Genomic DNA, 57,671 nt, shown 5'->3' on the forward strand with positions numbered 1-57,671 from the left:
TTGAAATCCTGCGAATAAGCGAGAATTCGTGAGCATTATCTATTAAACTGAGGGAGTTCATTAAGGATTATTGTACAGTTGACACAAACTGTGCAGATAGGAGTCCATGAAATAACGAATTATTCTTTTTTAGTTACAAAATTAATAAAGAGAACGGATAGTACTATCCATACGACAATCACTACGATCACGAAGTACCCTGTATTGATGAAATTTTTATAAACCCATGTATCATACATTAATATCACCTCGAGTTCCCCTTAAAGGGAAAAGTAACGAAAGATATAAATAGATGCAGTAATAAAGTGAAATATAAGTATGTAAAGTGAAATTATTTTAACTAAAAACAGGTTTAGCACCTCTCATAATATCAATAAACAGCTGATAAAATTGAAAAATTTTCATTAAACATAAGACTTCTAATAAATTGCAGAATTTTTATTATTCCTATTTTAATTTGTTATTATTCAGACAATGAAAAAATTTAAGTCACAGTCCGAATACACTGTGCTTGTGAAACTATCCTTCCCCGATGGTTCCATACATAAGAAAAGGCTGCTTTAAAGACAGCTCTGATCTTCAGCTAACTCACCCGTTTTGTAAAAGCATGTCACGATTCAGTGCCGTCACCCTTCTTCATGTTAGAAGTCTTCATTCCACGTGATTTAGGAGGCAGTGGCCTTTGATTATCGCCTTCCCTTTTCAAATTATTATTGGAGCTTAAAAATTTGGGTCTGTCTTTATACGCCCACATTGGTCTCCTGAAGAATGTATCGCCTAGTCCTTCCGGGTTAAGTGGAGCTAGTGGTGACATATAAGGAACTCCGAATGAACGTAGGCTACATAAATGAACTACGACGACAAACAAAGCTAAAATCAAACCATAAAAACCCATTGTACCTGCGCAAATGATAAATACGAACCGCAGCAAGCGAGCAGAAATTGCGATGGAATAGGCAGGGGTCGCAAAACTTGCAATGGCCGTGATCGATACGATGATGACCGCTGCCGGTGATACAAGTCCAGCCTGAACTACCGCCTGCCCAATCACCAGAGCACCAACAATGGACATAGTCGCCCCAATGGCTTTGGGCATCCGTAGGCTTGCTTCTCGTAAGATTTCAAATGTTATTTCCATAATGAATACTTCGATAACTGCCGGAAAAGGAACGGGATCCCGTTGCGCTGCAAGAATGATGAGCAGATCTGTTGGAACCATTTCCTGATGATAGGTTGTAGCTGCTACAAAGGCAGCCGGGGCAATTAGCGAAATAAAAAAAATAGAAATACGTAAAAAACGTATAGCTGAGGCTATATCAAAGCGAGCATAGTAGTCCTCGACAGATTGAAAGAACTGAATAAATAACGCAGGCACCAACAAGACAAAAGGCGTTCCGTTAACAAATATGGCTACCCTTCCTTCAAGGAGACCTCCAGCGACCTTATCAGGTCTTTCTGTATGATCAAGGGTAGGGAATGGGGTCATGACCTGATCTTCTATCAATTGTTCAATATATCCTGATTCAAGAATACTATCGATATTTATTCCTTTTAAGCGCTCTTTGACCTCTTCGACGATTCCTTTTTTTGCAATCCCATTTATATACATAATGGAAACATCCGTATTTGTCACAGTGCCTATTTTCATCGACTCTATCCATAAATCCGGACTGTTAATGATGCGGCGTACCAGGGCTATGTTTGTTGCATTCGATTCCGTAAATCCTTCTCTTGACCCGCGGACCACCGAATTTGTGCTTGGTTCCTGAACGGAACGCCTTTCTCCCCCTTTTGTACTGGCAACCAGGGCTATGTTTATGCCATCAATAAAAATGATGCTATCACCTGATAATAATGACAAAAATAATTTTTCCCAGTCCATGACGGTTTCTACACCGCCGAGTGAAACCACATCTTTAGAGATCACTTCCAGCGCTTCATGTGGAAGTACCTTTTCTTTTAGATGAGGATTTTTCATGATGGACTCAATTAAAAAGTCTGTAACGCTTGGATTATCAACCAGACCCTGCACATACAAAATAGTTGTTTTAATTTGAGGATTTTGACTGATTTTCAACGTTCGGATAATGATATCCGGGCTGCTTCCTGTTTTTTGCTTCACGATATCCAGATTGGTTGTTATAGAGCTGTCAATATTTTGGGGTATTTTACTTATTGATTGATCTTTTTCGTCTGTCTTTTGCTTCTTGCTTTTTTGTCCTTTTTGTTTAAAAAAAGAAACCATAATACCGATCCTCTTTCATTCCTATTTCTTTTTATTCTGTCCAAAAAAAACTTTTTTATGGATAACACCATTCGCAACTTTACTATTAGATCTAATATTTAGGTAATCCTTATGGAACTAACCTGCCCGATAGTTTAAGTACATTTCTTCACAATCTTTTAGTTGTTGTTCCACAATCTGGCCCTTTAATTGAACAATTATATTGTCATTTAACATTTAATTTGTCTTTTTGGTTTTGTTTTCCATAGAGCCCCTCATTCTTCGAATCGTTTCCATACCCCTAGTTGTGCCAATTAATGCATTTTTTTTAACTATCAAGGTTTCTTGTATTAATTTGATCAAAACTTGTTTCAAATCTACACTTGAATGAAAAAAGACACCCCAAAAATCATCTTAAATTTCATCATATAAATTTAAGGTTATCTTGATATATCGTGATATAATAGAAAGTGGTTATTTTAGCATTTGGATGGATAACTTTTTGTTATTAGGTTATTAGATTGAGGTGAAATGCGATGCAAATTACTTACAAAAAATTATGGAAAATACTTATTGACCGTGAGATGAATAAAACTCAGCTCAAGGATGCAGCAGGAGTGAGTAGTAACGTTATTGCTAAACTTGGGAAGAATGAGCCTGTTTCCATTGAAACCCTAATTAAGATTTGCGTTGCACTTAGCGTTGATATTGGCGATATTATTGAAATTAAATAAATTAACGGAGGAAAACAAGTGATTACATCAGAAGAAATTAAACGCAGATTATGGGATGGAGCAAACGAATTGCGTGGCTCTATGGATGCCAGTCGGTACAAAGATTATATGCTTGGATTAATGTTCTACAAGTTTTTAAGTGATAAAACTTTGGAAACATTCAAATCAAATGCAGGACTTGGACAATTATCTGAATCTGAACTAGTCGAGGAATACACTAAAGCAAAAGAAGAATACGGTGCTGAGCTGGATAAAATGATCCAAAACGTAATCGGATATTATGTTTCTCCAGAATATCTTTACCAGACTTGGTTAAAAGATATTAATTCAGGTGATTTTGAGGTACAAAAAGTAACGGATAGTCTTAATAATTTTGAACGTACAATCTCCGTTTCGGGTGATTCTGATGACTTTAAAGGTTTATTTTCAAGTTCAACTCTGGATTTAACAGATACCGCCTTGGGTAGCAATTTGAACGAACGTAGTAAAAACATCAAGGCGCTGATTCTATTGTTTGCTGATTTGAACATGGTGGCACTACAAAAAGGTGACGTACTTGGTGATGCGTATGAATATCTAATCGGTCAATTTGCGATGGAGTCGGGCAAGAAGGCTGGAGAATTCTACACGCCACGACAAGTGAGTGAAGTAATGGCCCAAATAGCTGCTAAGACATCAAATGTTAAGTCTATCTATGACCCGACAGTCGGTTCGGGATCCCTATTATTGACAGTTAAGAAGCATTTGAGCAAGGATGTTCAAAAGGATTTGGAATATTACGGTCAAGAAAAAAATACAGCAACATATAACTTGACTCGTATGAACTTGTTGCTTCACGGCGTTCGTCCAGAAAAAATGACGATTAAAAATGGAGACACGCTTTCACAAGACTGGCCGGAAGACCCTGAACGTCCAAATGAGGGTGTGCAGTTTGATGCGGTAGTAATGAATCCTCCTTATTCAGCGAAGAATTGGAACAAATCCGAATTGAAAGTTAGCGACCCTCGTTTTTCTGACTTTGGTGTACTACCACCAGAATCAAAGGGAGATTTTGCATTCCTGCTACATGGATTGTTCCACTTAGGTATAAACGGGACAATGGCGATTGTGTTGCCTCATGGTGTATTATTCCGTGGTTCAGCAGAGGGTGAAATTCGCAAAAGACTGTTGGATAAAGGTCGTATAGACACAATAATTGGTTTGCCAAGTAATTTATTTACAAATACTGGAATTCCGGTTGTTGTTATGATTTTGAAGAAGAATCGTGACCTTGGGGATCCAGTATTGGTTATTGATGCATCACATAGCTTTATTAAAGTTGGGAAACAAAATGTCCTACAAGAAAAGGATATCTCTAAGATTGTTGACACCTATTCAAATCGTGCGAAAATTCCAGGTTATAGTCATTTGGCAACTCGGGAAGAAATCATCGAGAACGAATATAACATGAATATTCCACGTTATGTTGAAGCTGATGATTCTGAAATTCCTCAAGAGGTCGATGCTCATCTATTTGGTGGTATTCCGCAAAAGAATATTGAAGACTTGAAAATCTTGAATTCAACTGTTCCTGACGTTTTGAAGAGTTCTCTGAATACAATTCGTCCAGGATACGTAGAGTTAGTAAAAACAGTTGATGAATTGACGACTGAGGTATTAAGCGATAGTCGTGTGGTTACTAAGACGCAGGAAGTTGAAACCAAGGCTCATGATTATGTTTCTAAATACTGGGATATTTTACGCAATGTTGATGGGTCGTCAAATCTGACACAGCTGATGGATGATATGCTGGTCGAAGTTAAAGAGATATTATCAGAATTTAAGTACATTGATGCCTATGATGGCTACCAAATTATCGCTGAAATTTGGAAAAATGTTTTGACTCACGATACTGAACTTATTGCAGCAAGTGATTTCTACACTATCGGTCGAACTCGTGAACCGAACATGGTAACAAAAGGAACAGGCAAGAATAAACGTGTAGAACAAGACGGCTGGGTTAGCAGCATTGTGCCTAATGATTTAATTGCGAAACGTTTATACTCCACTGAATTGGAAGATATTGAGATCGGGAAATCAAGAGTCCAAGAAATTGATACTGAATTATCTGAGTTAGTTGAAGCCGCTAAAGTGGAAGATACTGATGAGAATAACGCTTTATATGAAGCAATTAAGAAGAATGATGAAGATGAACCGCAAGACTCTTTTGAAGTCAAAGCAGTCAAAGCTGAATTGAAAAAAGCGACCAAAGGTACAATTGAGTATGACTTATTGAAAACAGTTGAAATATTGATGACTGAAAAATCTTTATTAAACAAAGCTATTAAAGCCAAAGAGAAAGCTCTCAAGGAACTGATTTATGAACGGATTTTGAACCTGAATGATGAAGAAATTGACAGCCTGGTACATGAAAAGTGGTTCGGTAATACGGTTAATGCATTAGTTAGCTTAGTTGCAATTCCATTGAAAGCAGAACTTTCAACCTTAGAAATGCTTGATAAGAGATATGAGAATACTTTCTCAAAAATCGATACTGAAAGTCGTGACTTGGAAAGTATGTTTGAATCTTTGATGAGTGAATTGGTGGCGGAATGATGAGTAAGAATGAAAAGTTAGTACCAAAAAGACGATTTAAAGAGTTCAAAAATGCTGACGCTTGGAAACAGCGTAAGTTAATTGAAGTGGCTGATTATCGGAATGGGAAAGCTCACGAGCAGAACATTGATGAGAACGGAGAATACATTGTTGTAAACTCAAAATTCGTATCCACAAATCGTCGGGTTAAAAAATATTCAAACGAATTAATTGAGCCGTTGAGTATTGGAGAAATTGCTTTTGTCCTCAGTGATGTTCCAAATGGTAGAGCGATAGCAAGGACGTTTTTAGTCGAAGAAAACGATAAATACAGCTTGAATCAACGGATTGCTGGAATTACACCACACGATTACACAGACTCTTATTTTCTTAGTAACTTGATGAATAGGAATCGCTATTTCTTGCAATTTGACAATGGAGTTGGGCAAACAAACCTTTCAAAATCGGAAGTGGAAAATTTTATTGGAACGTACCCTTTGTATGAGGAACAGGCTAAAATTGGTTCGTTTTTCCGTAACCTTGACAACCTCATCGCTTTTCAACAGCGTAAGTTGAATAAGACAAAAGCGATGAAATCTGCCTATCTTTCAGAGATGTTTCCCGCTGCAGGAGAGCGTAAGCCAAAACGCCGATTTGCTGGATTTACTCAAGCTTGGGAACAGCGGAAAGTTGGGGAATTAGCTGATATTGTACGTGGTGCAAGCCCTCGACCTATTCAAGATCCGAAATGGTTTGATGATGAATCTGATATTGGATGGTTACGAATTGCAGATGTAACTGAGCAAGAAGGACGTATTCATTATCTTGAACAACGTATATCAAAAGCTGGTCAAGAAAAAACTCGTGTATTAAATGAACCACATTTATTATTGAGTATCGCTGCAACGGTTGGGAAACCCGTTGTGAACTATGTTAAGACTGGCGTACACGATGGATTCTTAATCTTCCAAAATCCAAAATTTGACCGTGAATTCATGTTCCAGTGGTTGGAGATGTTCCGCCCGAAATGGCAAAAATACGGACAGCCTGGTAGTCAAGTCAACTTGAATTCTGATTTAGTAAAGAATCAAGAGATTATGTTACCAAGTGAAGAAGAACAGAAGAAAATTGGTGACTTCTTTGCACAGCTAGACCACCTTATCACTCTTCATCAGCGTAAGTTGGAAAAACTACAAAATATAAAAAAAGCATACCTAAATGAGATGTTTGTATAGAGGGGAGTGTAGGTCATGAGTAATGCACCAAAAAGTGTGGCAGAGAAAACCTTCCAAGAAAACTTTGTCAAAGAACTAAAGCAGTATAAATGGGAAGCTCCTGATTTCCTTGATGGCAATAAACAAAAAGTTACTGTTCAAGACTTGATAAACAACTGGCGTAGAGAACTTAACCGCATTAATGCAGACCAATTGGAAGGTGTGGAGTTGACTGACGGTGAGTTTAAACAGGTGATGGCGAAAGTTAACTTAATCAACAATAGTTATGAGGCGGCTAAAATCCTAGCGATAGAAGAAGCAAAGGGGAAAATCGATGGGATCTATCGAGACGACAACCCGAAAATTACAAGAAAGCAAATTACGCTGACAATTTTCAAAAAAGCGGAAGTTCGTGGCGGTGATTCCAGTTATCAAATTGCCCGAGAAGTCCAAACACCAAATGGCAATAGGTTTGATATTGTCTTGCTGATAAATGGTTTGCCACTTATCAATATCGAGCAGAAGCGAACAGATAAATCATTGGACGAGGCGTTTGAACAATTTAAACGATATTATCGAGATGGCGAATATAGCAATAACTTTATGGCGTTCTCACAGATGATGGTGGTAACGACAGAAATTAAAACAAGATACTTTGCAACACCAAAATCAGCCGATGAATTTAACCCAAGTTTCGTATTCCATTGGTCTGATAAAGAGAATAAGCCAATTAATAACTGGCAAAAAGTTGTTGAGCATTTTCTGATGATTCCAATGGCTCACCAAATGGTTGGGGATTACCTCGTGATTGACGAAGCAAAAGACGAAGAAAATCGGCGTCATATGCTAATGCGTCCGTATCAAGTCTATGCCCTTCAAGCGATTGAGGGTGCTGCTTTTGGTTGGGATAACGCAGATAAATTACCTCATGGTGGATTTGTTTGGCATACTACTGGTTCAGGAAAAACCATCACAAGTTTCAAAACAGCGTTGTTTTTATCTACTCGAGCAGGTTTTGATAAGGTAATCTTTTTGGTTGATAGGCGAGAGCTGGATAATCGTACAAGTGAGAATTTTAAAGCCTATGCGGCCTATGAGTCTGTTACGGTTGATGATACTAAGAAAACGTATCAGCTGAAAAAACAACTTAAAGCCGTGAAATCAGGGATTGTTGTAACGACAACCTTCAAGTTAAACTCATTGGTTAAAGAGTTGGAAGAGAACCACGATAGTAGTTTACGTGACAAAAAATTCGTGTTTATTATTGATGAAGCGCATCGTACCACTATGGGTCAAATGATGGGGACGATTAAAAATTATTTCAAGAAAAATGGTCTGTTTTATGGATTTACAGGGACGCCATTGTTTGATGAAAATAACGTTAAAGGAAAAGTTAACGAAAAAAGCGAAGTCATCAATACCACTGAAAAATTATTTGGACCAAAACTGCATCAATACACGATTGACGAAGCTATTTCCGATGGAAATGTGCTAGGATTCCATGTTGATTACATCAACACTGGGGAATTTAAGAGCTATGATGATTTACGAGAACAGCTTGCTGAGCACATGAAAGAAGAGAAGCCGGAGCTTAGCGACAGGGAAATTGAGAGAATAGTTGCTGGGTGGTCGGAAGCGGAAGTTGAAGTTCAAGCTGCAAAGAATAAATTGCTTCAATACCAAGATGAAACGCATATCCCACGAGTTGTTGAGGAAATCCTAAACAATTGGGAAAGCCAATCGCAAGGTAAAGAATTTAACGCTATTCTGACAGTTCAATTCAAAAATCGTGTTATCACCTATTACAATGAATTTAAGAAACAGCTTGCTGAACGGGACGAAAATTTGAATGTGGCGATGACATTCAGTTTTGGTAACGAGAATGATCCCGATAATATTCCTCCTGAAATCATTAAAGGGATGTTTAAAGATTACAGCGAATTTACCGGAATTGAGTTTATTGCAGGTGATAAAAAGCGCGGGGAAGATGCCTATTTTGAAGATGTTGTAGAACGTGCCACTCGAGGAGGTAGTGGAAGAAATCCAAAAAATATTGACTTAGTAATTGTTGCTGCACAACTATTAACTGGATATGATTCAAAACGTCTAAATACACTTTATGTTGACCGACCACTTGAACTTCAAGGTTTGATTCAGGCATATTCAAGGACGAATAGGGTATTTGGATCAAATAAGGAATTCGGAACTATCGTCAATTTCCAATTTCCACGAAAAACTGAAGAAACCGTAAATAATGCTTTAGAGCTTTATGGTAGTGGTGGGAAAAGCAGCCCTGCTATCGTTGATATCTATGAGACAGCTGTTAAAAAGCTGAAAATTAAGGTTGATGAAATGATTCCTACACTGCCAGACCCAACTGATTGGCAGACAATCAAAGATGATGACGAAGCAAAAGAGGCTTTTAAAGTTGCTTTTTGGGATACGGCAGAACAGATGAATTCTGTTGAACAATACTACGAGTACAAATGGGACGATGTCGTATTTGGAATTACCGAACATACCTGGTTACAGTATCGCGGAGCTTACAAAAACTTATTTCCACCAGCAGTCGGCGGAGGAGAGCCCGAACCGGTTAAACCGTTGGTTGGTAAGACTAAATTAGCGGGTACGCAGGTCATTGATGCCGCGCATATTTTGAGTTTGATTGGTTCAAAAGTTGGCTCTGCCGACGGTGTACAAACTGTCGATAGCGAGACGCGTAGAATCATTTATGAACAAATTCAAGAGTTAAGTAATATGGGTGAGGATGAACAAGCTCGCTTACTCAAAGAGTTTGTAGATACCGAATTGGTGCCTGGAAATCTATCAAGTAACTTGAACTTTGATGAATCATTTGAGGTTTGGAAAAAAGGTAGACTGCATGTAGCTATCACAGAATTTGCTGACGAGTGGGGATTAGACAATCAGCTAATTGAGAAGTCAGTAGAGGCATTTTCAATTTCTCAGCCTGACGTAATTCCGTATATTGATGAATTGACATCAAGTGTTGATTTTGCCAAAGCCACTAATCAATCGGCAGGGAATAAGCTCAGACACAATATGGGATTGATAAAGCAACTTCCAGCGTGGATGTCTGATATGAAAGAAAAATACAGCTAATAAGTAAACTTCGTTAGTTTAAGGGTATCAGTTTTCATGAGCTATGAGGAAAAGAATACGTATATTTTGGAGTCGAGGGATATCAAACATTAATTTAAAGCTACACTAGTATCCCTAATGTTATATAAGTGATCTTATTTTCATAATATTTTCTCCTTTTTAAAATTATCTACTCCATGATCAATTTTCGCATTTCTTTTTCATTTGTTTTAACCTAGGGCTAGCGAATTATAGTTATTACTTTGTTCTTCCGCAATCGGGCGTGTTTGTGGAATAACTCAATAGCTTCTTGCTAACGATCCGTTTATTAGAAAAAAAACTCGGCACCAAAAAGGTGCCGAATGGGTGCCGAAAACGATATTGGTTTATATTGTTGAGTGAATATTTTAGTGGGGAACAAATGTTTTGTTGTGTGTTTTAATTAAGGTTAGATTGTATGATGTTCTCATGTAAAACTCCACAATCTATGGGCGGCATGATGTAATTAGGTTTTTAAAACCTTGTTATAGTAACGTCTAAAATGATAATATGCTTTTCTTGTCCTCGATTTGTCCTCGTTTTATAAAAAAACACGGCAACCTATGACAAAAAAGCTAACTATAGGAGAAGGTCTTTCATCAGTTTGCTAAACTGTTGGGAGGCCTTTTCTTTCATATTGACGGTCATATGAGCATAGATATTCATTGTAGTGTTAATATATGTATGTCCAAGTCGCTGTTGTATTTCTTTAATGCCAACTCCAGCTTCAATCAATAATGAAGTGTGGGTATGTCTAAATGAGTGTGGAGTAATGTTCTTTTCTATTTCTGCTTTTTTCAGAAGTCTTTTAAGCAGGGTCTCAACAACTTTTCTTAATTGTGGATGCCCATCCTCTCGAGCAAAAATAAATCCGTTATCTTTGTAAACAAGTCTGTTTTTTAATTTAATTCATAAGTTAGCAATTTAAAGGAAACCACACTCTATGTTTCTAACGAGTAATTTTTGCACCAGAACCCTAAATAGAAATTTTTTCCGTTAGTGCAATTTTTGATAAAATTTACTCTTCAAAGCTGATAATTAATAATTCTCTATTGTCTGAAAGTAAAAGAAATGGTATATTATTAGTATTCCTTTGAAAACGAATTCATGATATAAGCTTCTACAAGTGCTCCTTGTTTGTCCCTTATATCGTCTGTTATTATGATTGAAAGGAAATCAATGGTATGTATGAAAAAGAAACGATTTTTATAACTGGTGATGCGAAGTCGTCACAAAATAACCCGATTACCATGAAATTCAGTCAATATTTTTTGGCATTAGTAGTCGATCAAAGAGATGGCAAAATTATTGATGTGGATTGTTCGGCGACAGTAGATTTAACTATTCGATTTGTGCAATCACTTTTTATTGGACGTCATGTGGATGATCAGTCAATTGTAGAAGATATTAACAACCGTTATTTTGGTTCTTCCCAAAAGGCGATGATTGTCGCTTTTCAGGATGCTCTAAAGAAATATCAAGCTATAACTGCTTTGTCTAAATAAACCTAGACAAAATCCAGTCTAACGAATTTTTGTTAGGCTGGATTTTTTTGTCTTTTTAAGGAGGATATTTCAATGATTCAAGATGGATTCATGTATTTCAGTGTATTAGTTGCTTTTGCAGCTTTAATGGTTGCATTTGAGAAGAAATTTAACACCAATCGCTTTTTAAAATTTATACCGGGTATTGTTCTTATTTACATCGGTTCTGCGATAATGCAAACTTGTGGTCTCTTTGCAGATAATGAGTCCACAGCGACTGTTTATTCCAGTGTAAAAGGAGCCTTGCTTCCCGCTATGCTGGCCATCATGTTATTAAAGTGTGACATACGCAGTATTTTCAAACTAGGACCGCGGATGCTTGGTGGGTTTTTAGTAGCTGTTGTCAGTATTATGATTGGCTTTATCGTAGTCTATATCGCTTTTCAACACTTTTATATTAAAGATACGTGGAAGGCATTTGGAGCACTTGCAGGAAGCTGGACAGGTGGATCTGCAAACATGGTAGCCCTTCAAGACATATTGAAAGTGCCGGAGAATATCTTTGGTTATGCCTTAATGATGGATACAATTAATTACGCAGTTTGGGTCATGTTTATGTTTTGGCTTGTTCCATTTGCGAGTAAGTTTAATCGCTGGACAAAGGCGGATACAAGCTTTCTTCAAAAGGGGTTTGAGGAAGCGGCTGCAGCAAGTTCCGAAGAAGAGACTGGAGTAAAATTCCAGCATATGTTGTATTTACTGGGTATTGGTTTATTAATTTCATCTCTATCTACCTTTGCAGGTCAACATCTTCCTGAAATAGGTGCGGTAATTAATGGGACAAGCTGGACAATTATGTTTGCTTCCGTTATCGGTTTAATTTTAGGACAAACACCAGTTGCCAAGATTCCGGGTGCATTGGATGTTTCCAATGTGATGCTATATGTTATTGTTGCACTCATTGCCTCGCAATCGGATTTTTCAAATATTGCGCAAGCACCGATTTATCTTGTCTCTGGATTCTTAATCATGTTGATCCATTTAATCATCATGCTATTGTTAGGGAAACTCTTTAAATTTGATTTATTTACACTTGGGGTGGCAAGCCTTGCGAACATCGGTGGGATGGCATCAGCGCCAATGTTAGCTGCAGCATATAGCCGCGCACTTATTCCAGTTGGTGTGATTATGGCATTAATTGGATCATTCCTTGGAACCTATTTTGGTATGATTGTTGCTAAAATATTAAGTGTTTTCTAAAAGGGCTACAAAAAAATTGAAAGGAAATGAGTATTGTGATTATACAAGACTTACAAGTCAATCGTCGTAAGGTTTCCTTGCGTGTACCATTTAAAACAGCATTAAGAACAGCAACCGAAATCGAAAATATTGAAGTGTCATTAACGCTTGAAAATGGCATTATTGGCAAGGGGGCAGCAGCACCAACATTCGTAATTACGGGAGACTCATCAGAAGGCATTGAAGCGGCTCTAATTGGGCCAATAAAAAATGAACTTGTGGGTGCTGATATTACTCATTTTCAAACGGTCCTTCAAAGAATTCAATCCTGCTGTGTTGGGAATACAAGTGCCAAAGCAGCTGCTGACATTGCTGTACACGATGCTTATTGCAAACTATTAAAAATTCCTTTGTATGCTTTTCTTGGGGATAAAAAGAACTTGAAAACATGTATGACTGTTGGGGTAGATACACCAGAGAAAATGGCATCTGATGCCAGGAAAAGTGTTGATGATGGTTTTCAAACATTAAAAGTGAAGGTTGGGGCAAATCCAGAGCTTGATATTGCACGTATAGAAGCCATCCGTGATGGTATACCAAAAACGATTAAGCTTCGTCTCGATGCCAACCAAGGCTGGAGACCCAAACAAGCGGTACAGCTGATTAACGAGATGGAACGAAAAAAGTTTAACATTGAATTCATCGAACAGCCTGTAGCAAGCTATGATCTGGAGGGACTAAAATTCGTCACAGAACGAGTTGGGATTCCAATTATGGCGGATGAAAGTCTCTTTTCGACCAAAGATACGTTGAAACTTGTCGCTGGTCGATATATTGATCTATTAAACATTAAATTAATGAAATGTGGTGGAATCTCACAAGCATGGAATATTGCGAGTATCGCCGAAGCAAATGGAGTCGCTTGTATGATTGGAAGCATGATGGAACCAGCCCTTTCTGTTGGAGCTGCTGCCCATTTTGCGGCCTCACATCCTAATGTGAAATACTTTGATCTTGATGCACCGCTTTGGCTTTCGGAAAAACCGGATGTACTTATGTATGGCGGGGAAGAAATTCGATTATCGGATTTGCCTGGGATTGGTCGGGTCTAATAAGGGTAATGGATGTTTTAATATAGCGATGTATTAGTATATAAATTGGATAATAGTTTCAAGGAATCAAACGATTGTTAAATAGAAAAAGGGGGAGGACTTGGATATGAAACGTTCCATTTTAACGATTATCGCCATTTTCCTAGTAGTAGGATTTGGTTCGAATGTACAAGCAGACGCGAAAGAGAAAAAATTGGATGAAACCGCTTATGTTGATGTCTCAGTTTCGACACTTTGGACAGCTCCAAATATTTTACGTCCCGTTGATGAACCATCTGCTGCCAACCCAGTGAATATGAGAAAATGGACGAGTGCTATGACACTTGAGCAGAAATTGCAATTATCCGATGATGGAATGCTGGAAACTCAAGCTCTTTACGGAAATAAAGTGACAATTCTTGAAAGACAAGGTGATTGGGTGAAAGTAGCGGTTGCGAGTCAACCAACCCCAAGAAATGATTTAGGATACCCTGGTTGGATGCCAGCATCCCAATTAACCTATAGCAAAAAGTTTGCAAAGGCAGAAAATCAACCTTTTATTATGATTACCGAACCTACAACCTTTCTTTATCCATCAGCATCTTTTAAAGAAAAAAATATAGAAATTAGTTACAATACTCGCCTTCCCTATGAAGGTGAAACCAAAAATGCTTATAAAGTACTCAAACCAAATGGCAAACTTGCTTTTGTAAAAAAGGAACACGCCAAAATGTTTCACTCAATAGCTGAAATCCCTGCGCCAACAGGGGAAGAGTTAGTAGAAACAGGAAAAATGTTTCTTGGATTGCATTATTTATGGGCCGGCATGAGCGGTTTTGGTTTTGACTGTTCAGGATTTACCTTTACGATGTATCAATCATACGGAATTACCATACCAAGGGATTCCAGTGTCCAAGCAAAAAATGGTGTATCAGTTGAACTTGATGATCTCCAGCCGGGGGACTTACTTTTCTTTGCTCATAATAATGGAAAAGGAAGTGTACACCATGTAGCAATGTACGCGGGAAATGGTATGATGATTCACTCGCCAAACTCAAAGAAAAATGTTGAAATCATTCCTGTTAATACTATAGGGTATATAGAGGAATTATCAGGTGCAAGAAGGTATCTGCCTTAATAAGAAATTTGAGAAAAAAGGTATAATAGATAAAATTCATAAAAATTGTGAAGGTTTGGACTTAGGTTAACTGGCAGTTTAGTTTTTTTCTTCAGGTGTAAGCTTAACCGATAAAGCACCTACAGCATCTTCAAGATGTGGTATTTTCGTAGCACCAATTATAGGTAATAGCAGCTGGTGCACCGTGTAGAGTAATTTGAGAAATTACAGAAAAGGATAGAACTGGATTTAAAGTATAGTCTTTAGATTTAAGTAGTGATTTATCTATATATTTAAAGAAAACGATAATTAAAAGAATCGGGCGCGTTTGTGTAATTAGCTCAATAGTTTCTTGCTAACGATCAGTATAATAGAAGAAAGACACCCTTGGTTCCAGAAAGGTGCCGAATGGGTGCCGATAACGATATTTATATATATTGTTGAGTGTATATTCTAGTGAAGAACAAATGTTTCATTGTGTGGTTTAATTAAGTTTAGATTGTATGATATTCCCAGGTGAAGCCCTGCAATCTATGGGCGGCATGATGTAATAGGGTTTTAAATCCTTGATATATAGGGGTTTAAAGAGTATTTAGAAAAAAATGCTCACCTATTTGCTCACCTAACATGTAAATATCTTTTAAAGTTGAAGGTCTTCCATCAGTTTACTGAACTGATGGGAGGCCTTTTCTTCCATGTTGTCAGTAATATGAGCATAGATATTCATCGTTGTTTGAATATCTGTATGTCCTAATCGTTGTTGGATTTCTTTCAACCCCACTCCTGCTTCGATCAGTAAGGATGTATGGGTATGCCTGGTTCCAGATAGCATTTGGGTTCAGCTACAAAAACATCTGGAAAACAAGAAAAATCAATTACTGATCTCTACGCTGCCAGCGTGGTAAAGTGTAATGTCCTATCCTATAGTTTACTAAAGGGCCCGGATACTTCTCTATATCAAGGTTTGGAAGTTGTTTGGAAGTGTTGAAATGAACTGTGATTTCCGGTGGTTTTCTATAGTGCGTGACCAAAATGTTACCAGTAAGTGACTAATAATTTGATATTAAAACTGTATTTTTTGTATAGGAAACAGTGAATTTTGAGATGTGATGGTGTGCCAAATATAGAAATATAAGCCCCCTTTGAGTAACAGCCAAGGAGGGCTTTTTTTATATGAGTAACTGTTGAACGGGTAATGCCTATTAACCTAATAAATATGTTGAATAGGCAACATTGAAGTGAAAAAAGGATGAACGTAGGATTAGTATTGAATGCAGTGTACTGTGATACGTGGATTATAAAACGTTCTTTAGAAAATGTTTTGGCTTGAGTGGGGGCTTTGTTCCCTCGACTGTTTTGCAGAGCCCATTCCCTCTTTTATGTACGGGTGCCCAGCCGCTAGGAAGTGAATGGAGGGAAAAGGAAGGAAGCTGAAAGTCAGCAAGGTCAAAAAGCAACTAAAACCCACTTATTACCAAATAACAGGTTTGCAAGAAATTATTTCTGAAAGTGATAAAAGTAAAAGCGGGAAACCTTGAATTATCAATGTTTTTCCCGCTTTTTATCATTTTATATTTGAGTTACATATAATCATAAACAGAGTCATCAAAATAGAGCCAGTGATAATATTCAATCTGTGAATCTGTCATCTTGGAAATGTCTTTCTCATTGAATTTTTGTTGCTCAATTAATTTCTGCACTTTGGAATTTCTTTCTACTTGGCTCATCTTAAATCCTCCTTATAGTTTGAGAAGTAACGAAGTATTTAAATATTGAAAACGCTTTCTTTTCTCTTATTTTTATTATATATCTCAATGTGAGATTAAACAAATATCAAATATAGATGATTTTTAAGGAAATAATATAGAAATGGTATTTATCTATTTACTTTGAAGCAGTTAATGAGGCAAGGTCGAATTGCCAAAGCCTGAGTTTTGTTAAGGATTAGGGATTTGATTCAATAAGTTGGACACAAAAAAGTGGGGATTATGCTGCTTTTCAATTAACCGTTGTTTCATTTTTAATACCATCTTCTCAAGCTTGTGTGCTTGAATAAGGCGACAAGTCCATCGTCAATCATGATTTGATAATCTCTCCTTCTGAAATTAATAGGGGTTTGAATGATATAAAAATTCACCATTCAGGATTGCTAGCTTTTCTGCTAACCTAATTTTTATTTTTCATCCCACCGTATAGAATCTCGATTCTTAAAATCTAGGTTACATCAAGAATTTTCCAGACCATCTAAGGGCAAAAAACCACCTCTTAGATAAGCGGCATGATGTAATCATCGCTTAAATCCCTTGAAATATAGGGGTTTAACGAGGATTCAGAATGAGTGCTCACCTAACATGTGAATATTTTTAAAGTTGAAGGCCTCTCACAGTTTACTGTGGGAGGCCTTTTCCTTTTATGTAAAGTAAAATTCAATATAAAATTCTGAAAATTTTAAGTTGTTTAACACATATTCGGATGATATACTAATTCCACAAATATAATCATGATTATAAAATTACTTTGATTGTTTTATAATTTCGATTAAAAATTTTTAGAAAGTGCTTAAATTGAGTTGAAAAAATGATATTGACCACTTTACGGCGGATGAAAAATGACTAAGAGGAGGATGAAAAATGTCAACAGAATATAAAGAAAAAGAAATTATCACTAATTTTCCTTATGCGTTTCAAACCATTGAAAACACTTGGATTGTTTTAAAAGATGGAACTAGACTTTCAAGTCGTATCTGGTTGCCTGAAGTTAGGGAAGGGCAAAAAGTACCTGCCATTTTGGAGTACATTCCTTACAGAAAAACAGACGGTACAAGGGCAAGAGATGAACCGATGCATGGTTATTTTGCCGGGCACGGTTATGCAGTTGTCAGAGTGGATATGAGAGGTTCGGGGGAATCAGATGGTCTGCTAAGAGATGAATACTTAAAGCAAGAACAAGATGATGCTCTGGAAGTGATTGATTGGATCTCAAAGCAAAATTGGTGTGATGGAAATATCGGTATGATGGGTAAATCATGGGGGGGCTTTAATTCCCTTCAAGTTGCAGCCAGAAGACCCAAAAATTTAAAAGCGATTATAACACTCGGGTTTACCGATGACAGGTATAACAATGATATCCACTATAAAGGCGGATGCCTCTTAAATGATAATTTCTGGTGGGGGGCCATTATGCTAGCCTATCAGGTGCGTCCACTTGACCCTCATATAGTTGGGGATAGCTGGCGTGAAAAATGGCTGGAAAGATTAGAGGAAATGCCTTTATGGATGGCGCAATGGATGGAGCACCAAACGAGAGATGCTTATTGGAGGCATGGATCAGTTTGTGAAAATTACGATGACATTGAAGTGCCAGTTCTAGCCATCGATGGTTGGGAAGATTCTTATACGAATACCGTATTAAGTTTAATGAAAGGGCTTTCGGTTCCTAGGAAGGGGATTATTGGACCTTGGGCACACGTATACCCTCATGATGGAGTTCCAGGACCAGCAATGGGCTTTTTGCAAGAAGCTGTTAAATGGTGGGACCATTGGCTAAAAGGAAAAGAGAACGATGCGATGGATGGACCAATGGTGAATGTATGGCTGGAGGAAAGTATGCCTCCTTCTTCCATTAAACCAGTAAGTAAAGGAGAGTGGGTGGGACTCGATTCCTGGCCATCAAATGAAGTTCTAACGCAAACTTATCAATTGACTCATGGTAAATTGCTAGAAGGAAGAGATGAAACAGAAGAGCGGGTGTTATTAAAAACACCTTTAAATCACGGCCTTTTATCAGGTGAATGGATGGGGGCCGGAGTACCGGGTGAAAGTCCGTCAGACCAACGATTGGATGATGGTATGGCGATGGTATTTGAAGGGGATGTCTTAGAAGGCCCATTAGAAATAGTTGGTTATCCAAGATTTGAAGTACAAATGACAAGTGACAGACCAAAGGCAATGCTCTTCGCACAACTATCAGATGTGGCACCAAATGGAGCCGTTACCCGTGTTTCTTACGGAGTAATGAATTTAACCCATTTAAATGGACATGATCAAGTAGACTTGTTAACCCCGGGTGAAAAGGTAAATGCATTTGTTAATTTAGACTGTTGCGGGCATAAATTTAAAGCCGGGCACCGGATACGTTTGTCTATTGCAACAACTTTTTGGCCAATGTTTTGGCCGATGCCTGAGGATGCAACACTTACTCTGAATCTTGAAACCGCAAAGTTTTCATTACCAATCTTTAAAGGAAGCCGGGTATCTGGACCGAATATGAGTCCCCAAAGCGCCCCATTAACTCCGACAACTATACTTTCGGAGGGAAGAGTCGATCGTTCCATTACATACGATATTTTAACGGAGACATGGACTTGCATAACCGATGGTGTTGGAGGGGTATTTGGTGAAGGGGTCTATCGCTTTGATGACATCGATGTTACTGTTGAACACAATTTGAGACGAGAGTTGACATTAAGTAATGCCAATCCTCTTTCCGCGAAATATACAATTTATCAAAAAATGAGGATTGGCCGTGAGGGTTGGTGGATTGACGCTGACATTACCGTTAAGCAAACTTCTGATGCAGAAAGCTTTATGATTGTTGGGGAAATGGATGTTAAAGAAAACGGCCGACCGGCATTTCATAAGAATTGGGATCAAAGGATTGAGCGTTTAGGACTTTAAAAAGCCAGGGATTGGAGAGAAAAGAGATGAAAGGTAAACTAAGGGAAAATATACCTACTCTAGTCATTTTAATCATTGCAGGTGAAATGATTTATACATTGCCTTATTTTCGAAACTATTATTATGATGTATTCTTAAATGCCTTTCACTTAACCAATACACAAATGGGTACGCTTGGCAGTGCTTATGGAGTTTGCTGTTTGATTTCCTATATCTTTGGAGGGTATGTGGCAGATCGATGGAGAACGAAGCACTTGTTGTCCATATCCTTATTTGCGACAGGGATTCTAGGCTTTGCTTTACTATTGTATCCCCCTTACCCTGTGTTGCTGCTAATCTATGCAGCTTGGGGTATAACATCCATCATGACCTTTTGGGTAGCGTTAATAAAAGCCGTCCGTTCGTTAGCATCTGAAAATGAACAAGGAAAAGCATTCGGCTTTTTTGAAGGGGGACGCGGTGCTGCCAAAGTTATCGAATCTGCTTTGGTATTAGGACTCTTCGCCTTTTTAGCAAAGCAAATGAGTGACAGGCTGGCATTGTCCTCTGTGATTATTTTCTATTCCGTGATGTGTATTCTTTTAGGGATCATGATTATGTTACTTTATAAGGAACAAGATGGTAACAACAGTAGTGATGAAATAAAAGAAAAGGCAGATAAAAAATTTGATTGGGCAATACTTTTGAGGATTCTCAAAATGCCAACAACCTGGTTGGCAGCCATTCTTATTTTAACGTCTTATGCGATGATTAATAGTTTCTATTATATTACGCCTTATGCAACGGCCGCCTTTGGTGCTTCAACAATAATTGCCGCTGCTTTGGGTTACTTTTCACAATATTGTCGCCCAATCGGAAGTTTTGGCTCTGGCATTATCGGGGATCGAATTGGTATTTCGAATATGGTCATAATTGGCTATTGTGTTCTGGCACTCGGTTTAGCTGCTCTCATCGTATTACCCGGAAAGCCTTCTTTCATCTTATTACTGTTAGTTTTTATAGCGATTATTTATATATCAATGTATGCATTACAGGCAACGCACTTCGCTATTTTGGTGGAAGGAGACTATCCTGTCGAAACAACAGGAACAGTTGCCATGCCCTTGATGATTATTGGGTATAGCGGAGAAATCTTTATGCCAATTGTTGCAGGTGCTTGTTTGGACCACTGGAGTGGTACAGACGGTTATAAGGTATTATTTACAATTTTATTAGGGTTGACGATTGTTGGGTTGATTACGGCTATAATTTGGCAAAGAGTAACGAAAGAAAAACGAAAAGAGATTTCGCTCCTGAAGAGAGAATTGAAAGCAAGTTAGCAAAGGCAAGAGGGTTCCCAAGTGATAGAATAATGAGGTTTTTTAAAGACCCACAAAAATGTAAAAAGGCTGGTGATAAACGTTTTGTTTTTTGCCAGCTTTCTATTTGTATACGTTTCTATTGTGGGCTAATGTTCTTTCGGCTTCCATGCCAGAGTTTGGTATAATTTAACCATAAGCACTTTATTGATTAGCAGGCCCCTATAAAATATAGATAAGAATAGAGAAAGCTTTGTTTTATAGGGTTCAGTGATTGAAATGGACCTATATTTTTTTTGAAAGTGTGAGGGGAATAGAAAATGAAAAACAAAGAAATACAAATGGGCCGCATGTGGAAATACTTTGTGGACGCAACAGCTGAAATTATCGAAGAAGAAGGTTTAGAGAATGTAACAATAAGAAAAGTTGCGGATAAAGCGGGCTATAATAGTGCAACCATTTATAACTATTTTTCTGAGGTCTCCCATTTGATTTTTTTCGCTTCCATGAAATTCTTGAAATGCTACACAGATGAGGTAGCTGTTTATATTGAAAAAGGAAAAGATCCAATTGAAAAGTACTTATTAGCATGGGAATGTTTTTGTAATCACTCTTTTCAGCAACCACAAATTTTCCATGCGGTTTTTATTATGGACCTAGCTGATCAACCGGAAAAGCTGCTTGAAGACTATTATAAAATATATCCTTCTGATTTGATTAACATTCCTGAAGAATTAAAGATTATCCTATTCGAACGTAATGTGTCAAAAAGAGGGCGATCCTTTTTAGAAATTGCACTAAAAGAGGGCTACATTAAAGAGGAAAACGTTGATGCAATTAATGAATTAACCATTTTAGTATGGCAGGGAATGTTTACTAATATTTTAAATAATCGCAAAAGCTACGATTTTCAAACGGCTGCAAAAATCACCATGAACTATATAACAGAGATTGTACACAACGCAAATCTGTTTCATAAAAGGGATCATGCAAATCAGCAGTAGCATTATCTTACCATCCTTTTGACACTTACAATTTTACTATATATTTGTTTTCGCAGCGACATCGAAAAAGCCCTCCTCTATTTACTCGAGAAGGCTCGGGATAAGAATATTCATTTTGTTATTTCTGTTATTACCTATTATTTTTTTGTTTACCTTCCTCAATCTTCCTATGCAAAGGCACGGGGCTGCTAAGAGCGCATTTCTTGAATAACTTAGGTCGATTAACCGGGGTCATACCTATTGAATATTAGCCATCCGCGAATGGAATAAAACCTCAGTTAAAAATGACGTTAGAAAACAGTTCAAGTACATAATGCTTTGTTCAAGATTTAGAGATTACTTGCAAGCTGTTCGGATTTTTGCATCCAAAACCCATTTTTTTATAATTTTCATAATTATGATGAATTGCATATAATGAGATTATGCAAGGGTATACATAAATTTAAAATAAATACGAAATGAAAGAATGGTTATCATTCTATTCTATAAGCAATTAATCTATTAAAGGTGAAATGATTATGATAGCTAATTTTATGAAGTCTTGGACAATATGGATGAAAATCGGAGTGATTTTATTCGGGGTATTCTTACTATCGTGGTTGGGTCCTGACGAAATTGGTCTTACTGATTTGCTTATTTCATTAAGAGAAGGTGAAGAAACAGGAAATAAGTTAATGCTTGCCGTTTTTTTGTTAATTTCTTTAAATACAGTTTTAGCTTTGTTTCATTATATTGGTGCATTGCTGTTGGGAGACGAAATCGGTGATCGTTTAAACCGTCCATGGTTAAAAATTATCATTCCTCTTATTGTTATTCCTCTCGACTATATCGTGATAAATGCTTATTATTCTTTAACCTACTCATTTAGTGCATATGGATTGTTATTGTTGTTAGCCATCTTATTATTGCAAGCCTTTGAAAAGGATAGGCTAAAGCCAATTATTAAAACGATTATTTGTTCTCAATTAATCTTTGGGATTGAATGGCTGAATGAGATTCCTTCTTTATCTAAATATGGATTTGGCCAAGGGTCGATTTCAAAGGAATTAAAAGATTTAGCGGTTCAAATTGGATTTGAGCAATCATTAACATTCTACAGTTTAACTTTGTGTTTAATTTTTGTTATTAATGCTGTTATTTTAGCTGTGTATTTTTCATTAGCTGAACAAAAATGGCGGATAAAGCAAGAGCTTCATTATGCGCAGTTAGAAGCAATGCAGTCAAGATCAGGACGAGAAGCACTATATCTGGTCCATGATTTAAAAACACCTCTCACAGCAATTGAGGGGCTAAATTCTTTAATTAGTTTGAAAGTGGACGATTCTAAAATTAAAGAATATTGTCAAAAGGTTTCATCATCGATCATTCCGTTAGCGACATGATTTCCGAGATTTTATATGATGATAAAAAACATTGGTGCCGTATAAAAGATTTAGTTGAATACGTCGAAGCAAGCAGACTGAGCGGGACAAATCTTAATCTGAAGGTAGAGTTTCAAACAGATCCTGAAATTAAAATTCTAATTAATAAAATCCGGATGACGAGGGCACTAGTGAATTTAATTGACAATGCTTACGATGCAGTGAATGGAATAGAGGATGGCAAGATTTTGCTTAAGGTGAAAACCTATGAAAATGAACTTTGGTTGGGCGTATCAGATAATGGGAAAGGGATTTCACCTAAAGAGCAGCTGAAAATATGGAAAGCTGGGTTTAGTACGAAATCGCATCCAGGGATGGGGTTAGCTTTCGTACGACAAGTTGCTAAAGGACATGGTGCATCTTTAGAAATTGACAGCAAGCTTGGGCACGGGACAATAATTTGGATTAAACTAGCTGAGAGGAGTGTGTCAAGATGAACATTTTAGTCATTGATGATGATGCATCAATTCAATATATGCTAAAAGAAATTTGTGAATTTGCCGGCTGGAATGTAGATACGGCTAACAACGGAAATGAAGGGTGAAATGTGTTTGCAGAAAAAGGAGCAGATGTTGTTTTAGTTGATTATCATATGCCGGAAATGGACGGAATAAAAACAGTGGGTGAGCTTCGTAAACTTAATGCCGATGTTCCGATTCTTGTATTAACAGTCGATGAACGACAGGAAATTGCTGATCGTTTTCTTGAAGCAGGCGCAACGGATTTTGCGTTAAAGCCTGTAAAAGCGCCTGATTTGATTTCAAGAATTCAACTGCATGCTCGCCTTGCAAAATTAACTCAATCAGCTCCGCAGCAAAAGTCCAGTGAAGAAAAGGCTGTATTTGTAACAAAGGGAATTAGTAAGAAAACACTTTGTCATGTTAGTGGTTTTCTGAATTCTAATCGTGAACCTTTTTCTGTTGATACAATTTCTAAAGAAGTTGGTTTGGCTTATCCGACCGTCTATCGCTATATTATGCATTTACTTGATGAAGGAAAAGTGGAAACTATTGTGAGTTATCAAAAAATAGGAAGACCGAAAAATTTATATCAATGGATCGTTGCCAAAGAAACTGCCTTAAAACAAGGCAGTTTTTTTGGCAAGCTCCGCGGTAGCTAATATGGTAGCCGGCCAATTAGCTGCATATACGCAGTCTTTAGGTTACCTGGAAATCTTCAGTGTAATTGGTTTTGTAACAATTGGCTTAGGTATTGTGTTATTGCTTCTTTCGAAGCCAGTAGCAAAGCTGATGAAATAATGAAAAAATGAGCTGACCCAAAAGGCATATAATGTGCCCTTTGGGCCGAGCTTTTTTTAGTGTGAAAAAATAATAGAATCGGTCCAAACTGGTGTAAAGGAACGATTCTCTGAAGTTTTATTTCTTTTTGCTTAATCCTATTGTGTTTCAGCATTTTCACGAGTCTTTCTTCAATTTGAATGGTATGGAATGCTAATGTAAGTAAACAAATCAGAAGAAAGGAAAAGGAAATCTTATCGCTATCCCTAACGACTTCTGGATAGGCTATACTTATCTAGACAGAAAATATAAGGTCAGGTAGACTACAGATACAACTAGTTATAGAAAAGAGGTCCGATATGCGACGCGATATACAACTGAATGAACGAGCTTTCTCTTCCAAGGAAGTGGCAGAAGAAGTGGGGATTGCAACTCCCACTGTTCGAAAATATGGTCAAATCTTAGAGCGGAATGGATATGAGTTTTTGAAAGATGGAGATCGACGTATCTTTGTTAAATCTGACATCGGAGCGCTTATAGCGCTACGCGATACGGACAAGCCCCTAGACGATACAGCTAAAGACCTTGTATATCAACAAAAAGAAAGATTAGAAGGATCCAATGAAACACAGATAGCGATACCCGATACATATGAAAATTCACCCCACGACCCCAATCAATTAAACGAGGTCTTAATGTTTTTAGTCAATGAACTCGCAGCCACACGTGAAATGAATGTCCAACTGACAAACGATATGTCACAGCTTAAAACAAAGGTTTCCCGGCTCCAGCAAGATCATCATGTTATAAGTTCTAGTATTGGAAATTCAGCGCAAAGAACTAATTCTAAAATTGAACAATTAACAGAACAACAAAATACCCATTATGAAACATTGCTGGAACAAGAAAAACAAAAAAGTGAACTCTTACAAAAAGAAATACAAAATATGCGGGACGAACAGAAAAAAGAATGGAGTTCACAAAATGAATTTAATAAACGTTTAGAAGAGACTATACAAAAACGTTCCGAAAAATGGCGGGCGCTTTTCTCCATATTCAGAAAATAAGGTGACGGTAAAGGTTTTTTGCCTAGCTGTGTATTGATTTGTGGAAGCAAATTATTGATGAAGAACATTTGATAAATATTTTTTAAATAAATAATGATGGATGAAAGCATTGAGATGCGAATCCACAAAATTTTAAAAAATCAGTGACATATATGATTCGCTAGCTGAAAAACAGAATTAATAAAGAATTTTACAACTTTACAGGATTTGGCACCTGTTATGTAAATGCTCGGCAATACCAATGTAGCGGACGTTCTACCAAAGGCTCAATTGAAATTCATTGGGGATTTGTTTAAGCGATATGCATCTAAAACAAAATACACAATTTGAAGCAAGCTAAAAAGGCATGTTTGATCGGAGGTTGAAAACTTGCATTCAAAAACAGGAGTCATCCTTACTAGAGGTGCTCCAGACAGGGATAGATCGGCTCTTTTTTTGTGTGTTTCGTATCGCTGGGCGATATAACTTGTAAATAAATTCGAACCTTTAGGTTTAATAGAAAAGCGGCGTTTGATATGCAAACATGATATACATCCGAATGAATGAGTATTCTTTGCTATGGAAGTGGAAGAAGAAGAGGGGATGCACATCCACTGTTCAAAAGTATGGTCAAAACTTAGAACGAAACGGATATGAGGTTTTAAGATGGTGGTTGCCTTTATTCAATCTGGCATCGAAGCGCACATAGCGTTACGCGATACGGACAAGTCCCTAGAGGGTAAGCTAAAGACCTGTGTATCTACAAAAGATAGATTAGAAGGAACCAATGAAACAGAGATAGCGATACCCAATATATATGACAACTTAACTCATAATTCCAAACAAATAAATGAGTTTTTAATTGTTTTAACCAATGAACTCACAGCTACGCTTGAAATGAAATTCCACTGACATACGTATGTCTCAGCTTAAACCAACGGTTTCCCAGCTCCAGCAAGATCTATGTCCTCAATAGTGTTCTCAAGAAAGGGGCCTATCTGTTCTTTTTTGTGTTTCGTATCGCTGGGCGATATAACATGAAAATAAATCCAAGGAACCTTCATCTTTAATAGAAAGGAAGGTCCGATATGTGACAGGATATACATCCTCTTCCAAGGAAGTGGCAAAGAAGTGAAGAGGCAAAACCAATGTTCGAAAGTATGTTAAAAACTTAGAGTGAAACGGGAAATTATTGTTAAAATATGTAAATGTAAACACCTTCGTTCAATCCGGCATCGAAACGCTTAAAGTGTTACGCGATACGGGGCAGCCCCTAAACGATATAGCTAAAGACCTTTGTATCTACAAAAAGATAGATTAGAAGGAACCAATGAAACGAAGATAGCGATACCCGATACATATGACAATTTAACCCATGTTCTCATTCGATTAAAAGAGAGCTTAATCTTTTAACCAATGAACTCACTGCTACACGTGAAATGAACATCTAGCTGACAAACGATATGTCACAGCTTAAAACTGAACAACAAAAAACCATTACGAAGCATTACTTCAATAAGAAAAAGGATTCATTACCTTTATTTTAGTCTCCTTTACGATATTCAGGCGTTAATTTCTGTTAATAACTATTTAAACCTAAGGCAATCAAATCAAAAGTAGAAATTCCGTTGTTCCAACTATTCGCAATCACTATTTTCAAATTTCAACAATTTCCCGAGAAATATCTACAAATTCTGAGTAGATATCGACAAAATTAGAAGGTTCTAAAAGATGTAGTAAAACATTGGTGAAAATTATAACCAATTGAGCTGGTTTTTTCTGCTCCTTTGAATTACAAACAACAAAGCAGTGATCTCAATTTTCGGGATGCACTGCTTTGTTGTTTGTAGATATTCTATGCATTCATAATTAGCCCGGTAACTTCTTACCATTCCGTAAATCAACATCAGCAAAATCCTGCCCCCTTTCGATTTTACCTACCAAGAAAATGTAGGACAGTGCTCCTGCGAAGGTTATACAAGCAATAGGGTAAGTGCAGGAGCAAAATTACCACCCTGGGCCAGGAAGCCAATCGCAATCGGAATAATAATTGATGCAGTACTACCTACATTTCAGTACTAAAGAAATATACAGGGGTGAATGAGGGAAAACCTACGATAGTACTGAAGGCAGCTAAATCGCCGCGAGTAGCGACCTGTGCTCGCTCGAACATCACAACAAGACCTAGAAGCAAGTCAAAGAGAACAAGGCAAGGCCGAAGACAAAAGCAAGCAGGTTTATCAGTGATAGCTTTTTTTATCGGTGAATGAGGGCTATCTGGAAGGCAGCTAGATCCTCGCGAGTAGCAACCTATACTAGCCGACCAGTAACGTGCAATTTCTAATAGGGTACTAACCTCATCAACGGGCAAAGTCTGCCCAAAATGACGTTGGATTCATTCATAAGTTGTTCAGAGTAGCTGCTTAACCCTTTGTTAACAGATATTACCATACTGTGTTTCTTCATTATTTTTGCCTCAGAACCTTCTAAACTCCCAATAAACTAGACTATATTAACGAGAATCTAGTTATATTCAAAAAGCTTGCATTATACATTATTTTTTTATTATAATACTTGTATACAAGTGTACTTGAACTCTATAAGAAGGTGAATTTATGGCTGAATCAAAGGAATTTCTTTATCCTGTAAAATGGCTTTCAAAAGCTTCAGCTGGTGATCGTGTAACATCCGAGCTTAGAATGCGTATTATTTCGGGCATGATTGAAAGCGGTACCATCCTTTCTGAAAATAAATTAGCTGCCGATTTTGGTGTTAGCCGTTCGCCAGTTCGTGAAGCATTAAAAATACTGGCATCAGAAAATATCATCCGATTAGAAAGAATGGGTGCGGTTGTCATTGGTTTAACAGAAAAAAAGTATGCAGAAATATATGAAGTACGGATACTCATCGAGACGTTTGTATTTGAACGCTTAGTTAGGGAGGATACGGATGAATTGGTAATGGAACTTAGTAAAATACTTGAAATGATGAAGGTTTCCATAAAATACAGAGATGCTGATGAGTTTTCCTATCAGGATGTCATGTTCCACGAAACGATCATTCGGTCCATCAATCATTCCTACATTCTGATGATCTGGGATAATTTAAAACCTGTGATGGAAAGTTTGATTCTTCTATCCATGCGTTGTCGTTTTAAAGAAAAGTATGAAGACTTTACACGGATCATTAATAATCATCAGCTTTATATTGATGCGATCAGAACAAAAGATCGAGACCTCATGATTAAGTCGTTACATGTAAACTTTGATGATGTTCAAGGGGAAGTTGAAGACTTATGGATGGCCCAACAGATGCTTACAAAAGGAGTCGAACAGGAAAATGACTAACTATATGTTAGGTGTAGACATCGGTACAACAAGTACAAAAGCTGTATTATTTACGAAAAATGGCGATGTCATTCAACAAGAGAATGTCGGTTATCCCCTTTACACACCGGATATGACAACAGCGGAACAAGATCCTGAGGAGATTTTTCAGGCTGTCCTGAAAGCCTTTTCAAATATAACGAAACAGCATCCAAATAAAAAGATATCATTTATTTCATTTAGCAGTGCGATGCATAGTGTTATAGCTATGGATGAAAATGACCAGCCGCTAACACGTTGTATCACTTGGGCAGATAATCGCAGTGAGGCATGGGCCCATAAAATAAAAGATGAATTAGATGGTCAAGAAGTTTACAAAAGGACCGGAACACCGATACACCCGATGTCTCCATTGTCCAAAATCACCTGGATTGTGAATGATCACCCAGAGATCGCAACCAATGTTAAAAAGTATATCGGGATTAAAGAATATATCTTTAAAAAGTTCTTTGATCAATATGTTGTCGATTATTCTCTTGCTTCTTCCATGGGCATGTTGAATCTCAAAAACTTGGATTGGGATGAGGAAGCCTTAAGGATTGCTGGAATCACACGTGATCAATTATCTGAACTCGTACCAACAACAAAGATCTTTAACAACTGTGACCACGATTTAGCCAAACAAATTGGGATTGATCCACAAACCTCTTTTGTCATTGGGGCAAGTGATGGTGTCCTTTCAAATCTAGGTGTAAACGCTATCCGGAAAGGCGAAATCGCCGTCACGATTGGGACAAGCGGTGCGATTCGGACGATTATTGACGAGCCGAAAACAGACGAAAAAGGAAGAATCTTTTGTTATGCCTTAACGGAAAAGCATTGGGTGATTGGCGGGCCGGTAAACAATGGAGGAATGGTCCTTCGCTGGATACGTGATGAGTTTGCTTCTTCCGAGGTGGAAACAGCTAAAAGACTCGGAATTGACGCTTATGAAGTCTTAACCAAGATTGCCGAACGTGTAAGACCAGGCGCTGATGGATTGCTATTCCATCCATATCTTGCAGGGGAACGTGCACCATTATGGAATCCGGACGTACGGGGTTCATTTTTCGGATTAACACTGTCGCATAAGAAAGAACATATGATTCGAGCGGCTCTAGAAGGTGTCATTTACAATTTATACACAGTATTTTTAGCCTTAACTGAATGCATGGACGGTCCGGTGACCCGAATTCAAGCTACGGGAGGCTTTGCAAGGTCGGCTGTTTGGCGGCAAATGATGTCCGATATCTTCGAATCGGAAGTCGTGGTTCCAGAAAGCTACGAAAGTTCGTGCCTGGGTGCTTGTATATTAGGATTATATGCCACCGGGGAAATTGATTCCTTCGAAGTAGTTTCTGAAATGATAGGCAATACCCACAAGCACACACCGGAAGATGATTCTGTAAAAGAATATAGGCAATTACTGCCGATTTTTATTAACCTATCAAGGGTATTGGGAAGCGAGTATACACAGATTGCGAATTATCAAAGAAACTTAATAAATGCCACAAAGTAAAGACAAGGAGGAATTACAATGCCATTAGTTATTGTCGCTTTAGGAATTGTCGCTTTATTAATTTTAATAATGGGCTTAAAATTAAACACCTTTATTTCCTTAATCATTGTATCGTTTGGAGTGGCTTTAGCACTTGGGATGCCACTTGATGGAATTGTCAAAACCATCGAAGCTGGATTGGGCGGAACACTTGGTCACTTAGCGTTGATCTTTGGCCTTGGAGCGATGTTGGGTAAGTTAATCGCAGATTCAGGCGGTGCGCAGCGCATTGCGATGACCCTTGTTAAAAAATTCGGCGAAAAGAATATTCAATGGGCAGTCGTAGCAGCATCATTTATTATCGGTGTCGCGTTATTTTTTGAAGTGGGGTTAGTATTATTGATTCCAATCGTATTTGCCATTTCAAGAGAATTAAAAGTTTCGATATTATATCTTGGTATTCCAATGGTAGCGGCATTATCCGTAACTCACGGTTTCTTACCGCCGCATCCAGGACCAACCGTTATCGCTGGTGAATATGGTGCAGACATTGGTCAGGTTTTACTTTATGGCTTCATTATTGCGGTTCCAACCGTTATTTTGGCTGGCCCAGTATTTACGAAGATAGCTAAGAAACTCGTACCTGAATCATTTACGAAAACAGGCAGCATTGCCTCTTTAGGAGAACAAAAATCATTTAAACTTGAAGATACACCTGGATTTGGAATCAGTGTATTTACCGCTTTACTTCCGGTTATATTAATGTCAATTGCTACGATCATCACTTTGATGCAAAAAACAATGGGCTTTGAAGACAATGGTCTACTAGCAGCAATCCGTTTTATTGGTGAAGCCGGTACAGCCATGTTGCTTTCCTTATTATTTGCGGTCTATTCCATGGGATTAGCAAGAAAGATTCCAATGAAAGATATTATGGAATCTTGTACATCTGCAATCTTGCATATCGGAATGATGCTCTTAATCATAGGGGGCGGCGGAGCCTTCAAGCAAGTATTGATCGACGGCGGTGTAGGTGACTATGTAGCTGAATTATTCAAGGGAACATCATTATCGCCAATCTTGCTTGCCTGGATTATCGCGGCAATCTTGCGTATTTCCTTAGGATCTGCAACCGTTGCAGCCTTAACGACAGCTGGTTTAGTTATTCCGATGTTAGGTCAGACGGACGTTAACCTTGCTCTAGTTGTACTTGCTACAGGAGCGGGTAGTTTAATCGCTTCACACGTTAACGATGCCGGTTTCTGGATGTTTAAAGAGTATTTTGGTTTAAGCATGAAAGAAACATTTGCAACATGGACCTTGCTTGAGACGATTATTTCAGTGGCTGGATTAGGATTTATTCTATTACTAAGCTTATTTGTATAGGCTTTTCCCGGCAGTAAATCCCCCACTTATGGTAGGGATTTACTGCCTATTATTCTTACATAGAAGGAGCAGAAATAAATGTTGAATACAATCGGTGTCATTGGTTTAGGGGTCATGGGCAGTAATATCGCTTTAAATATGGCTAGTAAAGGGGAACAAGTGGCTGTCTATAACTACACAAGAGATTTAACGGATCAGCTTGTTGCCACTTTGGACAGTCAGTCGCTTCATCCGTATTATGAAATCCAAGAATTTGTTCAGTCACTGGAAACTCCAAGAAAGATTTTTCTAATGGTGACGGCGGGTAAGCCGATCGACTCGGTGATCAATTCATTACTTCCTCATCTTGAACCAGGCGATATTATCATGGACGGTGGTAACTCCCATTACGAAGATACGGAACGCAGATATGATGAATTGAAATCTAAAGGAATCAGTTACATAGGAATTGGTATTTCTGGTGGAGAAGTCGGGGCGTTAAAAGGACCTTCAATCATGCCAGGTGGAGATAAAGACGCCTATGAAAAAGTAGCTGCGATTCTGACAAAAATCGCAGCGAAAGTAAATGATGACCCTTGCTGTACCTATATCGGCCCAAAAGGAGCAGGTCATTTTGTAAAAATGGTACATAACGGGATTGAGTATGCGGATATGCAATTAATCGCAGAATCTTACACGTTTTTAAGAGAGAAGTTGCATTTGGAAGTTAATGAAATTGCTGACATCTTTGAAACATGGAATCAAGGTGAATTGAAAAGTTATTTAATCGAAATCACCGCCGAAATTTTAAGGAAAAAAGATGAAGTGACGGGCTTACCCTTGATCGATGTGATTCTTGATAAAGCAGGACAAAAAGGCACAGGTAAATGGACCAGCATGCAAGCTATCAATAATGGAATACCGGCATCGATTATTACTGAGTCTTTGTTTGCGCGTTACATTTCCGCTTTAAAAGATGAACGGGTCAATGCAGAAAATATTCTGACAGGCCCTGAGAAAGTTCAGCAAAAATTAGATAAAGATGAGTGGATTGATCATATTAGACAAGCTTTATATATGGGGAAAATTTGTGCATACGCACAAGGTTTCACTCAATATAAAATGACTTCTGAACTTTACGGCTGGGATTTGCCTTTAAAGGATATCGCGCTGATTTTCCGCGGTGGCTGCATCATTCGTGCCGAATTTTTAAACGTCATTAGCGAAGCCTATCAAGAGCAGCCGAATCTGGCTAATTTATTAATCTCACCATATTTTGCCGAAAAGGTTACAGGTTATCAGGTAGGATTGCGTAAGGTTGTATGTGAGGGAATAAATTCTGGTATCTCGTTTCCGTGTTTAAGCGCTTCGCTTACTTATTACGATAGTTATCGAACAGGCATCTCAAATGCCAACCTTTTGCAGGCACAACGTGATTATTTTGGAGCACATACCTATGAACGACGTGATTTAGCAGGAGCCTTTCACACAAACTGGCAGTGATGGAAAGTGACAAAAGAGACAATCATTTCTCAATAGCCGTTTATGAATTTGATACAGATCCTTTACTTCAATTAGAGAGTTGCTTTGGCAGCTCTTTTTTTTAGGTGAAAGGGGTCTATCTAAATTTAAAAACAAAGTTGATTGGAACGGAAGGTACGAAACCCCTGCGGGAAAAGCGTGTCCAGCGGAGGGATTCAGGCGCAAAGGCACCGAGAAGGCCGCGGAAAGTGAGTTTCTTGAGAGTAAATCGCCGTTCAAATTGTACAAACCTTTAAAAGACTGTAATTAAAGAGGCTGTGAATTTAGTTAAGGCATTTTAATTGGTGTATTTAATGGATCATAATCCCTATATGATCGATAAGGTACCATTTTAATCCTAATAATGTCCATCCGCCTTCAAAATTTTGGATTTATTGGTTTCTAAACTGTAGAAGGTTTAGGAAATTTCAAGCATTTGTTTCTTGGTGACTTTTGTATCAGGGTGAGGTTAAATAAAATCAGAAGATTGTTGTACAGATATTGATCGAATGTCTGTGATATTAAATAAAGCTTCCTTAATATTAGTCTTTACTTTATTCAAAGTAGTTTTTGTTTTACGTTTGATTTTGTTGGAATGTCTTGTCATAAGTATCACTCCCACTCTGATAATAGTTAAAAGATTAATTATGGTATTTCCAATCAGCAAACGAAGTAAACACAAATTATAACTAGAGGCCATCTCAGACGGGAAGGGCTTTTTTGTTAAGGTTGTCCTCTTCTTCATAATATCGCATTTTGAATCAATCCAGTCGAACCCCTGTGATATATTGATAAATGGTCCTTTTCTTCATGTGAACAAAGATGTCGATAAAGTATATTAATGTAACTGCAAGTAATTATCTTGACCTGATTTTTATCAAGTAGCAGGAGGTTTAACCCTAGTTATTTCAACCCACTTAAACAATATGATCCTATCGAATATTATTAAGTAGTAATTATGAGGGAGTATATCGGAGTGAGGAAAAATTAAATTCGATGTGCATGATTTAATACTGCTAAGTATTGAGTTTGGATTGAATATTAGCAAAATATTCTTTCATACAACAGATGGGTAACTAAATAAAGTTATAGTAATTTGTCTTTAGCTTTAACAATATTACTCTTCATTTATTGTTTATCGGATTTTTATCAACATAAAAACAGTTAATGAAACTAAAGAATATAAGGGGAAGATTAACCTGTTAAAGGAATTCTATGTTTGTTATACTCTTGACTCTGATATTAAGTGGGAGAAAATCAAAAAAGGATGGAGTAGTAAAAAAGAGGATGTTTTACAAGAAGTCTTAAAAAAGATGGAACACTGTGAGTATTTTATTGTAAAAAGTGATAGTAAGCATCATATTATCAATACATCTTTAATACGTTATATACGTATTTTTGATGGAAATAAGTAATCTCACTACTGCTTTCTTAGAATATAAGTTATGGTCGTATTCTCCTCCTAACAGTCTATCTGGAAGGGGATTTTTTATGGCAAAAAAGGGGCAAGCCTTTTATACATATACGGAAGAATTAAAGAGGGAAGTTGCTCGTTTGAAGTTGGAGGGAGGCTGGTCATATCCGTCAGCTTCGTGAGCGATTTTGTATCAAAAACGATGCGGAAATGGCGAGATGGGTAAAGGAAAATCAAAATAATGGGCCATTAGAAGGCCAGTGGGGTATATGGAACCGTCAGAATTTCACTACCTAAACCACAGGTTTACCATTTAAAAAAAGCGCAATCCAAAATTTTCGTGTGCAGAGAAGGTATTTTTGATACGCCTAAAAACAGCTGGGCAAGCTTATGTAGCTATTATGGGTTGATTAACACTTTGAAGGGAGTGTAAAGATGAAGAAAGAATTAGATGATGGTTTTATTGAGGCATTATTGGTTTCCCTTCAAGACGAAAGGGTCATTGAAAAGATAAAGGAAATGGCAGTAGAGGGCCCGTCTAGTCAAATGGGGGAACCTAAGGAGCTGCTGAGAGAAAAAGAAAAAGAAATTGCAAAGCTCCAACAAGAGATTGAGTTGAAAAAAGAGGAAATTAGTGAGTACCAAATAATGATCCATCATCTAAATGAGAAAATGGAATCCTATTTTAATGAATTGCAAAAGAGAAGAGCAGACTGTCGGGAAGCAGAAGAACTTTACGAGGCTGTTCAACGATTATCCGAAGCCACCAAAAGTTCCTTAAAAGGAATCTTCAAGGGAAGTTCGGTGCAGGAATTTATTGTCTGTGGTGTGCAATATGAAAACATTTCTTCTTTGTGGGATTTTATTAAAAACGAGATTATGGAAGGACGAGAGCAGGAAAGAGAGAGTTTGCTCGCCCTTTTTCTGTATTTTTTTCAAGAGTACAGTAAAACATACGTTACCCCTTTATATAAAATAGAGGAAGTGAAAATGAATGAGGTCTTCAGAGAAGACTTATACATAAGAGCCCTTAATAGCAAAATATCCGGGAACATTACGGATATCCTGCTGCCGGGATATAAAAGCATGAATGGTAAAACCATTAAAAAATCCGTTGTGAGAATCTAGCAGGCGAAATAGAGAATGATAATAAAGGAGAAATAACAATGACATCGATTATTATCCCAGAGATTGAAGAGGGCATTGAAAAAATCCTTCTTGTGCAATGGTATAAACAGCCAGGCGATTATATTACGGTGGGCGAAAGCTTAGCCAAATTCAGCTGTGAGGGCATCGAATTTGACCTCTTTTCAGAAAAAGAAGGCAGCCTTAAAGAATTGCATGTAGCGGAGGACACTATAGTCAAGGTTGGTGATCTGATATGTTATTTGGATTCTGGCGAAGCTCTTCCAAGGGAAATATTAAAAGGAGTTGAAAAACAAGAAACGATAGAAGGTAAAGAGCCCCTTGAAGACGTAACAAGTGTAGCTGGAAAAAATAACATAGACAGTTCGATTTACTTAATGGATAAGAACGAAGAGCAGGTTCTATTCTCACCTGATTCCCAAACCGTTCCGGTCTCTGCCATTTCAATGACTTATAAAGAAGTGAGATCTTTAATCAGCCATTTATATCAGAGTGCAGAAGAAACCTTTTTTAAGGTTGAATCGAGCTTTTTTCAAGACATTAAAAAGATGCTCCGTTCCAGATGGGTTTACATGAATAACGGGAATGCTATATATGATCACAACATTGCAGCTGTATTTCCTTATAGAAAATACTATGAGTTAGTGGGCGAAGATTTTGACTACAAAAAGCATTTGGACGTTTCCGGTTTTATAGGTGATGCCATGACACGGGAAGAAGCTGCCAAAAGTTTCAATACAACCGATCACCCTGTATATAAGAGAATAATAGCTTTAGATGATTATTCCTCGAGTAAAAATCCTTCCATCTCAAGGATATTTGCCAATCAAACGGCAAACGCTTCTAAATCAATAGCGTTTAAATTCAACGGGTACGACATTCAAGGTTTTGATGTAGTTAATCAAAAAAATAATTTGCTAGGAAAAGGATTTTTCGTTCCTGTTTTCCGTTTGAATGGGGAAAATTCCTTTGAAATCAAGGATCAAATGGCTCTCCATCTCTGGCTGGAAAACCGATTAGTACCATGTGGATTAAGCGCAGAACGCCAGAAGGAGTTTGATTATTTGCTGGCATTGTATCAATTAAAGGGTTTAGACCAAGAAAGTTTTATAAAAGAATTGCCATCAATCGCTATCGATTCCAAGACGTTTTATGAAAAGCTTTTAAACTCTGAAAAAGTAAGAGCTGATATTGATACATATGATGAAAAGATGTTAACAGATCCAAACCGAGGACATTGGGATTTATGGCCTGTCCAATCTAATGAAAAACCTTTAACGATAAAACTGAAAGAAGAAATAATGGGCAGGAACCCTAAAATGGATATTAGGGAGGACGGCATAGTTGGCATTGATTTTGGAACGAAAAGTACAGTGGTCGTTTATCAAGAAGAAAGTGATTTTACTCTTCCCATGCGTATTGGGGTTGGATACCTTAACACGGAAGTAAAAGACTGGCATTATGAAAATCCGACCGTGATTGAATTTATTGATTTAGAACAATTCCTGGAGCTTTATCAAGAAAAAGAAGGAAGACCAGAAACAAGGTGGCAGGATGTGACGGTTTCCCACAATGCCCTCAACAATTTGATGAATGGAAAGAGTGACCATTATTATTCCATATTGAATAATCTAAAGCAGTGGGCTGGAGAAAAGAAAAATGAACTCCGATTAAAAGACAAGAAGGGATATGCCGTTGTACTGCGTCCCTTTCTGGACTTAACCGATCAGGAAATCAACCCAATTGAGTTATACGCCTACTATCTCGGTTTGTATATCAATAACCAGAACAATGGAATTTACCTGGACTACACCTTATCTTTCCCGGCGATGTATGAAAAAGTGGTAAGAGAAAAAATGCTAAAGTGTTTTGAGCGTGGGTTAAAAAAGACGCTTCCTATGCCGATTCAGCAGGATGAAGAATTAATGAAAAAGTTTCGTGTCACCGCTGGGGCGAGTGAACCTGCTGCCTATGCTGTTTGTGCCTTACAGGAATACGGGTTTGAACCGGAAGAGAATGAAAAAACGTACTACGGGGTGTTTGATTTTGGTGGAGGAACGACAGATTTTGATTTTGGGATTTGGCGTGAAGCGGGCTTGAAAGAAAGCAGATATGATTATGTCATTGAGCATTTTGCAGCGGGCGGGGACCGTTATTTAGGTGGGGAGAAGATGCTAGAGCTTTTGGCATTCCAAGTGTTTAAAAATAATCAAAGAACAATGCGTGAGCTAAATATTCCTTTTACTCTCCCAGCAGAATGTGTGAAATTTCCCGGAAGTGAAATGCTGATTAATGAATCACAAGAATCCTATTTAAATACGAAACAATTGGTAGAAAAATTAAGGCCACTTTGGGAAAGACGTGGACGGTATGAAGAACAGTTTGGAAAAGGAATGTTTCGGGCAGACTTGTTTGACAAAGCCGGCCACGCAAAACTCAATGTGGAACTTTTGATCGATCAAGATGAAATGGAACAACTGATTGAGGAAAGAATTGAAAAAGGCATTAAAAATTTCTTTGAGTCATTAAGGCGCGCTTTTGCCCGGTTAGAACCAGGCAAAATTAATAAAGTACATATCCTGCTTGCGGGTAATTCAAGTAAATCCCCGGTCGTTATGAATCTATTTAATAAATGGATTGAAAGGGAGGTACAGAACACTCAAAACTGGGGAGAAGTGTCTGATAATCTTTTTGAGATTCTTCCACCACTGGGGACAGAAGGCGCTTATTTAAAGCAGGAAGAGAGAAACAGAGTGGTCAATCGAGATATTTTAACAGCTCCTACGGGAAAAACAGGCGTTGCTTTTGGACTTGTACAAAGCAGAAAAGGTGGAAGTATAAAAGTTATTGACCGCGATATGGTGAATGGCGAATCAAAGTTCAAGTATTTTCTTGGCATCGGGAGAAAAGGGAAATTAAAAACAGTGATTGATCAAGAAGAAGAGTATAACATATGGCATCTTTTCATTGATGCGTCAGAAGAAGATTTTGAAATTTATTACACAAGCCTGCCGGAAGCTAACACCAACCAGCTTGATATTAAGCAGGCACAGAGGAAAAAGCTTCGAATTGAGCATGCAGATGATTCAGCTTTTGTTTATATTCGAATCATAAGCCCGACTGTTATTGAATATGTTGTTGCAGAAGAAGATTCGATTATAAAAGGAGTTCATTTAAGTGAAATTACTAAAGTGGAATTAAGCTGATCTTTCATTAAAAGAAGATATGTTAAACAAAAAATATTTTCGTAAACACACAACAGATATAAAGATTGGTTACTCATGTCCATCCATGTATAGGCTGATTTACTTCAACAAATGAGACGTGAGGTAGCTGAAAGTGCGCGAAGACGATTCCACCACGTAATAGATATGAAAAAATAAAGAAGCAATTTGATGGTAGATGTCCCCACATGGTTTTATGTAAAAAGGGCTGCCAGTAGATTTAAAGTTAAAGTCCTCCCACAGTATACTGTGGGAGGACTTTTCATGCTCATCGTATTTGTATTCCCATGGTACTTTATAATGTTTAAGAAAAAGTTCGCATTTTCAACATTTAATGCTAGAAGCTCTATGTGTTTATCTTGACGGTTCATTTCTTTGATCCTCCTGATGTACCATAATCATTAATAGTTAATTTTACATCGTAGTTGATCGGAGTTTCACTAAATGTTTGGTCCCAATCCTTTTTAACCTTATTCCATACTTTGGGATTTTCAATTCTCAAGCGGTTTCCGAAGCCAGCAATGTCTACTTGGTATTCTTTTTGCATTTTTTCTAATACATTCCCCACCAAGCGTTTCACTTCTTTTTCAGCTGATTTTTCTGCATTTTTTAGAAATTCATTTTTAAAGGAATCTCCTGAATCTACCCAGTTTTCAGACAGTCTTCCCGTTGATTCAATGTTTACATCAAAAGAGATGTTATCTCCTTTAACTCGTGGTTTGATAGTGCTTTTCATGGACTCTATTTCATAAACAATCAGCTGACCGGTTTCCTTATCATAGCCTTTCACTACACCGCCTTTTCCCTTACCTGTTATCCAGGTTATCCCCTCCACTTCTTCCTCATTTAAAGTACCAGTCATTTTGTGTGTCTTTCCATCAATCACGGCAGCTCCGGCAAATTTGACCTGCCCATTCACTGATAGTACTTTTTGCATCAGAAAACTGGAGCCCGATTTGATCTTGCTTTCTACTTTAATATGCGACATGGGAGGCAAAATCCTCGTTGTTCGATATGCATTTTCTACAATGCCAGCCAGACGGAACGCTGGAATTTCTCCTGCTTTCTTTGTTTCCAGTGTCTTACTTGCTCTTCCTTTACTGATGAGCACAAGACAGCTTGGTCTGATCTCACTTTCTCGAAGATTTTGATCAAGTAATTGTTCCAATTTATAAGATCTTGCAAGATTTTCACCGATAACAACCACTTTCATATGGTGACCGGTTACAGGTTGCTGGCTTCTCAATGATAATTCACGAACCATTTGATGGACGGAGTCTCCAGTTTCAGAAACGTTCACATAAGATTTTTGTAGTGGACCTGCTTGTTTAGTTGTTGAACTCGCAACTTGTGGAGTGATAAATTGATAGGTGGCAGTAATCAGGTTTCTTTTTGAATAACCCTTCCCGTATTCATTTAACTCTTTCTCGTTGGAGGACTCCCTGCCCTTATCGAATGCCAAACCTATACCTAGGCTTTGCTCTTCAATTTCATGACTGCTCCAACATCCTGTAAGGAATAAAAACAAAAGAACGGAGAGGGAAATGAAAAGGGGACGTATATTGCTATGTGATCGTTCCATATTTTCCTCCCTTTATTCTTGAGATGATAAGCAGGAGAAGCGGGAGTAAACCAAATAAAAACAATGCGATATTGCCGACGAAATCTCCTTGTTTAAACAGGTCATTGATATTTTTTGGGATCATGGCAATGATGTATAAAATCGGGAGCAAGCCAAACATAAATGGGTGAATGCTCCTTTTCGTAATTTGAGCTAGGCCTAATGCAGCCGCAAAGTATGTAATGGTAAATGTTGCAAATATTTGCATGATCCAAATCACGAGCAATAAAGATTCAAACCGTTCAAAGATCAAACCGGAGATTTCAAAACTTCGTATAAGATCAAGTGTCGGCCATGTTCTCATGACTACGCCATCAACAGATAATGCTCCGATGACCATTACGACCGTTATCACGTAAAAGATCAATGGAATGGAAACTCCAAAAAGCAGGGCTTTCACTGCTTTTTTAGGCTGATTCATAAACGGAAGAAGCAGTAACATGATTTCAGGTCCTGTAAAAGCGAGAGCTGTTGTTTTTACTCCTTTTAGTACAGGGATGATTCCTTCTCCTAATACAGGACGCAGATTATCTAACTCAAATATTTTAAAGCTCATAAAGGTAACAACCAAAAAAAGGATAACTGTCAAAGGGAATATAATTTCAAAGAGACGGGCGATCGGATTAATGCCGCCGATGACCAAATAAAGACTTACCCACATGAAAATCATCATAATTGCCCAAGTAGGTGTACCTTCAAGAAGTAAATACTTTACTACCTCCGCCATTGCACGGAGCTGAAACCCTGAGGTCATAAGAAAATTACAGATTACAACCAAACTGAGTAACCCACCCACCCATTTTCCAACAATATCATTGATGTATTGATAAAAGGTTTTTTCGGGAAACTGTTGGCTTAATTTGACCATAATCACCCCCGCGGTTATGGAGATAGCCCCGCCTAAAATGACACTTATCCATACATCTGGTGTTTGTACCTTCTCTGTAGATGATCTGGGTAGGGTGAGTAATCCTGTGCCGAGTATGAAATTGATGACAATGACAGCTGCTTGAGGAGTTGTAATTTTGTCTTTCGGGCTGATCATTCTTTAACCACCTTTTCACCGATAGGTTATCCTTTACGTATGGGGTTTTTTGTATGCAGCATCTTTGGACGGCGTTTCATCATCATAAGTGGCATGCGTACCACCAGGTCTTTCCAATCACTTAAGCGATAAGGAACGGCTGGACTTAAATAAGGCACACCAAAGCTTTTTAATTTCACTAAATGGCTGATCATTAAAAGAAAAAAGAGAATGACCCCGAATAACCCAAATGTGGCAGCACATAGCATTGCGGGAAAACGAAGAATCCGCAATGTGAATCCAGTACTATATTGCGGAATGGAAAATGATGAAATCGCGGTTAACGCTACCACGATGACCAAAACGGGGCTAACGATCCCTGCCTGTACAGCAGCTTCCCCAATGATTAAACCGCCGACAATTCCCATTGCGGGACCGATTGGCTTAGGTAATCGCAGTCCTGCTTCCCTTAATATCTCGATGGATATTTCCATGAATAATGCTTCGATAAGTGCCGGAAACGGAACCCCGGATCTGGTTTCTATAATGGAGATGGCCAGTTTGGTCGGAATCAGCCCGGAATGAAATGAAATGAAAGCAATATATAAAGACGGTGTAAAAAGAGCCAGAATAGCTGCGAGGTAACGAAGCATACGGATGAATGTACCTGGAATCCACCTTTCATAATAATCTTCCGGTGATTGTAACATCATGCTTAAGGTAACTGGAACGATCAAGGCGAAGGGCGTCCCATCTAATAAGATAGCCACTCGACCTTCCATCAAAGCAGCGATCACGCGATCCGGACGCTCTGTATTCTGTACTTGCGGAAAAGGACTAAGGTAATTATCTTCGATAAGTTGCTCTACATAACCTGATTCAGGAACATTATCAATATCTATTTTCTTAATTCGGATTTCTACCTCTTGAACTAATTCGGGGTCAACAATATCTTTTATGTAAGCGACAACCAAATCTTTTTTTGAACGCTTTCCTACTTGGAATTTTACTAATGATAAATTCTCAATTTCACCACTACCCCTTAAAAAGGATGTATTATCACTCAAGGATTCAGTGAAACCGATCCTCGGACCTCTGACTAATGCCTCTGATACCGGCTCTTCGATCGTCCTTGTTTTAAGTTTTGTAGTTCCAAGGATCAGCGCATCCGATGATCCATCAATTAAAAGAGCAGTAGAACCTGTGAGTACTTTAGATGCTAATTCTTTAATGGAACGGACTGCTTCGATTTCACTAATGGATAACACTTCATTTTTTATGAATTCTTTTGAAATGTTTCCTTTGAGGTAGGGCTGGTCCTGTTTATATTTTGCTGAAAAATCAATCATCAATGATGGCATAATATGCTTATCAATGAGATCTTTATCCGATAGTCCTTCCGCAAATATGATAACTGACCGTATTCCGGTACGCCCTAGATTAAATTCTCGAAAATGCACATCCCAATTATGGCCAATTTCTTGCCTGACACAATCAAGATTAAAATTAAGATTATCTGTAAACTGACGCGTTGTATCTTGGGAGGAATATGCTTCTTGTTTGTCTTCATTGGTACTATTCCCTTTTTTACCAATCTTTGATATCCACTCTTTCATTCTCATCACTCATCCTTTGAGGTACGAAGCCAATAAAACAATTTGCAGATTGAATACGGTATAAGAAAAACAATAAAAGCTTGTATAAAAACCTGCCATGCTGGAAGGTAGGAAACAACCGTTTTCCACATTTTCATCACCCTATACTTGTCTCAGATAGCAGTAGAATTATGTAAAATTCCTTTATTTCTCGAATAGTATTAATATCTTCTTCGTTTCTTATGCAATGAAGTTAAAAGCCACTAACGTATTTGCAACACTTTATACTGGTATCTTAATGAACGAGGAAATGAGAGAATTATTATTATTATTGGCTTTTCCTCTTTGAAATGGAGGAGACCTATCTCAAGATTTCGAAATATAATTTTAAAAATATAAATAACAAATTGAAATGATGTTCGGAATAATATATACTGAAAATTGAGAAATATTGGTAAATATTATCTGCTTTTGGGGAATATCCGCATTTATCAACTTAAGAATTAGACATACTGATAGCAACCAGGAACGGAAAAGGATACACGATTAGCGCTTTATAGGATTGTGAATCCTGGTGAAAAAGAATGGAATGAGTGAGAATATCTTTCGTTATTGGTCAAAAGGTAAAGTCGTTCCTTAATTTCTAAAGTGCGATTTCAAAGGGGGGGGAAAATGATGAATATAGGGACAAGCTGCACACTAGGTTCAATTCTGGCACTTTCCTTACTAGTACCATCCGTGTCTATTGCTACTGAAAATCCAATACAGGATGCTGCTGTGAGTAAGGAAACTTCCAGCGAGTATCCAATATTGAAGAAAGCAAAAAAACCAGAAGAAGCGGGCTTTTCGTCTGAAAAGCTGGAAAAGGTGGACCAGCTTATTGAATTGGAAGTGGCTGCCGGTTTCCCTGGTGCTGCCCTGATTGTCATAAAGGACGGAAAGATCGTTAAAAATGAAAGATACGGGTATAAACAGAAATATAATGAACATACGCCTCTTAAGAAGTTTCAGAATATGGAAAATGACACGTTATTTGACCTTGCTTCAAACACGAAGATGTATGCAACCAATTTTGCTATTCAGAAATTAGTCAGTGAAGGCAAGCTGAATATCCAGGAAAAAGTCCAGCAATACATACCTGAATTCAAAGACACCGAGGAGGATGTGGTCAAAGGAAAGGACAATTTGAGGATTATTGATGTTCTTCATCATACTGCAGGGTTTAGACCCGATCCGCAATACCATAATCCAAAGGTTTCGAAAGAACTTTATTCCCAGGAACGGGATAAGACCATCGAGTTCATTTCTAAAACACCGCTCACATATGTACCTGGAACACAGAATGTATACAGTGATGTCGATTATATGCTGCTTGGCGCCATTGTTGAGGAAATAACGGGTCAGCAGCTTGACTCCTATGTTGAAAATGAATTGTTCAAGCCGCTTGGGTTGAAAAATACAAAGTTCAATCCTCTTCAAAAGGGCTTTAAACCAAAGGATTTTGCTGCAACGGAATTGCTTGGTAACACCCGGGATGGGGAAATGGATTTCCCAAATATTCGCACATACACACTTCAAGGGGAAGTGCATGATGAAAAAGCCTTTTATTCGATGGGAGGCGTTTCAGGGCATGCAGGTCTTTTCTCCAATACAAAAGATATGGCTGTCCTTCTGCAGGTTATGCTAAATGGGGGGGGATATGGTAAACATACGTTGTTTGATCAAGAAACCATCGATGAATTCGTTGCGCCTTCCGAAATGAATCCTACATATGGACTTGGGTGGAGACGAAATGGCGATGCTAGCATGGAGTGGATGTTCAGTCCTTATGCGAGCGACAGTGCTTACGGTCATACTGGATGGACGGGGACAGTCACGATCATTGATCCTGAAATGGATTTAGGGATTGTTTTACTTACAAACAAAAAGCACTCTCCACTCGTTGACCCTGTAGCCAATCCCAATCAGTTTTTTGGCGATCTCTTCAAAACAGGAAGCTATGGAAGTGTTGTAACTGCTATTTATGAAGCATTGGAAATGAATGAATAATATATATATCCATCAAGTGAAAGGCCTCCCATTAGTGTCGGGAGGCCTTTTTCTTGATCTATCAGAATGTCTGTAATTCTTATAGCCTAGCTTAATTTATACAGTTTGGGCAAGGATCAGATTTTTATATGCACCGTCTTGATTGAGCAAATTATCATGGGCACCTTGTTCGATGATTTCCCCATTTTGTACAACGATGATGCGATCGGCGTGTTTAATTGTCGCTAATCTGTGTGCAATAACAAGTGTAGTCCGATTTATCGAGAGTCGTTCCAATGCTTTCTGAACTGCTTTTTCGGTCTCGGTGTCTAGAGCGGAAGTGGCTTCATCAAGGATTAAAATCGGTGGGTTCTTCAGGAATATACGAGCAATCGAGACACGCTGCTTTTGCCCTCCCGATAATTTCACTCCACGTTCTCCAATCAATGTTTCCAAGCCTTCGGGCAATTGTTCGATCAAGTCATTTAATTGAGCATCTTCGATGGCTTGGTTCAATTGGGCTTCGGTTGCCTCGGTATTGCCGTACATGATGTTATCCCGAATCGTTCCATCAAATAGAAAGACATCTTGTTGTACGATACCGATATGTTTTCTTAATGATGCCAATTTGTAGTTCCGGATATCGATGCCATCAATTTGAATACTGCCCGACTGGATATCGTAGAAGCGGGGAAGCAAGCTGCACAATGTTGTTTTACCACCACCTGAAGCACCTACCAATGCTATCGTGTTACCTGCAGTTATAGAAAATGAGATATCTTTTAGTATCGTTCTGCCTTTTTCATAGCCAAAAGAAACGTTCTCAAAAACTATATCACCTTTTATATGATCAACTTTGATTGCATCCTTGGCATCATGAATATCTGGAAACATATCAACCAATTCGAGGTACCTTTTAAACCCTGCATAACCCTTGGGCAAGGTTTCCAAAATTGAGCTGATTTGTTTGATTGGTGCTATGAAGATATTGGATAGCATGATGAATGCCACGAATTCCCCATAAGTCATTTTTCCATGGATGACATACCAAGCCCCGCAGCCCAGCACGGTTAAGGCAACTAATTTCATGAGAATGAAGTTCATGGACGTACTCCACGCCATAATTTTATAAGCAAGGAGCTTTGTTAGGCGAAATTCTGAGTTGCTGCGATTGAATAGCTGAATTTCATGAGATTCTTTAGTAAAGGATTGAACAACGCGGATACCGCTAATATTATTTTCGATACGTGCATTGTAATTCGCGATATCACCAAACATCATTTTGAAAGCCCTTGTCATTTTACGGCTGAAATAAACGGATAAGACTATTAAAAAGGGAACAACCGTAAATACGATAATGGCTAATTGCCAATTGATTTGGAACATGACGAAGAAGGCGCCAAAAATGGTCATGAACGCTATGAATAAATCCTCGGGACCATGGTGTGCGATTTCCCCGATATCCATTAAATCATTCGTCATCCTGGATACCAAATGGCCTGTTTTATTATTGTCGAAAAATTTAAAGGATTGCTTTTGAAGCTTGGAGAATAGATTTTCCCTTAGGTCCGTTTCGATGTTTATACCAAGTTTATGTCCGTAGTAAGAAACGATGAAGTTTAATAGAGTGCTTAATAAGTAGATGGCAAGTAGAGCTATGCATGCTATTATTATGTATTTCCAATTGCTAGTTGGTAATAAATCGTCTATTATTCGGTTTACTGCCAAGGGAAAGACCAATTCTAAAACGGCAATTAAAACTGCACATGAAAAATCAATAATGAATAGCCTTTTATAAGGTTTATAATAATTTAAGAAACGCTTAATAACAGTTGACATGATCTATCCTCATTTTTCCTTGATTTTCATCATTCATGATTCATAATAGGTCTCCAATGGAGGAACAGGCAGAGGCCATCACTGCCTGTGATAGCCTTGATTATTATTTCACTAAACTTTTTAAAACATTATCAATGATTTGTTCATTAGCGACTGCGCCAGTGTATAACCAGCTTTCATCAGCAGAAAACTCATGAACATTTCCTGATTTTACAGCTGGTATGCTTTTCCATAAGGATTCATTCAATGAATTAGAGCCAGTGGATTTATCACTATTGATCAAGAAAAGGTGATCGGCATCCAATTCCACTAACTTCTCTAATGAAATGGCACTCCAGTTCCCGGTTGCACTAGCTGATATTTCTTTTACCACATCGGGAACTTTCAAGCCTAAATCTTCGTACATTACGGCTCCGCTTGAAAGTGTTTCACTTACAACGAAGAATTTTCCGCCAACTAGCCAAATAGCTGCCACAGAAGGATTATCCGTTTCTTTTTTTAGTGTTGCTTTTGCCTTTGCAGCTTTAGCATTATACTTTTCCAAAGCTTCCTTAGCGGCTTCCTCTTTGCCGAATACTTCTCCAACGCGCTTAAGCTCATCACGCCAGTCATTGTTTACCTCGGTGCCGATTACATATGTAGGTGCGATTTTATTATATTGCTCATACTTTCCGCCTTCTACCAGGCTTGCAGAGTCCATGATGATTAAGTCCGGTTCCATTTTTTGAACAGCTTCAAATGGAAGGTCATGTGGAATGGTAGGGATTCCATCAAGCTCGTCTTGTAAATACCCCTGTATACTTGCCCCATCTTTCACACTCCATTGAGCGACAGGCTTTATCCCGAGAGTGACAAGATTATCTTCAAGATATGTAGCGATTACACGTTTCGGATTGGCTGGGACAACTACCTTATTCCCCATCGCATCCGTTAAGGTTCTTGTTTTGGCTTCTTCGTGTTGGTCTTTAGCTGAGGTTTGATCTGTTTTATTTGTCGAAGATTGACTATCCGTCGCTTCTTCGTCACCGCAGGCAGCTAAGGAAAGTGCTAATAATCCAGCGCCCATCGCCTGCAACATTTTTTTCGTACTCATTACTTTATACATTTGAATCCTCCTAGGGATATGATAGAATATACTGTGGGTGATAATGATTATCGATTTCAGTTAATTTAAATACAGAAACCATACATTGTCAATCGTTATTTTTACATTTTCACTTTGGAGAGAGTAGTTGTTCAGATGAAATCAAAAACAGAAATAAATAAGATGCCGCTAAATACATATAAAAATAGATTAGTAAGTTTTATACTAATGATAGTCGGTATTGGGTTATTGCTCATTTCGGTTGTGGCTTCAATTAACTTTGGGGCTGCCGATTTAAGTTATCGTGATGTTTATAACGCATTATTTCAATTCGATGAGGATAATGCGGCTCATACGATCATTCGGCAATTAAGGTTTCCGCGTGCGGTCGCCGCAATATGTGTGGGAGCTGCCTTAGCCGTTTCAGGAGCGATCATGCAGGGAATGACAAGAAATCCATTGGCATCACCTTCGATAATGGGTGTAACGGCGGGGTCTTCATTTTTAATTGCAATTGCTCTCGTGGTTATGCCAGGTGTAACTTACCTAGGTTTAATGATGTTCTCTTTTGTAGGCGCAGGTTTAGGGGCTGCATTGGTTTTTGGGATTACATCGTTTTCGAGGGGGGGCATTACACCTGTAAAGCTCGCGTTGGCCGGCTCGGCCATAACATCCTTGCTTAGCTCACTTTCTACGGCTGTAGGAATTAAATTCAATATTTCAAAAGATATAAGCTATTGGTTTGCTGGGGGAGTTTCAAGCGTGCAGCCGCAGCATGTTTTATTTACGCTTCCATTTATATTGGCGGGGCTATTGTTAGCTTTAGCCCTTTCCCGTTCTATTTCCATTCTAAGCCTAGGTGAAGAAGTGGCAAAAGGTCTTGGACAAAATACAGGCATAGTGAAATTAATGGGAACGATTGTGGTATTGTTGCTGACGGGGGCTGCGGTATCGATAGCAGGAATGATAGGATTCATAGGTTTGGTCATCCCACACATTACAAGGTTTTTGGTAGGGAATGATTATCGGCTGATCATTCCATGTTCTGCAATTTTGGGTGGCGTGCTATTGATTGTCGCCGATATCGTCGGGCGTATGGTGAATGCCCCATTCGAGACGCCTGTTGGAGCCATAACGGCCATTATCGGCGTCCCCTTTTTCCTATATTTAGCACGTAAGGAAGGGAGGGGATTATGATGCCTAAGCATTCAGCCCAGAAAGAGGGAATGTTTAAGAAGCTGATTTTATGTACTAGCGTTTTAACCGTCATAGTCTTCTTCATTAGTATTAATGCAGGCTACATTAAGATTCCATTGATTGACGTCATACACACATTATCAGGAAATGGCACTGCCCAAAACGAATTGACGATTTTGGAGTTTCGTTTACCAAGAATCGTTTTAGCTATTCTCGTTGGTATGGGAATCGCCATTTCAGGGGCCATTCTACAAGGCATCTCTCAAAATCCTCTAGCTGACCCTGGGATCCTCGGCATCAATGCAGGAGCAGGGTTCACAGTTGTACTATATATGTTCTTCTTCCAAGGCACTGCATTTTTCAAGGGATGGTCATCGGTATTCATCATGCCTTTCACTGCTTTAGCAGGGTCTTTCCTTGCCGCTATTTTAATTTATGCACTATCTTGGAAAAAAGGGCAGGTGACGCCTGCGAGACTATTATTGGTAGGCATAGGAATTAATGCAGCATTCGGTGCAGGTCTGGTCATCTTCCAGATGAAAATGGAACCTAACAATTTCATGAAGGCATTAATCTGGTTATCCGGGACGATCTGGGGGACGAATTGGACTTTTGTATGGGCGTTATTACCATGGTTAGTCATATTGATACCTTTAGCGATTTATAAATCCAAAGTATTGGATGTTTTGCGATTAGGTGACCCGATTGCCATTGGAGTTGGTGTCCAGATAGAAAAGGAACGCAGGCTTTTATTGCTGATTTCAGTCACATTGGCAGGTGTATGCGTTTCAGTGGGCGGAGGCATTACGTTTTTAGGGCTGATTGCACCGCATATAGCCAGGAGATTAGTGGGGGCGAGACATGCAAAACTACTTCCACTGACTGCAATCTTAGGCTCATTATTGCTGTTATCTGCCGATACATTAGGAAGAGTCATCATGGCCCCGATGGAATTGCCGGTGGGGATTATCGTTTCGATTTTAGGAGCGCCGTATTTTATCTATTTACTCGTGAAAAACATTTGATATACATGGAGAAGTACAGAAAAAAAGCCCATTTTCCAGGACGTTAATGAGAATGGGCTTTTTTGCATTCACGGGTTTTCAAAGAATATTGATGAGTGCTGTACGTACGGGTAGAAACCCCCTAAAAGAACTATTTTTAAAAATTTATTGACCGAATGGCTTGTATCCGCTTACAATTATATTTAGTTATTAGTGTATTTAGAAAATTGTAAAAGAGGTACCTGCATGACAAAGGAATTCGACAGAAGAATCGGGCGCCATGCAATCATGTACGCGTTTGCGGACGAAGAGGAAGAAGTCATATTGACGAATGATCTAAAGCGGATGGATTGGCTTTATGGAAAAGGTAAAGTCGGTTCAATGGAGCTGCAGAAAATAGTTGCGGCCATTGAGACATCAGCGAAAAGACTTGGATTAGTCAATCCCGATATGTATCGTGAAATGCATGCGCTGTACCATGCTATCATCGAAGCACTCCAAGGCGTGACACGCGGTCAAGTCGAGCTTGGCGGTCTTTTGAGGACTGCTGGCCTTCGGTTTGCAATCGTCCGGGGCAGGCCGTTTAAAAACGGGGACGAAGGTGAATGGATTGCAGTCGCCGTGTATGGAACGATTGGGGCACCGGTTCGGGGATTTGAACATGAAGCCGTTGGCTTGGGAATTAACCACATTTAAATAATTAAAAGCCTATAGTTATTTAGTAAATTAGGGGGCTGTATTGAAAGACTGGATAAGTCTGTCAATATGGCCTCCTTTTGTTTGTTTAAAAAAGATTAGGGGTGTAGGAAATGATTATGTTAACGGGCCAAACTTTAACGATTGAAGAAGCGAAAAAAGTATTGTATGGAGAGGCATTTGTCACGGCTTCTGCCGAGAGTGTTAAGAAAGTTGAAAAAAGTCGGGAAGCAGTTGAAAATATCGTGAAACAAAAGAAGGTTATCTATGGTATCACAACAGGTTTTGGAAAATTCAGCGATGTTTTGATTGATGCAGAGGACGCAGAGCAGCTACAGTGGAATTTGATTCATTCTCATGCATGCGGAGTCGGGGAGCCTTTTCCTGAGGTGGTTTCGAGAGCCATGGTCCTTCTCCGTGCCAACGCGCTATTAAAAGGATTTTCCGGCGTCCGCCCTATTGTCATTGAACGTTTGATCGATCTATTGAATGCTCATATCCACCCAGTGATCCCTCAGCAAGGTTCTCTTGGGGCAAGTGGGGACTTGGCACCGCTTTCCCATTTGGCGCTAGTGTTGATGGGAGAAGGGGAAGTGTTTTATAAAGGAGAGCGAATGGAGGCCATCGTAGCTTTATCGAAGGAAGGCATCCTTCCAGTGACACTTAAAGCAAAAGAAGGTCTTGCATTAATTAACGGAACACAGGCCATGACGGGGATGGGCCTCGTAAATTATATTGAAGCTGAACAGCTGGCCCACCAAACTGAAGCGATTGCTTCACTGACTTTAGAGGGATTACGCGGCATTGAAGATGCCTTTGATCCGGATGTTCATCTAGCCCGCGGTTACCGCCAGCAAACAGAGGTCGCGGAACGGATTAGCCGCATGATCAGCGGCAGCCAGCTCATCACCAAGCAAGGAGAACTGCGGGTACAAGATGCATATTCGCTCCGCTGCATCCCGCAAGTGCATGGGGCATCATGGCAAACTCTTGATTATGTAAAAGAAAAATTGGAAATCGAAATGAATGCTGCGACGGATAATCCGCTTATTTTTGACGATGGGGAAAAGGTTATTTCAGGGGGGAATTTTCATGGCCAGCCGATTGCATTTGCGATGGACTTCATGAAAATCGCCGTTGCGGAGCTTGCGAACATTTCAGAGCGCCGCATTGAGCGACTCGTCAATCCTCAGCTGAATGATTTACCGCCATTCTTAAGTCCTTCACCTGGCTTGCAGTCGGGAGCGATGATCATGCAGTATTGTGCAGCATCACTCGTCTCCGAGAATAAAACACTCGCACATCCAGCAAGTGTTGATTCCATTCCATCTTCAGCAAACCAGGAAGATCATGTAAGCATGGGAACGATTGGGTCCAGGCATGCCCATCAAATCATTCAAAACGTTCGCCGCGTTTTGGCGATCGAGCTCATTTGTGCTTTACAGGCGGTGGAATACCGTGGAATAGAAAAGATGGCCCCGTTTACAAAAGAGTTTTATAAGGAAGCAAGAAAGCTCATTCCAAGTATTACGCAAGATCGTATCTTTTCAAAAGATATTGAAGCAACGGCAAGCTGGTTACATCAAATCGACTGGAATTCATTTATTCATAGGAGTTTACCTACCGCCTAATAGTAAGTGCGGAATATCCGAATCTTAAGATTACCGTGTTTCTTTTTCAATAAAGGTTAGGCTTATAGCCCTTTGACTTGGGTTATTAAGCCTGACATCGTTATGTAAATGCTACATAGATTCCAGAATCCAAAAAAGGTCTCAGCATTAGGGAAATGACCTTGAAATAGTGATAAATACAGGAAATGACTATTGATGGATGATCGACTTTATCTATTCGTGCTAGATTAAATATGCATTTCTGGAGGGGAATCTAATTTGGAAAATCGGCAATTGCAACCACCTGTCATAAATGAACAAAACCAGCCGTCAAATACTTTACAAAGAAAGCTAAAAGCGCGCCATCTTACGATGATTTCGCTGGGCGGTGCAATTGGAACAGGGCTGTTTCTCGGAAGCGGACCGGCCATTCACTCTGCAGGGCCTGGCGGTGCTTTGGTAGCTTACGCCGTAATTGGTATAATGGTTTATTTTATTATGACAAGCCTTGGAGAACTGGCCTCATTTATGCCAGTCAGCGGAGCTTTCAGTACCTATGCTACACGCTTCATCGATCCGGCATTAGGATTTGCGCTTGGTTGGAACTATTGGTTCACATGGGCGATGACTCTTGCCGCGGAACTATCTGCCGCAACGATGGTAATGAAGTTTTGGTTTCCGAGCAGTCCATCATTTTTATGGAGTTCTTTGTTTTTAGTATTGATATTCTTATTGAATTACGTATCTGTTAAAGGATATGGAGAAGGGGAATATTGGTTTTCCCTCATTAAAGTGGCAACCATCATCATTTTTATCGTTGTCGGAATATTGATGATATTCGGGATCATGAACGGAGAGGCAATTGGTTTTAAAAACTTCACAGTTGGTGACGCTCCGTTTGCCGGCGGTTTTTTGGCAACATTGGGTATTTTCATTGCTGCTGGATTTTCTTTTCAAGGAACAGAAATAGTCGGTGTGGCAGCCGGTGAAAGTGAAGACCCAGCAAGAAACGTACCACGTGCAGTTCGCAGCATCTTTTGGAGAATCTTCCTTTTTTACATCCTAGCCATACTTGTTATTGGATTGATCGTTCCTTATACGAATGGCAGTCTGCAGGGACACACGATCATGGTCAGCCCGTTTACGATGGTGTTTGAAAAAGTGGGACTAGCATTTGCTGCATCCGTGATGAACGCTATCATTTTGACTGCCGTGTTATCAGCTGGTAATTCAAGCCTTTACGTGACAAGCCGAATGTTGTATTCAATGGCAAAAGAAGGGCTGGCACCGCGTATTTTTGGGAGGCTTAACAAGCGCGGTGTTCCCATTTGGGGACTGGTCATCACTTCACTTGTAGGGATGTTGGCCTTTTTTGCTTCCATTTTTGGTGATGGAGTTATTTATATTTGGCTTATGAATGCTGTTGGAGTCACTGGATTTATATTTTGGCTGGGTATAGCGGCAAGCCATTACAGGTTCAGGAAAGCTTATATTGCTCAAGGGTATTCACTGGACGATCTTCCCTATAAGTCAAAATGGTTTCCGTTCGGACCGATATTTTCTTTCGCTCTTTGTTTTTTCGTTTTAATGGCGCAAAACTATCAGGCCTTTATTGGCGATGACATTAACTGGGCTGGTGTGTTCGCTGCCTATCTTGGCATCCCATTCTTTCTGGTAATGTGGATAGGTTATAAGTTCATTAAGAAAACAAAAGTAATTCCGCTAGTGGAATGCCAAATTGATTTTGATGAACATAGGAATGCCAAATAGTATGTATCGATGATGATATGCAAAAACCTTGAAATAGTTGTTTCAAGGTTTTTTTGTATATGTGACACATTTCCATGTATGTTTGAAAAAAACATAACCAATGAAAAAAGTATGAAATTCCAATTTTGCCAGATCAAAAACTGCTTATATTTACCCGTTATTTAGGACTGAAAATCCATTTTCCCTTTTTTTGGATTATATAGGGATTAAAAAAAAATGAAAAAAATTTGTGGCGGATGATCGGCGTTTATGATTATAGGAAGTCAAAGTGCTGGTATATCAACGTTTTTAGAGTCTTCCGGAACCTTTAGAATCAATGGGGTAAATGGGCTTTTTAGGCAAGAATTCCGTCCCACATCATTTGAACTTATATTCATTCTTTGTTAAGGTTATGAAGTACTTTTAGGGATACGGGATCAGTCAGTGCGCTTGGACTGAACAAAACCCTAAAATAAAAAACCATTATATTTCAGTTGGTATATGCTGTGCCTGTTAGTTTCCTCAGTTGTATTGCACCTCTTTTCCCTGCAAAGCACAAATTAGACACATTGGGAATCCCATAATCATATTTCTATGCGTTTTGGTGTTATACTGCACTGCAAGTATCATTCCACCTGGTTAAGGAAATGAAGTACTTTAGAGGGTAGTCGTAAGTCCACCATCCGGACAAAACTCTAAGTGGAAATCGTTTATATTACAGTTGGTATATGTTGTGCCTGCTAGTTTCCTCAGTTGTGATTGACCTCTTTTTCCTACTTGAAATGCTCAATTTATCACACATAATATAATCCAAGTAAATAAATACTTCTTGGGAATAATAAATATAGATTATTTTTTTATGCACGTTAGCCCTGTGCCACTGAAAAAGTGTCACTTCCGCTTTTTTTGAAGAAAAAGTAATAGGGCAGAATAGCTTTGTTCATTTCAGTTATTTCAAGATACTTGGTGTATTAATAATCATCACTCGCATAAAATGGGGGAATTCAGCAAAACTGAATATCATATGGGCAACTATTAGAATGAGGTGACTTGATGAAGCCGAATGTAGAAGTCAGAAATGTCTCGAAAATTTTTGGCAAATCTCCAAAAGCAGCAACAGACTTATTGAAGCAAGGCAAATCGAAAAAAGAAATCCTGAAAGAAACGGGACAAACGGTCGGAGTGAATAATGTTAATTTCGAGATTTATCCCGGCGAGATCTTTGTCATCATGGGTCTATCAGGAAGCGGGAAATCTACTTTGATCCGCATGTTCAATCGTTTGATCGATCCCACTTTGGGTGAAATCTTAATTGATGATGAAGATATCGTGAAGATGAACGCTTCCAGGTTAAGGGAAGTCAGACAAAAGAAAATAAGCATGGTATTTCAGAACTTTGCTTTATTTCCGCATAAAACGATATTGGAAAACGCAGAATTCGGGCTTGAAATTCAAAAAGTGGAGCCAGCAAAACGTCATGAAAATGCGATGAAGGCTCTTGAGGCCGTTGGATTGAAAGGCTACGAAAATCAGCTGCCATCACAGCTTAGCGGTGGAATGCAGCAAAGGGTTGGGTTAGCCCGCGCACTTGCAAGTGATACGGATATCCTATTGATGGATGAAGCCTTCAGTGCCCTTGATCCATTGATTCGTAAGGATATGCAGGATGAACTGATTCAAATCCAAGATCAGTACAAAAAAACGATCATTTTCATTACCCATGATCTTGATGAAGCATTAAGAATCGGTGATAGAATTGCCCTTATGAAAGATGGAAGTGTCATTCAATTGGGAACCCCTGAACAAATCATGATGAATCCAGCCAATGAATTCGTCGAGAAGTTTGTGGAAGATGTGGATCTATCAAAAGTATTGACAGCATCTCATGTGATGATACGCCCAGAGAAGATCGCGGTGGACAGAGGTCCGAGGGTTGCCTTGGAAATCATGCGCAAACAAGGGTATTCCAGCATTTTTGTTGTGGATAGAAAGCAGAAGTTATTGGGGGCCGTGACTGCTGAACAGGCTCGTCAGGCAATGAGCAATAACCAATCGATTTCTGAAGTGATGTCAACCGATATCCCGACTGTAAAAGAGGATGAATTACTTGGGAACCTCATGGATGTGATGGCGACTTCGAGCTTGCCAATCTCAGTCATCGATGAGCAGAAAAGAATTAAAGGAATTCTTCTTCGCGGTGCCGTTATCGGTGCTTTGGCAGGAAATAAAGATTCCTTGAATGAAATGGAGAGTGAATAATTCAATGAATATGCCGAAAATCCCACTAGGAGCATGGGTCGATTCTTTAGTGGATTGGATAACTATTGTATTTGCTGGATTATTTACATTTATAACAAATGTGATCGAGGGTCTATTGAATATCTTGGTCGATGTAATGAGTACAGGACCTTCCATCGTTTTAATTATAGTCCTGACCCTTCTGGTTACCTATACAAGCAGATGGCCATTGGGAATATTTACATTCATCAGCTTACTATTGATCGATAATCTTGGTTATTGGGAATCAAGCATCCAAACACTGGCAATCGTAATTTTGTCAGGAGTCTTAACGATAGTGATCGGGATACCGATCGGAATATGGTGTGCCCAAAATAACACGGTGCGTAAGATCGTTACCCCGATCTTGGACTTCATGCAAACGATGCCCGCATTCGTTTATTTGATTCCTTCGATCTTATTCTTTGGAATAGGGGTAGTGCCAGGGATTATTGCGTCATTCATTTTCGCTATCGCACCGACAATCCGAATGACCAATCTTGGGATTCAGGAAGTGCCTAATGATTTGATCGAAGCATCGGATGCTTTTGGTTCAACCAGCAGCCAAAAGCTATTCAAGGTACAAATACCATTGGCTACTCCTACGATTATGGCAGGAGTCAACCAAAGTATCATGCTGGCACTATCCATGGTTGTTACCGCCTCATTGGTTGGAGCGCCAGGACTTGGGGCGGATGTCTACCGGGCCGTCAGCCAGATAAATGTGGGGCAAGGATTTGAAGCAGGATTATCCATCGTAATCATTGCAATCATTCTCGATCGTATCACGCAAAATCTTCGTAAACCAGCTTACGAAAATCTCGTTAGCAGGAAAATCATTTTTACAATACTGGCCTTACTAGTTGTGGGTACTGCACTATTCAGTGCTTTTACAAAAGATACGGCTGTGAACGGG

At 38.7% G+C, this 57,671-nt stretch carries 38 protein-coding genes and 3 pseudogenes (1 of these 41 running past the window's edge); 31 read left to right on the forward strand and 10 right to left on the reverse strand.

Annotated features, from left to right (window positions below):
• Positions 1–119: 119 nt before the first annotated feature.
• Positions 120–248: a hypothetical protein gene (locus tag IOC57_RS25930; RefSeq protein WP_286184887.1), complete on the reverse strand. Its 129-nt coding sequence runs from the start codon at positions 246–248 to the stop codon at positions 120–122.
• Between the two features lie 362 nt (positions 249–610).
• Complete coding sequence (locus tag IOC57_RS14950; protein WP_207439472.1) at positions 611–2,245, reverse strand: spore germination protein; 1,635 nt, start codon at positions 2,243–2,245, stop codon at positions 611–613.
• A gap of 515 nt (positions 2,246–2,760) precedes the next feature.
• Between IOC57_RS14950 and IOC57_RS14955 the strand changes: the two genes are divergently transcribed.
• From IOC57_RS14955 to IOC57_RS14970, 4 genes are read left to right on the forward strand one after another with little or no spacing between them, the layout of a single operon-like run.
• Positions 2,761–2,958, forward strand: coding sequence for a helix-turn-helix domain-containing protein (locus tag IOC57_RS14955; RefSeq protein WP_207439473.1), 198 nt, complete (start codon positions 2,761–2,763; stop codon positions 2,956–2,958).
• A gap of 18 nt (positions 2,959–2,976) precedes the next feature.
• Positions 2,977–5,553, forward strand: a complete 2,577-nt coding sequence (locus IOC57_RS14960) for a type I restriction-modification system subunit M (protein ID WP_207439474.1) — start codon at positions 2,977–2,979, stop codon at positions 5,551–5,553.
• On the forward strand, positions 5,553–6,767 hold the full coding sequence (locus IOC57_RS14965) for a restriction endonuclease subunit S (RefSeq protein ID WP_207439475.1): 1,215 nt from the start codon (positions 5,553–5,555) through the stop codon (positions 6,765–6,767). The genes IOC57_RS14960 and IOC57_RS14965 overlap by 1 nt, the downstream gene beginning before the upstream one ends.
• 15 nt (positions 6,768–6,782) lie before the next feature.
• A complete protein-coding gene (locus tag IOC57_RS14970) occupies positions 6,783–9,866 on the forward strand; it encodes a type I restriction endonuclease subunit R (protein WP_207439476.1) in 3,084 nt (1,027 codons plus the stop codon).
• Positions 9,867–10,463: 597 nt separating this feature from the next.
• Here IOC57_RS14970 and IOC57_RS14975 read toward each other — a convergent pair.
• Positions 10,464–10,793 (reverse strand): annotated as a pseudogene (locus tag IOC57_RS14975) (tyrosine-type recombinase/integrase); the annotation flags it as partial.
• A gap of 275 nt (positions 10,794–11,068) precedes the next feature.
• Here IOC57_RS14975 and IOC57_RS14980 point away from each other — a divergent pair.
• From IOC57_RS14980 to IOC57_RS14995, 4 genes are all read left to right on the forward strand, one after another.
• Positions 11,069–11,389, forward strand: a complete 321-nt coding sequence (locus tag IOC57_RS14980) for a DUF3870 domain-containing protein (protein ID WP_207439477.1) — start codon at positions 11,069–11,071, stop codon at positions 11,387–11,389.
• A gap of 72 nt (positions 11,390–11,461) precedes the next feature.
• The gene (locus IOC57_RS14985; RefSeq protein WP_207439478.1) at positions 11,462–12,628 is read left to right on the forward strand and encodes a DUF819 family protein; all 1,167 of its coding nucleotides are present in this window, start codon (positions 11,462–11,464) and stop codon (positions 12,626–12,628) included.
• A gap of 26 nt (positions 12,629–12,654) precedes the next feature.
• On the forward strand, positions 12,655–13,719 hold the full coding sequence (locus IOC57_RS14990) for a dipeptide epimerase (RefSeq protein ID WP_286184888.1): 1,065 nt from the start codon (positions 12,655–12,657) through the stop codon (positions 13,717–13,719).
• Between the two features lie 106 nt (positions 13,720–13,825).
• Positions 13,826–14,836, forward strand: a complete 1,011-nt coding sequence (locus IOC57_RS14995) for a C40 family peptidase (protein ID WP_207439480.1) — start codon at positions 13,826–13,828, stop codon at positions 14,834–14,836.
• A 619-nt stretch (positions 14,837–15,455) separates the two neighbouring features.
• Here IOC57_RS14995 and IOC57_RS15000 read toward each other — a convergent pair.
• Positions 15,456–15,632, reverse strand: a pseudogene (locus tag IOC57_RS15000) (tyrosine-type recombinase/integrase); the annotation flags it as partial.
• Between the two features lie 763 nt (positions 15,633–16,395).
• Entirely contained in the window at positions 16,396–16,542 is a 147-nt protein-coding gene (locus IOC57_RS15005; protein ID WP_133352832.1) for a BH0509 family protein, read from the reverse strand.
• Positions 16,543–17,445: 903 nt separating this feature from the next.
• On the opposite strand from IOC57_RS15005, the gene IOC57_RS15010 reads away from it, so the two are divergent.
• The 15 genes and pseudogenes from IOC57_RS15010 (at position 17,446) to IOC57_RS15070 (ending at position 39,013) form a co-directional block, all read left to right on the forward strand.
• Complete coding sequence (locus IOC57_RS15010; protein WP_207439481.1) at positions 17,446–19,491, forward strand: CocE/NonD family hydrolase; 2,046 nt, start codon at positions 17,446–17,448, stop codon at positions 19,489–19,491.
• Between the two features lie 26 nt (positions 19,492–19,517).
• Complete coding sequence (locus IOC57_RS15015; protein ID WP_207439482.1) at positions 19,518–20,810, forward strand: MFS transporter; 1,293 nt, start codon at positions 19,518–19,520, stop codon at positions 20,808–20,810.
• Positions 20,811–21,109: 299 nt separating this feature from the next.
• Positions 21,110–21,793 carry a TetR/AcrR family transcriptional regulator gene (locus tag IOC57_RS15020; protein ID WP_207439483.1) on the forward strand — a complete coding sequence of 228 codons (684 nt, stop codon included), beginning with the start codon at positions 21,110–21,112 and terminating at the stop codon, positions 21,791–21,793.
• Positions 21,794–22,311: 518 nt separating this feature from the next.
• Positions 22,312–23,175: an ATP-binding protein gene (locus tag IOC57_RS25935; RefSeq protein ID WP_286184889.1), complete on the forward strand. Its 864-nt coding sequence runs from the start codon at positions 22,312–22,314 to the stop codon at positions 23,173–23,175.
• The gene (locus IOC57_RS25940) at positions 23,133–23,651 is read left to right on the forward strand and encodes a sensor histidine kinase (protein WP_286184890.1); all 519 of its coding nucleotides are present in this window, start codon (positions 23,133–23,135) and stop codon (positions 23,649–23,651) included. Before IOC57_RS25935 ends, IOC57_RS25940 begins: the two co-directional genes overlap by 43 nt.
• A 110-nt stretch (positions 23,652–23,761) precedes the next feature.
• On the forward strand, positions 23,762–24,334 hold the full coding sequence (locus IOC57_RS15030; protein WP_309487714.1) for a response regulator: 573 nt from the start codon (positions 23,762–23,764) through the stop codon (positions 24,332–24,334).
• Positions 24,335–24,811: 477 nt separating this feature from the next.
• Positions 24,812–25,519: an SH3 domain-containing protein gene (locus IOC57_RS15035; RefSeq protein ID WP_101225625.1), complete on the forward strand. Its 708-nt coding sequence runs from the start codon at positions 24,812–24,814 to the stop codon at positions 25,517–25,519.
• A 645-nt stretch (positions 25,520–26,164) separates the two neighbouring features.
• On the forward strand, positions 26,165–26,410 hold the full coding sequence (locus IOC57_RS15040) for a hypothetical protein (RefSeq protein ID WP_207439484.1): 246 nt from the start codon (positions 26,165–26,167) through the stop codon (positions 26,408–26,410).
• 1,703 nt (positions 26,411–28,113) lie between these two features.
• Positions 28,114–28,845, forward strand: a complete 732-nt coding sequence (locus IOC57_RS15045) for a GntR family transcriptional regulator (protein WP_207439485.1) — start codon at positions 28,114–28,116, stop codon at positions 28,843–28,845.
• Positions 28,838–30,382, forward strand: a complete 1,545-nt coding sequence (gene gntK / locus IOC57_RS15050) for a gluconokinase (RefSeq protein WP_207439486.1) — start codon at positions 28,838–28,840, stop codon at positions 30,380–30,382. Before IOC57_RS15045 ends, gntK begins: the two co-directional genes overlap by 8 nt.
• Before the next feature lie 18 nt (positions 30,383–30,400).
• On the forward strand, positions 30,401–31,747 hold the full coding sequence (locus tag IOC57_RS15055) for a GntP family permease (RefSeq protein ID WP_207439487.1): 1,347 nt from the start codon (positions 30,401–30,403) through the stop codon (positions 31,745–31,747).
• Between the two features lie 78 nt (positions 31,748–31,825).
• Positions 31,826–33,229, forward strand: a complete 1,404-nt coding sequence (gnd, locus tag IOC57_RS15060; RefSeq protein WP_207439488.1) for a decarboxylating NADP(+)-dependent phosphogluconate dehydrogenase — start codon at positions 31,826–31,828, stop codon at positions 33,227–33,229.
• 1,509 nt (positions 33,230–34,738) lie between these two features.
• A pseudogene (locus tag IOC57_RS25945) lies at positions 34,739–34,955 on the forward strand (transposase); the annotation flags it as partial.
• Between the two features lie 141 nt (positions 34,956–35,096).
• Positions 35,097–35,789, forward strand: a complete 693-nt coding sequence (locus IOC57_RS15065; RefSeq protein ID WP_207439489.1) for a hypothetical protein — start codon at positions 35,097–35,099, stop codon at positions 35,787–35,789.
• A gap of 38 nt (positions 35,790–35,827) precedes the next feature.
• Positions 35,828–39,013 (forward strand): biotin/lipoyl-containing protein, encoded by a 3,186-nt coding sequence (locus IOC57_RS15070; protein ID WP_207439490.1) that lies wholly within the window; start codon positions 35,828–35,830, stop codon positions 39,011–39,013.
• A 385-nt stretch (positions 39,014–39,398) separates the two neighbouring features.
• Here the strand turns inward: IOC57_RS15070 and IOC57_RS15075 are convergent, their stop codons facing one another.
• From IOC57_RS15075 to IOC57_RS15085, 3 genes are read right to left on the reverse strand one after another with little or no spacing between them, the layout of a single operon-like run.
• Positions 39,399–40,613: a Ger(x)C family spore germination protein gene (locus IOC57_RS15075; protein ID WP_207439491.1), complete on the reverse strand. Its 1,215-nt coding sequence runs from the start codon at positions 40,611–40,613 to the stop codon at positions 39,399–39,401.
• Positions 40,597–41,697, reverse strand: a complete 1,101-nt coding sequence (locus IOC57_RS15080) for a spore germination protein (protein ID WP_207439492.1) — start codon at positions 41,695–41,697, stop codon at positions 40,597–40,599. The genes IOC57_RS15075 and IOC57_RS15080 overlap by 17 nt, the downstream gene beginning before the upstream one ends.
• Positions 41,698–41,723: 26 nt before the next feature.
• Positions 41,724–43,298, reverse strand: a complete 1,575-nt coding sequence (locus IOC57_RS15085) for a spore germination protein (RefSeq protein ID WP_207439493.1) — start codon at positions 43,296–43,298, stop codon at positions 41,724–41,726.
• A 648-nt stretch (positions 43,299–43,946) separates the two neighbouring features.
• On the opposite strand from IOC57_RS15085, the gene pbp4b reads away from it, so the two are divergent.
• A complete protein-coding gene (gene pbp4b / locus IOC57_RS15090) occupies positions 43,947–45,320 on the forward strand; it encodes a penicillin binding protein PBP4B (RefSeq protein ID WP_207439515.1) in 1,374 nt (457 codons plus the stop codon).
• Positions 45,321–45,416: 96 nt separating this feature from the next.
• Here pbp4b and IOC57_RS15095 read toward each other — a convergent pair whose 3' ends face one another.
• Both IOC57_RS15095 and IOC57_RS15100 read right to left on the reverse strand, forming a co-directional pair.
• Positions 45,417–47,138, reverse strand: a complete 1,722-nt coding sequence (locus IOC57_RS15095) for an ABC transporter ATP-binding protein (RefSeq protein WP_207439494.1) — start codon at positions 47,136–47,138, stop codon at positions 45,417–45,419.
• A 103-nt stretch (positions 47,139–47,241) separates the two neighbouring features.
• Entirely contained in the window at positions 47,242–48,243 is a 1,002-nt protein-coding gene (locus IOC57_RS15100) for an ABC transporter substrate-binding protein (RefSeq protein WP_207439495.1), read from the reverse strand.
• A gap of 162 nt (positions 48,244–48,405) precedes the next feature.
• Here IOC57_RS15100 and IOC57_RS15105 point away from each other — a divergent pair, with 162 nt between their 5' ends.
• From IOC57_RS15105 to IOC57_RS15135, 7 genes are all read left to right on the forward strand, one after another.
• On the forward strand, positions 48,406–49,419 hold the full coding sequence (locus IOC57_RS15105; protein ID WP_396020830.1) for a FecCD family ABC transporter permease: 1,014 nt from the start codon (positions 48,406–48,408) through the stop codon (positions 49,417–49,419).
• Positions 49,419–50,444, forward strand: a complete 1,026-nt coding sequence (locus tag IOC57_RS15110; RefSeq protein ID WP_207439497.1) for a FecCD family ABC transporter permease — start codon at positions 49,419–49,421, stop codon at positions 50,442–50,444. Before IOC57_RS15105 ends, IOC57_RS15110 begins: the two co-directional genes overlap by 1 nt.
• A 225-nt stretch (positions 50,445–50,669) precedes the next feature.
• The gene (hutP, locus tag IOC57_RS15115; protein ID WP_207439498.1) at positions 50,670–51,119 is read left to right on the forward strand and encodes a histidine utilization transcription antiterminator HutP; all 450 of its coding nucleotides are present in this window, start codon (positions 50,670–50,672) and stop codon (positions 51,117–51,119) included.
• Positions 51,120–51,232: 113 nt separating this feature from the next.
• Positions 51,233–52,750 carry a histidine ammonia-lyase gene (hutH, locus tag IOC57_RS15120; protein WP_207439499.1) on the forward strand — a complete coding sequence of 506 codons (1,518 nt, stop codon included), beginning with the start codon at positions 51,233–51,235 and terminating at the stop codon, positions 52,748–52,750.
• 351 nt (positions 52,751–53,101) lie between these two features.
• Complete coding sequence (locus IOC57_RS15125; protein ID WP_207439516.1) at positions 53,102–54,499, forward strand: amino acid permease; 1,398 nt, start codon at positions 53,102–53,104, stop codon at positions 54,497–54,499.
• 1,032 nt (positions 54,500–55,531) lie between these two features.
• On the forward strand, positions 55,532–56,737 hold the full coding sequence (locus IOC57_RS15130; RefSeq protein ID WP_207439500.1) for a quaternary amine ABC transporter ATP-binding protein: 1,206 nt from the start codon (positions 55,532–55,534) through the stop codon (positions 56,735–56,737).
• A gap of 4 nt (positions 56,738–56,741) precedes the next feature.
• A protein-coding gene (locus IOC57_RS15135; protein ID WP_207439501.1) for a glycine betaine ABC transporter substrate-binding protein crosses the window boundary here: on the forward strand, positions 56,742–57,671 show its 5' portion. Its footprint extends 798 nt past the window's final position; the window shows 930 of its 1,728 coding nt (coding positions 1–930); its start codon is at positions 56,742–56,744; its stop codon lies off the right edge, out of view.

It is taken from the genome of Bacillus sp. SD075 (assembly GCF_017355165.1).
Taxonomy (GTDB): Bacteria; Bacillota; Bacilli; order Bacillales; family DSM-1321; genus Peribacillus.

Excerpts from the sequence above, each read along its gene's own strand:
- IOC57_RS15015 (WP_207439482.1), top strand. The coding sequence starts at position 19,518 with ATGAAAGGTAAACTAAGGGAAAATATACCTACTCTAGTCATTTTAATC.
- IOC57_RS14970 (WP_207439476.1), top strand. The coding sequence starts at position 6,783 with ATGAGTAATGCACCAAAAAGTGTGGCAGAGAAAACCTTCCAAGAAAAC.
- IOC57_RS14985 (WP_207439478.1), top strand. The coding sequence starts at position 11,462 with ATGATTCAAGATGGATTCATGTATTTCAGTGTATTAGTTGCTTTTGCA.
- IOC57_RS15070 (WP_207439490.1), top strand. The coding sequence starts at position 35,828 with ATGACATCGATTATTATCCCAGAGATTGAAGAGGGCATTGAAAAAATC.
- IOC57_RS15010 (WP_207439481.1), top strand. The coding sequence starts at position 17,446 with ATGTCAACAGAATATAAAGAAAAAGAAATTATCACTAATTTTCCTTAT.
- gnd (WP_207439488.1), top strand. The coding sequence starts at position 31,826 with ATGTTGAATACAATCGGTGTCATTGGTTTAGGGGTCATGGGCAGTAAT.
- IOC57_RS14950 (WP_207439472.1), bottom strand. The coding sequence starts at position 2,245 with ATGGTTTCTTTTTTTAAACAAAAAGGACAAAAAAGCAAGAAGCAAAAG.
- IOC57_RS15040 (WP_207439484.1), top strand. The coding sequence starts at position 26,165 with ATGGTGGTTGCCTTTATTCAATCTGGCATCGAAGCGCACATAGCGTTA.
- IOC57_RS15075 (WP_207439491.1), bottom strand. The coding sequence starts at position 40,613 with ATGGAACGATCACATAGCAATATACGTCCCCTTTTCATTTCCCTCTCC.
- IOC57_RS14955 (WP_207439473.1), top strand. The coding sequence starts at position 2,761 with ATGCAAATTACTTACAAAAAATTATGGAAAATACTTATTGACCGTGAG.
- IOC57_RS15065 (WP_207439489.1), top strand. The coding sequence starts at position 35,097 with ATGAAGAAAGAATTAGATGATGGTTTTATTGAGGCATTATTGGTTTCC.
- IOC57_RS15085 (WP_207439493.1), bottom strand. The coding sequence starts at position 43,298 with ATGAGAATGAAAGAGTGGATATCAAAGATTGGTAAAAAAGGGAATAGT.
- IOC57_RS14965 (WP_207439475.1), top strand. The coding sequence starts at position 5,553 with ATGAGTAAGAATGAAAAGTTAGTACCAAAAAGACGATTTAAAGAGTTC.
- IOC57_RS15035 (WP_101225625.1), top strand. The coding sequence starts at position 24,812 with ATGCGACGCGATATACAACTGAATGAACGAGCTTTCTCTTCCAAGGAA.
- IOC57_RS14990 (WP_286184888.1), top strand. The coding sequence starts at position 12,655 with ATGAGTATTGTGATTATACAAGACTTACAAGTCAATCGTCGTAAGGTT.
- IOC57_RS15045 (WP_207439485.1), top strand. The coding sequence starts at position 28,114 with ATGGCTGAATCAAAGGAATTTCTTTATCCTGTAAAATGGCTTTCAAAA.
- IOC57_RS15130 (WP_207439500.1), top strand. The coding sequence starts at position 55,532 with ATGAAGCCGAATGTAGAAGTCAGAAATGTCTCGAAAATTTTTGGCAAA.
- IOC57_RS25935 (WP_286184889.1), top strand. The coding sequence starts at position 22,312 with ATGATAGCTAATTTTATGAAGTCTTGGACAATATGGATGAAAATCGGA.
- IOC57_RS14995 (WP_207439480.1), top strand. The coding sequence starts at position 13,826 with ATGAAACGTTCCATTTTAACGATTATCGCCATTTTCCTAGTAGTAGGA.
- hutP (WP_207439498.1), top strand. The coding sequence starts at position 50,670 with ATGACAAAGGAATTCGACAGAAGAATCGGGCGCCATGCAATCATGTAC.
- IOC57_RS15080 (WP_207439492.1), bottom strand. The coding sequence starts at position 41,697 with ATGATCAGCCCGAAAGACAAAATTACAACTCCTCAAGCAGCTGTCATT.
- IOC57_RS14980 (WP_207439477.1), top strand. The coding sequence starts at position 11,069 with ATGTATGAAAAAGAAACGATTTTTATAACTGGTGATGCGAAGTCGTCA.
- IOC57_RS15095 (WP_207439494.1), bottom strand. The coding sequence starts at position 47,138 with ATGTCAACTGTTATTAAGCGTTTCTTAAATTATTATAAACCTTATAAA.
- pbp4b (WP_207439515.1), top strand. The coding sequence starts at position 43,947 with ATGAATATAGGGACAAGCTGCACACTAGGTTCAATTCTGGCACTTTCC.
- IOC57_RS15100 (WP_207439495.1), bottom strand. The coding sequence starts at position 48,243 with ATGTATAAAGTAATGAGTACGAAAAAAATGTTGCAGGCGATGGGCGCT.
- gntK (WP_207439486.1), top strand. The coding sequence starts at position 28,838 with ATGACTAACTATATGTTAGGTGTAGACATCGGTACAACAAGTACAAAA.
- IOC57_RS15005 (WP_133352832.1), bottom strand. The coding sequence starts at position 16,542 with ATGAGCCAAGTAGAAAGAAATTCCAAAGTGCAGAAATTAATTGAGCAA.
- IOC57_RS15105 (WP_396020830.1), top strand. The coding sequence starts at position 48,406 with ATGCCGCTAAATACATATAAAAATAGATTAGTAAGTTTTATACTAATG.
- IOC57_RS15020 (WP_207439483.1), top strand. The coding sequence starts at position 21,110 with ATGAAAAACAAAGAAATACAAATGGGCCGCATGTGGAAATACTTTGTG.
- IOC57_RS15110 (WP_207439497.1), top strand. The coding sequence starts at position 49,419 with ATGCCTAAGCATTCAGCCCAGAAAGAGGGAATGTTTAAGAAGCTGATT.
- IOC57_RS15055 (WP_207439487.1), top strand. The coding sequence starts at position 30,401 with ATGCCATTAGTTATTGTCGCTTTAGGAATTGTCGCTTTATTAATTTTA.
- IOC57_RS15125 (WP_207439516.1), top strand. The coding sequence starts at position 53,102 with ATGATTTCGCTGGGCGGTGCAATTGGAACAGGGCTGTTTCTCGGAAGC.
- hutH (WP_207439499.1), top strand. The coding sequence starts at position 51,233 with ATGATTATGTTAACGGGCCAAACTTTAACGATTGAAGAAGCGAAAAAA.